The following is a 47,438-nucleotide window of genomic DNA, read 5'->3' on the forward strand; positions in this document are numbered from 1 at the left end:
GGGTATATAATGGCACGACAGGTGCGAGCGTAACCTATAGCGACAACCGAATAGACAGTGATGCACTGAGTGTCAGCGGCACAGCCGCTTTTGGTGACAAAAATGTGGGAACAGGTAAAACGGTTAGCGTGAGTGGAATTGCCTTAAGTGGTGCAGATGCCGGGAACTATAACTTGCAGAATACAACAGCATCCACAGTGTCCAATATTACCCCGGCAAATTTGACTTATACAGCCAATCCGGCTAACCGGATATATGGTGAGTCTAATCCTATTTTCAATGGTACGGTAACCGGATTTGTCAATGGCGAAACACTAGGGACTGCCACAATAGGTTCGCTCAGTTTTTCCGGTCTAGCTAATGCCAGCAGTCCGGTTGGTACATATGCTATTTATGGAAGTGGCTTAACCGCGAACAATGGAAATTACACATTTGTCCAAGCACCTAGTAATAGTAATGCGTTGACTGTTGGCGCTATCACGGTTGTTACTCCTCCTTCGGTCCTCCAGTACGTTTCCAGTGATTTTGGTGGCTATGGCCGTGCCCATAGCTTTAGGTTAGGCAATATAGAAGGATCAAGAGGAGATGGTGGGCCGCTGTATATCATAGAAGGAAGTGGAATTAATATTTGAATAGAGTCAATGGACGGTTCTTTGATTCCGTGTTTAATATGAAATTTGCCGTTACCAATGATGTAGAGAACCCGCATCATTGATAAACGGCAAGACTCCTGCAAAAATCTCTTGGAGACTTCTGCAGGAGTTTTTTTATATTTAGGGTAATTGATTAGAATAGAAGAATGTGTAAATATGGAGGAAAAATATGAAACTAACAGTTTTAGTTGATAATAATACTATAATTGATAGATATTTTTACGCCGAACCAGGGGTATCGTATTTAATCGAGTGTGATGAGGGCAAATACTTGTTTGATACTGGATATTCAGATATATTCTTGCGAAACGCTGCTAAAATGGGTATTAAACTATTAGCGTTAGATGGGGTAGTGATTTCACATGGTCACAATGACCATACATGGGGGCTAGGTGAGTTAGTTAAGCTATATTCAGAGGCTGCATATGAAGGATATGGGTGTACAAAACCTGCGATAATTGCTCATCCAGATGCGTTTTTAGATAGGAATGTGGATGGGCTTGATGTGGGATCAATGCTTTCCAGTGATCAACTAAAGAAATCATTTTCATTAAAACTTGGTAAAGAACCTATATGGATCACTAATAAACTTGTATTCTTAGGGGAAATCGAACGAAATAATTCTTTTGAGATAGAATCCCCAATAGGCAGAGTGATGCGGGATGGCGTTTGGGAAGATGATTTTATTATCGATGATTCTGCGTTAGCCTATATGTCCGATAATGGCTTGGTAATAATTACAGGATGTTCCCATGCCGGGATTTGCAATATTATCGAACATGCTAAAAAAGTATGTAATGAGGAAAGAGTATATGATGTTATTGGTGGGTTTCATCTATTAAATCCCTCCCCCAAAAAGCTGGGTAATACGGTTGATTATTTTCAAAAATGCCAGCCTCATGCTATTTATGCATGCCATTGTACCGATTTGCGCTCAAAAATAAGTTTAGCACAAGTCGCGAATGTTGAAGAGACTGGTGTAGGATTAGTGTTGGAATATAAATGAGGCTATTTGAGAAGAAAAGAGACGCTCATCATGATTGCAAATACAGAAACTAGATTCCTATCCCCTGATTTTTGGGGTAAACCTGCAAAAAGGTAATGATAGCTTCAGGAGTAATGAGTTTGATGTTTTCATAAAGATCATTAAAGTGGTTGGTGATAGCCGTTGGTGTAATGCCGGCCGGACCATAGACCACGAAAAGGGCTTGCTCTGTACTGGGCTTAAGGCTTGTCCTGGAATCGGGCCCCCCTAATATGCTGGATATGACACCTTGTTCATCAGCCAGCATCATATCGCCTTGTTTACACAGCTGTTCTTTGCCGCTTATCCCGGTGTATTTTTCGTGGCCTGCGGCTAAGCTCAAGTGCAAAGGCGGCTGAACGGCGGCCAAATCATGTCCTGCTGTCAGTAAAGAATTTTTTAGTTCGGCCAAAAACATTGCCTCAACTAAAGCGGCTCCACTCGGAATCGTCTTACCTTTATAAATGATTGATTCTAGCTGGTGCAGCACATGGTAGGATTTTTTGTAGCGCTTATAGTACTGTATGTAGGGCTGTAACGGTTGGCATTTAGCTATTAGATCAGAATTGCCAAATTCAGCCTGAAGGAAATTGACTACTTCAAGCTTTTTTTCTTCCAGCCGGGGATTGTATTCAGGATTGGCTACTTTCTTCACAACCATCATTCCGAGGCACGCCCCTGGGTAAACAGTCTGCCATGCTTCAGATATTTCTAACATTCAGGTCACTTCCTCACAGAGGTGTTTAGCAAAAACAGCTCTTTTCTATATAAAATATCATCAAAAGCCTAACTTTTGTAGAACCAGTTGAATGCTAATTTTTGGGTGCCACTCATAGAGAGTGTTGTCTCAATGGATATCAGGGAGACTGGTGCATTGACACAAGTAGACACATATATAAGCAAATGGTAAACTTTATATATGGAGGTGGCAGTCTGTCAAGAAGTGTAATCGCTCGAATCTGATTGGGAGAATAAATATATCCCCTAAAAATATGATTGATAAAGAATTGAGGTATTGCGTTGAATAGAGAAGACGAAATGAATGAGTATAGGGATACTCCACCGCCACCTTCGCGGCAGCCCTGGTATAAAAGATTCGGGTTAGGTGGGGCGGTTACTGTTCTGCTGGCTATACTGAAGTGGAAGACGATTCTTAGTTTTCTTCAGGGAATCTTTTTCTTGTTTAAGTTCAGTAAGTTTGGGGTTACAACAGTATCCATGCTGGCGATGATTGGCGTGTATGCCTGGTTTTATGGTATTTGGTGGGCGGTAGGTTTTGTTTTGCTTATTACAGTCCACGAATACGGGCATATGTATGCGGCGAAGCGGCAGAACATCCCTGTAACGGCTCCGGTTTTTATCCCTTTCCTAGGAGCGCTGATTGGTATTAAGGAACCTCCCAAGGATGCGGCAACAGAAAGTATTATTGCCTATGGTGGGCCACTGTTTGGCTTTTTTGCGGCAGCTGTTGTTCATATCGCAGCTTATGTATTTCAGTCACCGCTGCTGTTCTCACTGGCGTTTACAGGCTATTTCCTGACGTTATTTAACCTCATACCGGCCTCGCCGCTTGACGGTGGGCGGATCGCCGGGGCGGTATCTCCCTATATTTGGTTTCTGGGCATTCCCTTGATTGGGGTTCTTATCTGGTTTAGCTTTAGTCCGATCTTAGTATTAGTTTTGTTTGCGGCCATTCATCGTGCATGGGAGTTCTGGAAGCATCGCCATGACTCCTACTATGATACTGAGCCAGGGGTTCGCCTAAAGATCGGGATTGCCTATCTTGCCTTGTTGTTGGTGAGTGGGGTGTTAACTTACGAAACGCATCTTACTGCAGAGGCGTTGCGGCCAAGATGATAACGAAGAACGCTGGGCTTAGAATAGAATAAAAAGCGAGATTGCCACGTAGCACTCGTAATGACGAAAAGGGAACTACCTACTTCGTCATTGCGAACGTATGTGAAGCAATCTCGCTTTCTTTATTCACTAGTCGAACTGGGCAATGTAATGGTGAACGTTGTTCCCACATCAACCATGCTTTCGGCTTTAATGCGTCCACCTAACATTTCGACAATAAATTTGGCAATAGCCAGACCAAGGCCGGTGCCGCCGGCGGTGCGGGCGCGTGCGCGGTCGACTCGATAAAAGCGGTCAAAGATAAGTGGCAGGTCTTTGGCCGGGATACCAATGCCGGAGTCTTTAACCTCAATTTTAATTTCCCGCTCTTCCTGCGAGCAGGTTAACATGATCTTACCGCCTGGAGGAGTGTACTTGATACTGTTTTCCAATAAGTTAACAATAACTTGTTTGAGCCAGTCGGGATGAGCTAGGGCGGCAAGCGGTTCAGGGGGGGTTGTTAAGCTGATGGTATGTTTTTTCTGCTGCCAGCGGGGTGCCAGGTCTTGTTTGGCTGCTTCTAACACCGGCCTGATAGCTACTGGTTCCAGTTTGACTTGCTCACGATATTCCTGGGCGCTAAGGCGGGCCAGTTTGAGTAAATCTTGTACCAAGCGATGCATACGGTCAGCTTCGTCATAAATGATGCGGACAAACTTCTCTGTGAGTTCTGGCTGTGCAAGTGCTCCGTCCAAAAGAGTTTCGGCAAAGCCTTTGATGGCGGTCAGCGGCGTAGCCAGTTCATGGGATGCATTTGTCACAAACTCGGATTGGCGGTCATGCATTTCCTGCAGTGTTGTTATATCATGGAATACGCTTAATATGCCGGTAACCTCGTTTTCGCTGCCAGTAAAAGGAGCCAGAAAGACTTGAAATACGCGTTTTTTGCCGTGAATATTGGTTTTAAGATCAATAATCTTGTTTTCCTTCGACAGGATTGCTTCCTGTACTGCCTGATCCAGAAGGCTATTGCCGATGACCTGAATGTTGTGCTGCCCCAGCATTTGGTCGGTTATTCCAAAGACAGACATGGCCATTTTATTGGCGGTGGTGACTCTGCTATAACGGTCCAAGAGAATAACAGCATTACCCATATTCTGCAGAATAAGCTCAAGCTTGCGTTTTTCGCCAATGGCGTCATTAACCTTGTCCTCTAAGCTGGAAGTCAGATTATTGAGGGCATGGGCCAAAATTTCCAGTTCGTCGCCTGTCTTGATAAAGACTCGTTTGCTTAGTGTGCCTTCCGCAATTTCGTTAGCTGTATCAATAATTTCTTCAAGTGGACGGGTATATTTATAGGCAAGTCCCAGACTGAAGGCGATAGCTACAAGTGAGGTCAGCAGACTGGCTGCTAAGAGAGCTGAGAGTATCTTTTTGTAGCCAGCGTCAACATGGTCAAGCGGCATGGCTACACGGACGACGCCGGTAATTTCATTCTGGTAATAAATCGGGGTCGAAACATAAAGCAGCGATTTGTCCTGAGTAGTACTTGTCCGAATGCTGTGGCCGTTATTGCCTGTGAGTGCATCGGCTATCTCGGGGCGATTACTATGGTTTTCCATGAGAGCCGGATTTTGCTGAGAGTCGGCAATAACAGCTCCGGTGGTGTCAATCACAGTTACTCTAAGGTCGATACGCGAGCTTAGTTCTTTAATCTTTTCATCAATTTGAGCCTTCTGGATTGGGCCGGACATGTCCCGGTAAATTAACTCTTCAATAATTTTTCCCTGGTTGAGCATAGCTGTATTGAGACTTTCAATATTATGCTGGTAAAAAAACCACAGGATATAGCCGCCAAGGGCAGTCAGTGTAAAGAGAATAAGTGCTAGAAACGACACGACCAGCCGGTTGCGGAGGTTGCGGGAAAACATTTGGGAAGACCTCCCTAGAATGAATTTTATTAATACTATTACAAATAATACAATATATTAGATGTAAAGGCCAGTTGCCTTTTCTTAACATTCCCTTAACATTTCCTTAACACATCAAACTTTAAAATGATTTACAATGAATATATCAAATGTACAAACTGCGAGGAGGTCAATAACAACTATGAAACTATCCCGAAAAATGTTAGCAGGCGCTCTGGCCATGGTGTTAGGCGTTAGCTTAGTAGCAGGCTGTGGTGGCTCGAAAGAAGCCCCTAAAGAAGCTCCAAAAGCCCAAACTGAATTGTCCGGTACTGTCACTGCATCAGGTTCGACAGCACTATTACCTTTCTTAAAACCAGCACAGGAAGAGTTCCAGAAGAAAAATGCTAAAGTTACTGTTAATATCGCCGGCGGTGGCTCTTTCACAGGGCAAAACCAAGTAGCTGCAGGTTCGGTTAATATCGGTAACTCCGATGTGCCTCTGCAGGACAGCTTAAAGGATAAAGGTCTTGTGGAAACTAAACTTGTAGGTATTCCTTTCGTATTTATTACTAACACTGATGTTGCCGTTGAAACTTTGACCCAACAGCAATATGTTGATATCTTCACAGGTAAAGTAACCAACTGGAAAGAGGTTGGCGGTAAGGATCAAAAGATCACCCTCATTCATCGTGCCAAGTCCTCCGGTTCCCGTGGTGCCATAGCTGAGATTGTGCTCAAAGGCGCAGCCTTTACCGACAATGCGGTTATTCAAGACTCCAATGGCGCTGTGAGAGCAGCTATTGCCAGCACCCCAGGCGCTATCGGCTATGTTGACGCCGCTTATGCCGATCAGTCAGTAAAAACCCTGGCCTACAATGGTGTTAAATACAGTATCAATGATGTAGTCAGCGGCAAATATCCTGTATTTACCTATGGCCGTATGTATACTAAAGGTGAACCGACCGGAGCAATAAAAGCCTTTATTGATTATGCAACAAGCAAAGAGTTCCAAGAGGCCTATGCTGAGAAAAACGGTTTCGTACCTATCACTAAAATGAAATAATTCTGTTAGCAAAAGCCCTGAGCCAATCGGCTCAGGGCTTTTATTGAGATTTAACACAATCTTAACATTGCATTAACAAACCAGGACACACTAATGGCATATAATTAAGAGGAACTATTCTTTCGATAGGATGTGACTTTTAATGGCAACTACTGCTGACAACCGGGACCACCGGATGAAACTTGTATATGACCGGTATGTACGCTATTTATTTATTGCAAGCGCTTTTCTTATGACGGTAATCATCTTATCTATTATTGTATTTGTAGGCCAGCAAGGGCTGATGACTTTTAAAGAGGTCAGTCCTATGGAGTTTTTCTTTTCGTCCAAATGGGACCCAACCGAAGATAAATTTGGGGCCTTTAGCTTTATTACAGGTTCAGTTTACGTCACTATTTTGGCTGTTCTGTTTGGTGCGCCGCTTGGGTTGGCTGGTGCCATCTTTATGGCCAAGATTGCACCAGAATGGCTGCGGGAGATTATGCGGCCGGCCACTGACCTATATGTCGCCATTCCATCAGTTGTCTACGGCTATGTTGGGCTGACTGTTCTGGTTCCGTTTATTCGCGAGTTTTTTCATGTAAACACCGGTTTTGGTTTGTTTGCGGCCTCGCTGATTCTTTCCATTATGATCTTACCGACAATTATCAGCATTTCGGAAGACGCTATTAGGGCTGTGCCAAAGACTTTGGAAGAAGCCTCGTTGGCCTTGGGTGCTACCCGTTGGCAAACCATTGCCAAGGTGCTGCTGCCATCAGCGCTTCCTGGCATTCTGACTGCTATTATTTTGGCCATGGCCAGAGCCATCGGTGAGACCATGGCAGTGCAAATGGTGATTGGTAATACACCGCAAATGGCAAAGTCGCTGTTTACGCCGACCTCGACGTTGCCTAGTGAGATTGTGGTTGAGATGGGAAATACGCCTTTTGGTTCGGCTTGGGGTAATTCATTGTTCTTAATGGCGCTGGTGCTGCTTATATTATCGCTTGTCATGATTTTAATCATCAGGCAGATTGCAGCAAGGAGGATGGCATAATGTCGGCACGAAGTCAGGATAAAATAGCTACAGCCGTTATGTGGCTGGCAGGAATAATTATTTTAGCCATACTTGTTACTTTTTTAGGATATATGCTATATAAAGGGTTGCCGGTCTTAAACTGGAACTTTATCACAGGTATGCCGAGTGATATCTACGCAGGCGGCGGAGTTGGGCCACAGTTATTTAACTCCTTCTATATTCTGGGGCTATCCATGCTGTTTTCCATTCCGGTGGCTGTTGGGGCGGGTATTTATTTAGCTGAGTATGCCGGTAACGATAGGCTGACAGATATGATTAGGTTAAGTACAGAGAGTTTGGCAACCGTTCCTTCCATTGTACTTGGCTTGTTTGGAATGATCATTTTTGTTAATATGTTTGGCATGGGATTTAGTATTCTCGGTGGTTCGCTTACCTTATTGCTGTTAAACCTGCCGGTGCTGGTGCGGGTTACTGAAGAATCCATTCGTACCGTACCTGCTCATTACCGGGAGGCCAGTCTGGCGCTAGGAGCTACCAAATGGCAGACAATCTGGCGGGTGGTACTACCTAATGCATTGCCTGGGATCATTACCGGTATTACGCTGACAGCCGGCCGGGCATTAGGTGAAACTGCCATTCTCATATTTACTGCCGGTACTACCGTTTCCCGGACAGTCCCTGACTTTGATGTTATGGCTGCAGGGGAAACATTGGCTGTGCATATGTGGTATGTTATGGCTGTAGGACTTGTCCCTGACCGGGTAGCTGTTGCTGACGGTACAGGCGCACTATTAATCCTCACAATCTTAGTGTTTAACCTCATGTTTGCGCTGCCGAGCAAGTATATTCAACGAAAAATGGCTGGCGGCAGTCATTAAAGAAGAAGTCCTGAGACGTTATTTACATCTCAGGACTTCTTTTATTTGTGGCACCTTCGTCATGCAATTTTAGTTTCTTTATTTTCGCAACTGCTTTTTCGACCTTAGTCCAAATTCTGTCCCAATTATCAACGGCGGCCAATGATCTGGCCAGTTGCCAGCCGGTAATAAGACCGGCATCCCGATGGGTAAGGCGGCTGGCCGAAGCCTTAATCAGCTCGTGCAAAAGCGGGGGGGTGTAAGCAACATCCTGGATTCTGCCTAAAGAGTCCTGGAGTTTCTCCAGCCGTTTACTAAGCAACTGGGCATTGTCCGGCAGGGCTGGTGCCAGAGAATCCAGCGTGTACCTGAGGCGTTTACCGGCAATTCGGAGTTCGTGGACGGCGTCCAAGTCGGCAAGGTCAAGAGCGCTTCCTAATTTCAAAAACTGCTTAAGCCAATGGGCTAAGCGTTCTAGGGCAAATTCTTTAAGCGATGGCATAGGGTCATCGGTATTTTTATTCGCCTGCTTTTGCATAAATGCCCATAAGCCTAAAAGTACTGGGGTAAGCTGTCCGGCAGCAAGAGCGTCATAGAGAAGGTCTCTTGTGGCCTGGCGTTTGCCGGCAATTAACGCGGCTAAAGTCGGTTTGGCTGTATGTACGGGAAGAATTTTTTTCGCATACTCGGCCAATTCATCCCAGGCCAGGCTAAATACATCAAGATCGCGGACACTGCCAAGTCGGTGGCCATAACCAGTAAGCTTGTTCTGCCAATTAGCATATTCCTCAGCAGGAAGCAGTGGCTTGGAAAAATTAATTAATCCTCGCAGCTTGCGTAGTGCTACCCGGAAATCATGTAATGTTTCTATCTCATCAGGATTGGATAAGTAAGTCTGCTGGGCGCTAATCACCTCATGAATATGGTAAATGATAACTTGGCTCAGTATTTGGAGGGCAGGCTGGGTTGCGCTTGATTTTTTCAGCGGGGTGGGTAAGGGGGTATCGCGGCCAAGCTCAGCGGCTAAGCCAGCTAATACTGCTGCCCGGTAGAGTTTGCTGTCCAGTTCAGGTAGCAGAGGAAAGTCGTCGGCTAGAGCGGCTCCCAGCCAGACGAGAGCTTCAGGCTGTCCTTCCTTGAGTTCAAGTTCAAGCTCCAAAATTTTCTGCTGCTTATCCCCGGCAAAGATATCGCCAGCATCAAGTGCCAGTTCGATACTGCTGCCATCTGGGGTCAAGAGGTTGATAATATGACGTTCAAATCGAGTGCTAAATACCGGCTCTAAAGGCATTTCGCTAATCGCTTCGGCTAAACGCACGCCAATATCTGTAGTCAGAAATGGCTCAATACTAGGAAGTGGGCTGTCTACCGGCACATTGTACTCAGCTCGCTGGTGAAGCCCGCCGTCGCTGGTTCCGTCAGCTTTAACGGTAGCTGTCCACTGACCGTTTGCCAGGCGCAGCCGGTACGACAGGCGTGATTTCAGCAAAGACTGATCGGCAGTATCATAATAAGTAGTCTCAAGTGTCTGTTTAGAGGGTGGCTGAGTAGAGAGTTCTTTCAATAAGGGCGCGGTTAACAAATGATCAGTGATGGTTGGGTCAGCTAACCTCAATTTAAGCTCAGCTTCAGTATTTGACATAGGCAAACACCTCCTTAAGTATGTCATGTCCAAAATTGGATAATTTTATATATATTCGCGCCCTGTGATGGAATGCCTTTATTCACCAGATTTTTTTAGGCCACAATTACCCGAGCTCTATTCCAATTAATAGCTGCCATGGTGTAGAAACGCTCAAACAACCCAGCTGTGGTGCGTTGAGCGCGGGGAAGCAGGTGGGTGGTAACAGTATGAAATCTCGTATGGTTTTCTTCTGTTACCCAGTCAAGGTAGTCAGCTGCGATTACCGCATTGTTTATCAAAAGACTATAAGGGTCAGTATTGGCTAGGTAGAGCCCTTCATTCTGTACGGCAAACGAACTGAGGTTGTCTCTAACCCAGATCTCATATTCCTTATGACCGGAAAACAGTCTGGCGCGGGCATGGTGCGGGACACATAAATCCTGCAGCAAATGGGCAGCCGCCCCGAGAAAGAAAGCACTTTTGGCCAAATTATTTTGCCACGCATAGGTCAAGGCAGCCTTGAAGTAGGCGGAAAAGTCATCAAGTGCGGTGGCAAACCGCCATAATCCTTTGCCAGTTAAGGGTTCATAATAATGGCTGACATTTTTCCAGCCGCTATCAGCCCAATAAACCCCCGCATTAAGCTGGGGCAGGTAGGTTTTAAAGAAGGCGGCGCAGTCATTAGCACCATCGCTCAATAAGATGGTAACAGCCTGCTTGTTTAAAAACTCATGGGTTACACTTGGTTGGTCAAATAAGCCTTGAAAGGGACTTACAGCAGCAAGCAGCAATTTGGCTCCTGTACCCTCTGTATACACTGCCGGTAATGACTCGGGTTTCATAGCCATCTCCTCCTATCTCAAAAAAAGTAAAAAAAGGGAGACGGTTTTTCTGACATTGTGTCAGAAGAACCGTCCCCCTGACATGGTGGCTCCGGTACGAAACAACTCTTGTGAGATTGTACTTGCAATTGTTTGGGCAGCTGCCGGGCGGCCGAGCAGGGTAGCCATTTCCCGCATATAACCTAATCGTTCGGGTTGGGTGAGTAGTTCATAGACTGTGTTGCTCAGGCTGTAGGTGTTCTGGGCCCAGAGTGCGGCGCCTTTTCTTGTCAGGTAAGCCGCGTTTTCTTCTTCTTGACCAGGGATAGCCTGATACAAGAGCAAGGGAAGCTGCATTGACAGTGCTTCACTGATGGTTAGTGCTCCTGGTTTGGTGATGAGTAAATCGGCGGCAGCCATCAGTTCGGGAACATGACGGGTGTAGCCGAGTACTTTGACTGGGTGAGCAAGGGCATGTGCTTTGGCTGAGAGACTACGGCGAAGGGAGGCATTGCGCCCGGCAACCACTACCAGATTAAGCGGCAGGTGCAAAGCATCAATAGCAAGTACTGCCTGCTCAAGATCGCCCATTCCAAGTCCTCCGCCCATCAGGAGAATAATTGGGTGATTGTTGGAAAATCCTAACGCGTAGCGAGCCGCTCGCTGTTCGGCTGTAGCAGGTATGTGACTGAACTTCGGGCCAATAGGGATGCCTGTGGCATAAACGTGAGCCTGGTCAATGCCATGCATAACCAGTTCCTGTTTTAGCTCAGGGGTAGCGACAAAGTACAGGTCAGTCTCCTTATAGCACCAGAGACGATGGATGGCAAAATCAGTAATAACACCAATAAGTGGTGTATTGATTCGACGGGTATGCTTTAGGTATGCGGCTGCACCGCAAGGAAAAGGATGGGTGCAGATAATGGCGTCAGGGCGATGGATATTAATTAACTTAAGCATACTACGCTTCATTGCCATAGCCATAAGGCTTTGGACCTTACTGCCAGGCAGTGGCATTTGAGAAAAGCGATACAGCAGGTCGTACATATCGGGAAAATTATCAATCAGTTTGAGGTAAGCCTCTTTTACCAGTGTATTAAGATACGAGTTTTCACCAGCCATGAAGTCGATCACTTGGGCGGCGGCCAGTTCTTGGCTTTCAATGGCTGTTTGAACAGCCCTGGCAGCCTGGGTGTGTCCGGCACCTACTGAAGCTGAAACCAATAAGATTTTTGCTGGTTTGATTTTTGACGACAAAGTAATCACCTCGTCACTAAACTCATTTTCATTTTAACATATTTTACGCAGACGACTGTTAACGCCAGGTTAATAGGGCGTTAAGCAATGTAAAAAAACGCCCGCGTCCTGCTTACTAAACTGCAAACAAGCGCGGCGCGTTAACTGATTAAACTATTTGGCTGTTGACCTAAGCTCTGGCGCCGCGGCGATCACAGACCACACATGAACCTGCACGCTGTTTGGCCAGTTTTTTCAGGTCGGCGGCTACCTCCGCAATCTCAAGGTAGTTAGTAAACATATGTAACTGGTTTATGACAACCGCAATCGAGATGGAGACTATGGGGAAGTGCTCAGTCTGCCCCTTGCGGTTTTTTCCTTCCAGATATCCTTTAAGCAAATCATCAGGATGATACTGGCCGATAATTTCGCGATCAAATAGTTCAATAATACTCTCTGAGACGGCCTGAACACTCTCGGGCTTGGTGATGATGATAAAGTCATCTCCACCGATATGACCCAAAAAATCATCAGCAGAACCAGCCTTGCCAATGCTCCGGCTTAAAACTTGAGAGGTCAAGAGCAGGACTCGATCGCCTCGCTCAAAACCATATTTATCATTGTACGCCTTAAAATTGTCAAGGTCAAGATACATAACTGCAAAAGGCTCTCTAGCCTCCACCAGCTCTTTTAAGCGATCTTCAATTACCAGATTGCCAGGTAGTCCGGTAAGCGGGTTAGAGTTATGGGCTCGGCGAATTTGGAGATTGGTAATATTGTTTAGAAGTGACATGATAGATACCACTCCCAGAAATCGCTCGTCTTTGACGACAATAATAAAGTCATACAGGTGATAATCATCCCGGCTCATTGCCATTTGCGACACAGCTTCAAGCGGCAGTTCGGCATTCACAATAAGTGGTTTTTTATCCATGACCCGGTCAACTGGGCGGCGATGATATAGTGATATTCCATAATTAGTTCCTAGCTGATAATACAACTTATCTTTCATTAGCAAGCCAACAGGATAGTCGCCATCAACAATGACGATACCACTTGTTTGCTGGATTGTAAAGATTTCTTCAACAGTGCTTACTACCGTAGAGGGTTGGACTGTAGGAATCTGTTCGACAATTTCGCCGATGCTAACCCCGAGCCCCTTACGGGAACGGGATTTAGCCTGCACATCCTGGAAGTTGTACTCGGCAATCATTTCAAGCACCTCCTGTGGTATTTCAGGCGGCGGAAAACCAGGCCGCGCTAGAAAATAACCTTGGCCATAATGGACCCCTTTACTAATGAGGATGGCCAGTTCGTCTGCGCTCTCAATCCCTTCGGCAATTATCTTACTGTGAATAACAGCAGCTAGCTTGGTCATGGCATCCAGCATAGCCTGTTTGAGCGGGTCTTTATCCACGTCATGCACGATCGAGCGGTCAAGTTTAATGTAGTTGGGTCTGAGCTCGGCGATAGCTTGAAGGCTGGAATAGCCTGCGCCAGCATCGTCAACGGCAATGCTGTAGCCCTGTGCGCGATAATGGTTGAGTGACTTGCAGAAACTATCAAAGTCACTAATGGCTGTTCGTTCAGTAATTTCAAAAGTAACCTGTTCAGGATTGAGGCCCTGTTTTATTACAAATGCCTTGGTCAGGCCGCCGCGGAAATTAGGATCTCTAACTACCTCGGCATTCATATTGAGAAATAGTCGTTGATTTACTCCCAGGTTATGTAGATTACTGAGTGCCGCTTCCCGGCAAACCTGTTCCAAGGCCAGCAGCTGTCCATTATTTGTGGCAGCATTAAAAAGCTCAATAGGATATTGCAAGGGACTGCCTACGGGGCCGCGGCTTAAGGCTTCATACCCCATTATGATCCCGGTTTTTAAATTAACGATGGGCTGATACACTGGGGTGACTTTTTTGTCTTTAATAATTGTCTCAAGCTCTTCTTTGAGGTCTGCCGCTGTATAGGGCTGCTTAGGCGGCTGCGGCGTACTAAATAAAGACCGTCCGCCAGTTGGAAATGATAGTGTATTGAAGGCTAAAACGCTGCTACATATACCTTTCAGCAATTGAGGTAGCTTAAGCGGCATAGGAATTACCTCCTAGGTATGTCCGAGTATATAAATACATTATAATCCAGAAATTAATCGCACTTTGTAATGATTGTGTTAACTTTTTGGAAATGTATGTAACAGCCTTCCAATTGCCATAATAACATAGAAGAAAATGTTTAGTGAGGTGGATTTAGGATGAACAGAAAAGTTATTGTTTGTTTGGCAGTAGTTATATGTTTGTGTTTGGCACTAGCCGGCTGCAACAACCAGCCACTGAAAAAACCAGAAGCACCCCAGACACCTCCGGTTCCCAAGCAGGCAGTCCAGCAGGCCGAGCCTGAGATTACGGTGTTCATGCATGAGACAGGGGAAAAGAAAACCATGAAGATGGAGGAATACCTAGCTGGGGTGGTTGCTGGAGAAATGAAGACAGAATGGCCGGTAGAGGCGCTTGCAGCCCAGGCCATTATTGCCCGTACCTTTACCGTAGAGGCCATTGAGACCAAAGGCGGTGTGCCTGATCGCGGTACCCAGGCTTCGACTGATATTAAGGAATTTCAGGCATATAATCCCAAGGCCATCAACGACAATGTGAAAAAAGCTGTGCAAATGACACGCGGCATGATTATGACGTATCAGGGCAAGCCCATTAAGGGCTGGTTTCATGCATCAGCAGGCGGCATTACCGCAACAGCCAAAGAAGGGCTTAACTATCGGGACGCTGAACCGCCGTATATCCAGTCAGTGCAGTCGCCCGATGATCTAGCACCAGAGGATGTAAGAAACTGGACAATCATCTTTCCTAAAGAAGATGTCATGGCGGCTATGACCAAAATGGGCAAAAAGGTAAGCGATATCAGCAGTATAGAGATCGCCCAAAAAGGGCCGTCAGGCAGGGCCACTATGCTCATGGTGAATAAAAATGTTGAGGTTTCGGCCCCTGAACTTAGAGTGGCGCTTGACAGCGTTAAGCTTAAGTCAATGCTATTAGACAAAATTGAGGTAAGTGAAGACAGTGTAACCTTTGCCGGCAAAGGTTATGGACATGGTGTCGGTATGTCCCAATGGGGGGCTAACCGTATGGCCAAAGACGGTAAAAAGCCTGAGGAGATTGTTACTCATTACTTTAAAGGTGTGAAAGTCGAAAAACGCTGGAATTAAGGTGATCATACTGCAATTAATCACCGCCGATCACCAGGCCTTATGGTTTGGTGATCGGCGGTCTTTCCCGGCGTTGGCGCAAGCTGCGTTTATCGGGAAGTAGCTAAAGCAGCCGGAAGCAAGAGGAACTGGCAGGGAGGCTAGCCTCAATTGGATAAGACAAAGAAGAATAAACCTGAGCTTACTATCGCAAAATTGTCAGCAATCATGCCTGCCGATGAGCTAGATAAGGTCAAGACACGCCTAACTTCGCTAAGGCAACTGATTCAAAACAGCGCTGAACTTGGCGAAGATATGTCAGGGATTGTGGCTGATCTCAGGGCTGTACCGGCTCCCGGTGGTGAGATGTTTGTTTTCACGCCACAGCTATCGCAAAATGTTACCCTGTTGAAAACTGTGTTTCGTGATTGCAATGATGTCAAGTTTCGATTTTTTAAGACAGGCGGCAGACAGGCGCTCTTAGTATCGCTTGACGGCCTGACTGATGCAACAGCGTTGGAACTCAACATTTTGAAACCGCTTATGACGGCTACAACAGCCAATAGCGATTTTAAAAAATTGATTGAGGAAAAGCTGACTGTAGCTGCCCTGAATATTGAAGTAAACGCCAACAGAGCGATCGAGGCTGTAATGAGCGGCAACGCTCTTGTCATGATTGACGGCATGCCGGAGATGCTGTTAGTTGATGCCACTAAGCATGTAAAACGCAGTGTAAGTACACCCGTACTAGAGGAAAGTCTGCGTGGTCCACAAGATGCGTTTAACGAAACGCTGGCAGATAATATTGTGCTGCTGCGGCGACGCTCCAAAGATCCCAATATGAAAATCCGTGTTCTCGAGGTGGGCGAACGGAGCAAAACAGCAATAGCGCTGATTTACTCAGCCAATTTGGTTAAACCTGGACTGATGGAGGAAGTAGAGCGGCGGCTGAGTGACATTGACACGGATGCTGTATTTGTATCAAAAGCAGTCGAGGAGGCGATTGTTGAGCATCCCTGGACGCCGTTTCCGCAGCTGGAATCGACAGAGCGGCCTGAAAAGGTAATGGCGTCTATTTATGAAGGCCGGGTGGCCATTCTCGTTGATAATACGCCGGCTTCAGTGATCATCCCTTGTACTTATGCCAGCGTTATGCAGGCTGTTGACGATTATACCATACCGGCTTCGGTTGCCTGCCTAGTCCGGGTTAGCCGCCATGTGGCCGCGTTTATGGCCATATACCTGCCGGCACTGTATATTGCGATAGTATCCTACCACCCTGGCATGTTGCCAACCGGTCTGGCTATATCCCTTGCCGAGCTGAGATCGCGGACGCCATTCCCCTCTTTCTTAGAAGCGCTATTAATGGAAGTCCTGCTCGAACTGTTTCAGGAAGCAATTACCCGGCTGCCTAAGAAAGTTTCCAGTGCGGCCAGCATGGTTGGGGCTTTTGTCATTGGTACGACGGTTGTGCAGGCCGGATTGGTCAACCCGTTTTTAGTTGTGGTAATTGCCACTACCGCCATTGCATCCTATGTTATGCCCTTTTATTCTTTCGGTCTAGGGCTTAGGGCGCTCAGAGTTCCGATACTATTTTTGGCAGCTGCCCTGGGGTTATACGGAGTTATGTTAGGACTTATTATTATTACGGTGCACCTTTGTTCATTGAAAAATTTCGGGGAGTCTTATCTTGGCGGCATGCTGGATATCGATACTCTCGCCGATGTGAAAGACAGATTTATCCGTGCACCGGGAAAGTTCTTGAAGACCAGGCCGATAGAGTTCGGTGCACAGGATCGGGAGCGGGCAGGTGACAGTTAGCATTATGGCAAATCTGGAAGTAAAAAGTAAAATGTCGGTACGGCAGTTTGGGGTTGTTATGGTATCAATTATGCTTGGGGCGCAGTTTGTTGGTTTGCCTACCCAATTGGTTCCCTTGGCCGGGCAGTTAGCGTGGGTAAGTGTTATTCTTGGTGGCGGTCTGTTTTTTGGCGCCACCTGGATTATGCTTAAACTGGCAGATCTTTATCCCAACAGCGATCTTACCGAATACCTGCCGCGGCTTTTAGGCAAATGGCTCGGGGTAGGTGTCATTGGCGTGTTGGTGCTGTTGATCCTTGTAGTGACCTGGGTAACGCAAAATCAATTCAGCAGAGTGCTAGTTTTTTTTATGTTTGACCGTACGCCGACTGATGTGATTATCATGTCAATGCTTGCTGTTGTCGCTTATTGCGCGCTGCAGGATTTAGGGACAATTGTACGGGTCGCTCAGTTTACTTTTTTGGTTGCGGTGGCCATGATTGGTGCCATTTGGAGTGTGGGGATTTTTAACTTTCAGCCGGAAAATCTCCTGCCGTTCTGGACGAATAAACCGATAGGCGTTTTGCAGGCAACGCTAAGTACCTGGGGAACATATGGCGGTTATGAGATTATATTATTATTATTTCCGTTAATTAGCCAAAAACGCAACAAGCTTGTGAAAGTGGTGGGGTTTGGATTTATTTTTATCACACTGGTTAGCGTAATCGTTGTTGTGATGACTGTGGGTGTAATAACGGCAGAGACGGTCAAGAACGAGTCCTATCCGACGCTAGTTGTCGTGCGCAGTGTGGAATTGCCAGGCACATTTATCGAACGCTTGGAAAATTATTTTCTTATCGCCTGGATCCCGCTAATCTTCAATTCTCAGGCGCTGTTTGTTTATGTGTTAGCTCAGATAATGACTAGATTATCGGGGTTCGCCGATCACCGTCCCTGGGTATTGGCTTTAGTGCCTTTGATTTATACTGGTGCAACACTGCTCGATGGTCTTGAATTGAGTGCATTGGCCGGAAAAGTATTAACCCTGCTGGGAGGAGTCTTCTCGCTGGGGATAATACCGCTGGTGTATCTTTATGCTAAGTGGAAAAATCAAGGAGTGACAGCAGGTGAGCGCTAGCAGACGGCTGGTAGGGTTACTGCTTGTTTTGTCGATTACGCTTGCTGTCGGCGGTTGCTGGGACAGGCGGGAACTCCAGGACAGGAATTTTGTCATGGCTGTGGCCATTGATGCAGCCGAGGCCGGTCAGAAACCGGGGCAGGGAAAACAGGAAGTCAAGGCCGAAACCTTTGTGCAGCCGCATGGCGACAAGCGCTACCGGGTTAGCTTACAGCTCCTCAAACTAGCTAAGAATGGCGGTGACGAGCCAAAAGGCGGCGGTGGCACAACCTATGTTTTATCAAATACCGGGCAGTCACTATTTGAGATTGTTCGCGATACATTGGGACAAACCAGCAAAAGTCTGTATTTTGAGCATATTCAGGCCATTGTTATCAGTGAAGCGGCGGTGCGGGAGTTGGGGATTAAGCCCATCATCGACTTTTTCTTGCGCGATGCTGAGATGCGCTGGCGGATAAAAGTATATATTACACCCGGTGAGGCCAGACCGATTATTGCCTATGCGCCACCTAACAAAGAAGCAGGCGGAATTTATTTGGCCAATATCGCCAGAAATCATCCCAAAAATATTCATGTTGCCGGTGCCCGTACCGACTTGGGGAATATTAGCGTGCTGCTAGATAATAAAGCAGACTTGGCCATTCCCCGGATGGAGATGGCTGGTAATGTAATAAAAATACGTGGTGCCGCTTTGTTCAAGAAAGATAAGTTTGCCGGCTATATTGACGAACAGGCGGTAGCAGGAATAAAAATGATTCGCGCTACGGAAAAGTCGGCCATCATTACGCTGCCTGGCGATGAAGATGGTGAGGTGGTGGCGTTTGAATTGTTCCGTCATGACACCCAGCTTGCGCCGCATGTTGACGGAGATAATATTTACTTTACGCTGGATATCACTATGTGGGGAAATGTAGGTGAGTATCAGGTAATGCACCGCGCTTCAAAAGCAGGTGACCCGGCGTTTATTCGCCGTGTTGAGCAGAAAACGGCTGCAGAGGTAAAACGTCTAGTTCTCTATGGTAAAGATAGTTGCCAGTCTTTGGGGGTTGATGTGTTAAATTTTAGCAAAAAACTCAAAGCTCATCACCCAAAAACCTGGGAAAAAGTCAAAGATGACTGGGATACTATCTATCCTACTATTCCGTTGGTAGTATCAGTAAATGTGGTGATAAATCAACTTGGCGAGCACAAATGAAGTGGTGAAAAACGCTGATGATAAAGGGCAATAAGACCAAAATTCTTATGGTTTGGCTGCTGCTGATTGCAGCTTGTCTCCCGCTTGCGGGTTGCTGGGACCAACGGGAATTGCAGAACCGGAATATGGTGCTGGCAGCTGCTATTGATGTGGTCGATGACAATGAACAGGCACATGAACAATTTGTTCAGCCGCACGGCGGCAGAGATTTTCGGCTTAGCGTCCAACTGCTCGAGATTGAGCCCCGACAGCAGGGCGAACAGCGGGGCGGCGCAAAAGTCGGTACTTATGTGATTTCGGGTACCGGGCGACTACTCTTTGAGATTATCCGGGATTTATTTGGGCAAGTCGGCAGACCGATAACCTGGGAGCATACTCAAACGATTGTGATTAGCCAGGCAGCTGTTGAGGCCGGCGGAATCGATCAGCTGATTGACTGGTTTATGCGTGATGCCGAGATGCGCTGGCGGATTAGGGTATATATTACCCCTGGCGAGGCCAAACCGATTATTGAGTATCAGCCGCCCAGCGGTGAGCCGAATGGTTTATTTCTAGCAGGTATTGGCCGCAACTATGTTAAAGACCCTCATATCGCTAGTTTGCAGACAGAGCTCGGTTTTACTTCTATCCTGCTTGATAATAAAACTTCGACCGTTCTCCCTAAAATAGAATTGGCTGGTGATATTCTTAAAGTAGGCGGCATGGCGATCATCAAGAAGGGAGAACTGGCCGGTTTTCTGGACGAGTATGATACTTTTGGGGCCAAGCTCATTATGGGCATAGAGAAGAGTGCCATTATCACCACTGTCTGTAAGGATCATCCTAACCGGATCTTTGCGTTTGAACTGTTTCAACATGATACCCGGCTCGAACCCCATGTGTCAGGTGATACCATCTACTATACGCTTGATATTGCCATGTATGGCAATATTGGGGAGATGGAAGGCTGTCCGGAGCCGCACGACCATAATCTGAATGACACTCAGTATGTCAGAAGGTTGGAGCTGCAATTTGCCGAGGAAGTAAAACAGGCTGCAGTTCATGCTTATAGAGCACAGCAGGCTTTGGGGGCTGACACGCTGAGAATGGGAAAAAAGATGCAGATTCGCTATCCTAAGAAATGGGCAGAGCTAAAAGACAAGTGGGATGAGGAAGTGTTTCCCACCATTCCACTGGTCATATCGGTCAATGTCACCATCCGTCAGCTAGGCGGACACAAGTAAGGCTATTTAAAGAGGATACTAAACAACCATAGACCGGCAGCTGCGGCGGCATAGATTGCCGCCGTTTTGCGCGCAAATTTGGCTTCACGGTCACGGCCATTGTGCTTTTCAAGAACAGAGCCTAGTACCCAGGCTACAAGCGCGGTAGCAAAAAATACGATCAATAACCACAATGTAGTTTGATGAACAAGCTGGTAAGCTAATTTTTGCCAGTAGTAATATAAGTTGCTCATGAGCCACCTCCGGGGTCAGGCCTTGCATAATACAAGGAAAAGATACCGAAAGGCGAGATTGCTTTGTCATACTTCCTCGCAATGACCAGCCTTCTGTCATTGCGAGCGCTAGCGTGGCAATCACATATCCCCGGATGCAATCCTTTGTACTAAAACCATATCCTGCCACATATACATAACTTGAGATAGCATTGGCTGGGAGGGCGAGTTTTATGCCGATAGATAACAAGACGCCGAAATGGCGGCATCAGCTGACACTGGTTGATCGGGAAGAGCTTACTGTGGACGGAGTCGTCACCCTGGGGAGCTATGATGAAAAAGAGATCATTATGGAAACTGAGCAAGGGATGTTGATCATCAAGGGTGAGGGTCTTAATATTAAGCAACTTAACCTGGAGCAGGGCAATATCATTGTTGAAGGAACGGTAAAAGGCATAAACTACGAGGACGAGCAGCGCCAGCGAAAAGGGCTGCTGGAACGGTTTTTAAAATAACGTGCGCAGCCGGGGTCTTATCCTATGGCTGACGCTGCTGTTTGTACTTGCGGCCCAGATTGTACTCTACAGCTTGGCTGTCAGTCTGGCTGATTACAGCCGCCGCGCTGTGTACGTACACTTTTCGGCAGGGGCAGCTGCCCTGCGGGAGATAAGCGGACTACCATATGCGGATAAGATAAATGCGGCCGGCAGGACAAATAACGTTAGTCCGGAACTTATCGCTGCTGTAATTAAGGCCGAAAGCTCGTTTCAGCCCCGGGCGCTGTCGAAAGCCGGGGCTTATGGGCTTATGCAGGTTATCCCTAGTACCTGGCGGCTGGTGAATAGTCAGGCAAACATATGCAGTGGCCGGCATGAAGGAGAATGCGGCAGTGATTGTTTCTATAACCCGGAGCTTAATATTGCTGTTGGTTCCTGTTATCTAAGTCAGCTGATAAAGCGTTATAATGGGCAGGCTGAACTGGCGGTAGCGGCCTATAATGCCGGGCCTGGTGCTGTTGATAAGTATGGCGGCATTCCGCCCTATGCCGAGACAACTGAATATGTTGAGCGGGTAGTCAGTAATTGGTATGAGGCAAGCGGTCGTTTGCCGCCAGGAGGATTACCGGCTGACAGCTGGCGGAAGGTTGCTGCGGTACTCGGTTGGGGTGTTGTTATAACAACTATGGCGGTGGTTGCTGCCGGCAGGCACTTATTTCGGCGGTATAGGTCATTTCGCTGGAGATGAGAGGGGAGTGGGCAGGTGGAGTTTTCCGCGCAGGTAAGTACTTTCTTGCTTATTGCTGCAACGGGAATCTTGCTCGGTGTGCTGTTTGATACATACCGTGTACTCCGAGGTGTGTTTCGACCGCCGTGGCTGATTACGTCGGTTGCTGATTTGTTATATTGGCTTGTGGCGGCAGGCATTGCATTTTTAGCTCTTATACTTGGGAATTGGGGCGAACTCCGTTTTTATGTTTTTATTGCCATGATTTCCGGCGTAGCCGTGTATTATCGCTTGGCCAGCCGATATGTAGTCAAACTCATTATGGCTTTGTTAAAATTATTAGCCAGCAGTTGGCGTAGTGCAAAACGGGTGGTGGTGTTTACTATTGTTAAGCCTGTACGCTTTGTTGTTAGGACATCACTGCTGCCATTTCGCTATATGGGCAGAAGGTACTCAGCCTGGTGTAAAAAGCGGTTTCCGCCACCCCCCCCGCCGGAGGAGATTCCACCTCAATGAAATTTTCATATAATTCCCTAGATATAGAAAACACGGCTTGCGCCGAGCCTTTGGCGAATGCGGAAGCCGATGTTGCCCTTATCCAGACGGAAAGTTTTACTTTCTTACAGGAATAAAAAGGATTTGCTGTTTAAAGAGCGAATACATGTAAACATTAACACAGTATGGTGATGTTTATGGTGCAAAGACGCAAGAAAACAAAACGGTTTAGCTGGTTTAGGTTGTGCATCTTGATCATGGCGGGATATTTTTGCTATATGATCATTGTTCAGCAAACTGAGCTATACAAGATTCGCCGCGAAACCGAGACGGTGAATACTCGGATGGCCGAGGCGGCTGAAGTCAATAAAAGCCTGAATGCTGAGAAGGAAAAACTGAGTACGGCAGAATATATCGAAAAGGTAGCCCGTGAGCAGCTCGGTTTGGTAAAACCGGGAGAAGTGCCATATATTCCAGCCAGGTAAAGCGTCATTCCTTGACACATTTTCACCATCAAGAGTATAATATGGATTGCAGGTTCCTAAATAAAAGTGATAAAAAGTACGAAAGATTTTAAGGAGGAAGTTTGGTGAGTATGTCCATTGAAGTTGGCAGTGTGGTAGAAGGAGTTGTGACAGGCATAACTAACTTTGGCGCTTTTGTTGAGTTGCCTGGTGGAAAGGTAGGCTTGATTCACATCTCTGAAGTTGCTGACGTATACGTCCGCGATGTTAAGGATTTCTTGAAAGAACAGGACAAGGTTAAAGTTAAGGTCTTATCTGTAGACGATCGCGGCAAAATTGGTCTTTCTATTAAGCAGCTGCAACCTCCCGCGCCACGAAAACAGCATGCAAACGATTTCCGCCGTCCTAATAGAGTAAACAGCTTGACGTTTGAAGATAAGCTGAGTAAGTTTTTAAAAGACAGTGATGAGCGCCTGACTGATTTGAAGCGCAGTACCGAGTCCAAACGCGGCGGCAATGGCGGCCGGGGCGGCGGTGGTGGCGCTGGCGGCGGCGGCGGTGGCAGTGCGGCACGCCGGGCTGAATAAATAATTTAACCAAGGCTTTATTAGCGTTTATCGACAAAAACTGGAATAATTTAATGTTGAAAATAGAGTGTAAACCACCTGTCAGTGTTCTGGCAGGTGGTTTTTTGCATTTTGGCTTTAGTCTGTGTCGGATTTTTTTGCTGGCAGAGCTACGCAGATAGACAAACCTTTTAATGTAAATTTCTGTAAAATTCTAGATGCATGCAAGACAGTTTTTTACAGGGGTGAAGAATCATGCCAAAAGTATCTGTTGTTACCCTGCCTGAAGAAATGCTACAAGCGCCGCCTGCGAGGCCAGCTGCCGAATCTATGATAATGGACAAGCCCAGATTCCCCTGGCAGGAGTTTTCCAATTGGGTGAAGGCAAGTGTAAGAGCGCTGTTTCACCAGCAAAACCTGCCGATAAATTTCTTGGCACTTTTACTCGGGCGGGTCTCACTCATGGGTGAGGTAGCTCCGTTTGGTTTGGCTTTGTTTGCCGCTATTGCCTGTGTAGCCAGACAACGGGCTGCTGCTGCCGGGGTATGGGCGCTGGCCGGTGTGCTTAGTGCAGGATTTTATCATGCGGGAATTATATATTTGATATCAATGCTTCTTTACTGGCGCCTGTCAGACAAGCTAACGCGGTATGAGAAAAAAGCGCAGGCTATCCCGCTATTTATGTTTGGTTCAGTATTTTTAAGCGGTGTGGCGCTTATGCCCTGGCAGGACTCGTCATTGTATGGCGCTATGCTGGTGGTATTTGGTGCAATGTTATGTATGGTATTGGCATTTATTTTTCAATATGCGGTGCCTCTATTCTTAAACAATGAAAAAATTTATCAGGCGAGCGCTGAAAACCTGATTTGTGGCATAATTATGCTGACTACCGCTGTTGCTGGTTTGGGCAGCTTGACTGTTTATGACTATAGTGTGCGTAATATTGCCGGGGCGCTCATTGCTATGACGCTAGCCTATAGCGGGGGTTCAGGGCTGGGGGCATCAGTAGGCGTTGTTACTGGGCTGGTTGTTGGCCTAAGTGATGGTGATGCCGCTCCTGCGATCGCAATGTATGCCCTGGCAGGTATGTTGGGCGGTTTATTTCGCGGGTTGGGGAAACCGGCTGTACTGCTAGGCTATATTTTAGGCAGTGCTATTGCCGTATTATATTTTGGGAGGCCTGGCGAGCTGCTCTTGTCGCTGGTAGAAGCGTCAGCCGCTGGGGCTGCCTTCATGCTCGTACCTGTAGCTGCAATGAGCCGATGGCGGGAAACCTGCCTGGAAGAAGCCGATAGCACCGAAATTGCGCAGCAAACTATTAATTCGGCAGTGGACAAGCTAAACAACATTGCTGATATTTTCAGGGATCTTTCTGGGGCTTTTGACTCAGGCAGCGCTAAGGAAAATGCCGTTCATAATGAAAAAATTAAAGAAAGACAGTTGATTCAAATGCTGTCAGCGGTCGGGGAACGGGTATGCGGGCCGTGTGTGCGGCGGAGTGAATGCTGGGACCGCGATTTTTACCAGACCTACCAGGCCATGCTGGATATGTTGGCTTTGGCTGAGGCTGGGAAGCTAAAGGCGGGCACTGTGCCTGAGCCGCTGAAAGGGGTGTGTGCAAACCGCCAGGCTCTGGTTGACCTTATCATTCAGGTAGCTGAAAGCAATAAAACCCATTGGTACTGGCAAAAGAAGCTGACTGAGTGCCGCTCGGTGGCTGTTGAACAAATGAAGGCTACTGGGGTCATCATCGGCAATCTGGCACAGGAACTGAACCGGGGACCACAGACAGATACTGAGGTTGCAGAGATGCTGTCAGAACGGGCCACTGTCCTTGGGTGTCCGCTTACTGGATTACGGGTGACTGCAGAAAGAGGCAAGGTGACGGTAGAAGCACAGAAAACAGTATGCGACGGCACACGGGAATGTGTTAATACCATCTTGCCCCTCACAGCCAACCTATTGCAGGAAAAAATGACGTTGCATGCCGATTGCGGCAGCAAGGTGCGGCACAAAAATTGTACGCTGAAAATGGAGTTAGCTGAACGTTATTATGTGGAGACCGGCATGGCAACAGCGGCTAAGGAGCGGGGCGGGGTATCGGGTGATACCTGTGCTGCCCAGCCTGTCAGCCGGGGGCGGACGGCGCTTATCTTGAGCGATGGTATGGGTAGTGGTGAAGCGGCGGCGAGCGGGAGCGGGTATGCTGTGAAATTTTTGCAGCAGCTCTTAACGGTAGGCTTTGATGTCAATACAGCGGTTAAGACTGTTAACTCGATGCTGCTGATAAAAATGCCAGGTGATATGTTTGCTACCGTTGATATGGCAGTTGTTGACACCTTTACCGGCGAAACAGAGTTTCTTAAGGTAGGTTCTGCGCCAAGTTATGTGAAAAGGGTACGGGAAGTGTCGACAATTAATCCGGCAACACTGCCTATGGGCATACTGGAGAATGTAGAGATTGAACCGGTCAGACGGGTATTGGCACCAGGCGATATTGTAGTGATGGTAAGCGACGGGGTAATTGATGCAGCTAAGGGAGCTGACAAGGAAACCTGGGTGGCCAACTTCCTTCGCCGCATGAACTCTGAGCAGCCACAGGATATTGCTGAGCGGGTGTTAAAACAGGCAGTTGAGTTTTCCGGTGGCGCAGCCGGAGATGATATGGCCGTACTGGTAGCTAAGGTGACTGAGCGGGGCTAATACGCCCCGTTTATTTTTTCCTGTAAGAAAGTATAACTTTCCGTCTGGATAAGGGCAACATCGACTTCCGCCGTCGCCAAAGGCTCGGCACAAGCCGTGTATTCTTTATATTGGCGTAGGAAAGACTAGCATAATGGCTGATTATGGCAGGAAATTGGCACTGCAGGCGCGAATTGACTACTAAAACAGGCTGCGGGGGTATGTATGCAAATCCTGTTGGAACAGATATTAGACATAACCATTTTAGCTGGAGAGATTATGCTTAAGAATGGAGCCGAGACCAGCCGGGTAGAGGAAACTATGTTTCATGTTGCGCGGTCATTAGGCGCAGTCAAGGCCGAGAGTTTTGTTATTCCTACTGGCGTATTTGTTACGGTCACCGATAGTACTGGCAGAACAAGTACCATCATGCGGCGGGTCCATGACAGGACAATTAACCTTGACCGCATTGCTAAGGTGAATGAACTTTCGCGGGGGCTCTCGGATCGGCGGATAGACTACCAGAGTGCATATGCTCATCTTGAACAAATCGCCCAGGAACGTACTGGGTTTTCGCTTGTGCCGTCTATGCTGGCCTCAGGCGTAGTCGGCGGATCAGCCGCCATTCTCTTAAATGCCGGTGTATCTGAGAGTTTGGCCGCCTTCGCTGCAGCGCTGGTTGTCCGGTATATTGCCCATGTTATCTCCCGGCTGCATGGGGTTAAATTTACGTTTGAATTTTTAGGTGGCGTTACAGCTGCATTGGTAGGGGTACTATTTCAGCATATATGGCCGGAACTCAGACCGGATAATGTTGTTGTTGGCGGCATCATGCCGTTAGTGCCAGGAGTGGCCATCACAAACGCCATAAGGGACGTAATTGCTGGTGACCTTCTAAGCGGGTTATCACGCGGCTTGGATGCCGCACTTACTGCTGTAGCGGTATCCATGGGGGTCGTTATTATTTTGGCAGTCAGTGCTTATTGAGCGGGGTGGAGTATGTTCTTTGTTAAGGTTATGGCCGTCTTTGCCATGAGTGCCGCAATTGGTGTGCTATACCGCATTCCCCGCAAGCTGCTCATATATGCCAGTATGACTGGGGTAGTGGGTTGGTTGGTTATGTGGTTTGTGGCTGCAAGTGGCATTAGCAGTATTATGGCAAACTTTCTGGGCAGCATGGTTGTTGGGCTATTGGCTGAGCTTTTAGCTAGATTTTTGAAGAAACCAGCGACGATTTTTAGTGTCCCAGGCTTTATTCCGCTGGTACCAGGCCGGGAAGCATACACGGCTATGCGCTTTATGGTGGAGGGCCAGTATAATGACGGCGTGGCAATGGGCATGTTGACTCTTTTAACCGGAGGAGCTATTGCCTTTGGCATTTTTGTAAGCTCTACTTTGTATCGCCTAATGCGTGCTAATACAGACTATCAGGTAGAAAGCCGGGGATAGTAGTATATGCTTGATAAAGTAAGGACATGGGTGAATAATCACCAGCTATTGGTGCCTGGCAGTCGAATTTTGGCAGCCTGCTCAGGTGGGCCTGATTCGCTGGCGCTGGTGCATCTATTAAATACATTTAAAGGGGAATATGGTTTTCAACTGGCTGTAGCCCACGTGAATCATATGTTTCGACCCGAAGCAGTGCAAGAGGCTGAATTTGTCGCTGCTTTTTCTGCTGGACTGGGGCTTGAATGTCATGTTATAGCTATTGATGTTCCTGCCTATTGTAAGGCCAATAAAATGTCATTTGAGGAAGCTGGCAGGCTGCTGCGATACCAATACCTGCGCGAAGTGGCCGCGCGGTGGGGCGGGGCGCAGATTGCCACAGGTCATCATCGTGATGATCAGGTGGAAACAGTGCTGATTAATCTGCTCCGCGGTGCCGGTAGCGGCGGACTCAGAGGTATGCGTCCGCTAAACGGCGGAATCGTAAGACCATTTTTGTCTGTCAGCCGCTGCGAGATTGAAACCTACTGTACTGAGCACACGTTAAATCCCTGTCAGGATAGCTCTAATTTTGAGACAGATTATTTAAGAAACCGTGTCAGGTTAAACCTGCTGCCGGCCTTGGAAGCCGACTATAATCCAGCCATCCGTGAGGCATTATGGCGGCTGTCGTCACTGGTAGGGGATGAGCATGACTATATTGCCAGGGAATCTGCCAAACTATGGGGAACAGTTGCCATTGAGGACGGCAGTAAGGCTATAATTAACAGCAAGGCTTTGGCTGAACTGCACCCGGCTGTGCAGCGCGTATGTATTCGTCAGGCTATTGAGAAAAAACATGGAGCACTGACAGGAATAAGCTTTGGTCATGTGGAAAAATTAATAAATATGGCATTATTCGGTATAGTCGGATCGCGGCTGCACTTGCCAGGTGGACTTACCGCCCAAAAGACATATACGTCACTGGAGTTGGGAGTGGCGGACGCATGTATCGACCGGTCTACTGTACACTCGGTTCAGGCGGCGGAATTTGCCGTGCCTGGGAGAATAATGGTAAATGGAAGTACCGTGACAGCAGCCATTGTTACCGAGCTACCCACGCGGCAAGGGCGGGACACCGCAGTATTTGACCTTGATCAGCTTCGGTTACCGCTTACCATCAGGACACGCTTACCTGGTGACAGGTTTCGTCCGCTTGGACTCGGAGGCAGCAAAAAACTCAAAGAGTTTTTTATTGACACCAAGGTCCCTGAGGCCGAGCGCGATTGTATACCAATCATTGCTGACTGTCAGGAAATTATCTGGATAGCAGGCTATCGGCAGAGCGAGCATGGCCGGATCACTGATAATACAAAAAAAATCTTGCAGCTTACTATTACTAAACAGGGGGAATTTTGAATATGAGTAATAATATGATGGATGACCTGGAGAAGATATTATTTAGTGAGGAGGAGCTCGCTGCCCGGATTAAGGAACTTGGCGCAGCCATCACGGCTGATTATGCAGGTAAAGAGATATTAATGATTGGCGTTTTACGCGGCGCCGTCATCTTTATGGCTGATTTGGCCCGTGCCATCGATCTACCTGTTGCTATCGACTTTATGGCTGTTTCCAGCTATGGTGCTGCCACTTCATCCAGTGGTGTTGTCCGGATTTTAAAAGACCTTGATGAGGACGTGGAAAACAAGCATGTGCTTATTGTCGAAGACATTATTGACTCAGGATTGACACTCAACTATTTGATGGATAATCTTTGGTCCCGTAAGCCGGCCAGTATTAAAATCTGCACCCTGTTAAACAAGCCTGAGCGCCGTAAAGTGGAGGTACCGATTGCCTACAATGGTTTTACCATTCCCGACTACTTTGTTGTGGGTTATGGCCTTGATTATGCTGAAAAGTATCGTAATCTGCCATTTATCGGGGTACTCAAGCCGGAAACCTATGCTGGATAAAGTAGACTTAGCTTCAGGTGGGGTTTTAACCCCATCGGATAAATGTTTTTCCTTAATTGTCAATTTTTATTTAGTATGCTATAATTATGCGATATGAATAGTAACATGTTTCTAATGCCGCTTTTGTGGTCCAGCGAGAGGAGGGCTACTTGTTGAACAAGTTTTTCCGGAATGTCAGTTTTTACCTGTTGATTATCATTATAGCCATCTCGATAATCGACTATTATTCATCACGGACGACCCCAAAACAGGAAATCAGTTATACCCAGTTTCTGAAACAGGTGGAAGAGCAAAAGGTTGAGCGGGTGACGATTGTTGACAATACCATTCGCGGTAAGCTCAAAGATGGTCAGGAGTTTGCTACCATTGCTCCCAATGATCCCACGCTGATTAACCAACTCAGGGATAAGGGTGTAGACATTAAGGCGGAACAGCCGCCTCAGCCGCCGTGGTGGACGACGATTTTTTCATCTATCCTGCCGATGCTGCTATTAATTGGTGTGTGGTTTTTTATCATGCAGCAGACGCAAGGCGGGGGCAACCGGGTAATGTCTTTTGGCAAATCACGGGCCAAACTGCATGGTGAGGAGAAAACCAAGGTTACGTTTGGCGATGTGGCCGGGGCCGATGAATCCAAGCAGGAACTGGAAGAGGTTGTTGAGTTCTTAAAGCACCCTAAAAAGTTTAACGATTTAGGGGCGCGTATTCCCAAAGGTGTACTCTTATTTGGACCGCCTGGCACAGGCAAAACGCTGCTGGCACGTGCGGTTGCCGGTGAAGCCGGAGTACCTTTCTTTAGTATCAGCGGTTCTGATTTTGTTGAAATGTTTGTCGGTGTTGGTGCATCCAGGGTGCGTGACCTGTTTGAACAGGCCAAGAAGAGTGCTCCATGTATTGTGTTCATTGATGAGATTGACGCTGTTGGCCGGCAGCGGGGCGCAGGCCTTGGCGGCGGTCATGATGAGCGTGAGCAGACGTTAAATCAGCTGCTGGTTGAAATGGATGGCTTTGGTATTAATGAAGGTATAATTATTATCGCCGCCACCAACAGACCGGATATCCTTGACCCGGCACTTCTCCGCCCTGGCCGGTTTGACCGGCAGATTGTGGTTGACCGTCCTGATGTAAAAGGCCGGCTGGAGATACTCAAAGTGCACACCAAGGGCAAGCCTGTCGCTAAGGAAGTAGACCTTGACGTACTGGCGCGCCGCGCTCCTGGCTTTACTGGGGCTGATTTGAGTAACTTGGTCAATGAAGCAGCACTATTGGCTGCCCGGCGTAATAAGCGTCGTATTGAGATGCCTGAGCTTGAAGAAGCTGTCGAGCGGGTAGTCGCAGGGCCTGAGCGAAAATCCAAGGTTATCAGCGACAAAGAGAAAAAACTTACTGCCTACCATGAAGCTGGTCATGCGCTTGTCGGCATGATGCTAACCCATACTGATCCTGTGCATAAAGTATCGATTATTCCACGTGGGCGGGCTGGCGGTTATACGCTGATGCTGCCGAAGGAAGACCGGTACTACGCTACCAGGACTGAACTGCTTGAGCAACTTAATACACTGCTCGGTGGGCGGGTTGCCGAGGCTGTTGTCCTTGGTGAAATCAGCACAGGTGCGCAAAATGACCTGGAACGTGCTACCGATCTGGCACGTAAGATGATTACCGAATATGGTATGAGTGAGGCATTGGGGCCAATTACCTTTGGCCGCCGCCAGGAACAGCAGGTTTTCCTGGGACGGGATATTTCCCGTGACCGCAACTATAGTGAAGAAGTAGCATACTCAATTGACAAGGAAGTTCGGCGGATGATTGAAGCCGCCTACGCTAAAACCGAAGAGATGCTTAAAGACAATCTTGAAAAATTACACTTGGTTGCCAATGCGCTGTTAGAGCGAGAAACACTCGAAGGCGACGAACTGGCACAGTTGTTAAACCAAGGCAAGATAATTGAAAAAGAAAAAGATAGCGATGATAAGCAGCCGCCGGCCGATGTAGCGCCAGTCAATGCCCAGAATGGGCCTGATGATGGCACTGGACCTAAGGTTGTCTATAGTTTTGGCTTACCTGATTCTCGCTACTAATGGTGTTTTAACGGCAGGGGCTATCCCTGCCGTTTTTAATTTAGTCTACCAGAATTTATAACGCAATTCTGTTGACATAAGAACGACTAAGGCTTCTGCCGGCGTCCTGAGGGACTTGGCACAAGCCAAGTCTTTTCTTATAAATTTTAGTTGCTTTTAGTTGCAAGATATTTTCAGGTGGGCTAATATGTAGGTAATGTTTGGACAGGGAGGGTTAGTTTGAAAAAAATTCTATTAATACTAATGGCAATGATCTTGTCAACCGGTATATTGCAGGCTGCCCCGGGCGCCCCACCGGTTGAGTATGAAAAGGGAGTCGTGGTCTTTGTCGGCCCGCTTGATCAGTCAATGCAGAAGCAGTATCAGATGGCCAAGGGTGAGCTTGTTAGTATTCAGCTGACAAGTGGACCGGAGGCTGGTAAAGTTGTAGATACGTTTAATTTTGTATCAGAGCGTTCGGCGTATGAAATTAGAGTCAAAACAGGGGATAAGGTTATTGTTGCAGTTAGTCATGACTTAGGAAAAATTAGCTATCATGTCAGCGATTTTGACCGTTTTGATTATGTATACATACTAAGTGGCTTATTTGTGCTGGTGCTGGTGGTATTTGGTGGATTTATTGGTGCCAAGTCGGTGTTGGTTATTGCCTTCTCGATGGTGGTCATCTTTAAATTCTTTATCGGTCAGGTGCTGGCCAGCCAATACAGTCTGACGCTCTTAACGCTGGTCGTGTCGGCTGTTATTGCCATAGCAACCCAGATTGTTGTAAGCGGCCTTTCTAAGAAGTCACTGGCTGCCGTGTTGGGCACAATCGGCGGTGTGGCGGTGGCCGGGCTGCTCTCAATGCTGTCAGTTAAGCTCATGCATTTAACCGGCCTGGACTCAGAGGAAGCCATGCTGCTTAAAGCATCGGTGCTTTCCTATATTGATTTTCAAGGGGTGCTGTTTGCCGGTATGGTTTTTGGCGCGCTGGGGGCCGTTATGGATGTCACTATCTCTATTGCCTCAGCAGTGTATGAGGTCAGGAGTGTACATCCGAGTATCAGTTTTAAAGAATTGGTGCAGGCGGGGATGAATGTCGGGCGGGATATCATGGGGACCATGTCCAATACGCTCATTCTTGCTTATGCTGGCAGTTCGCTGCCACTTATGCTGCTTATCGCCTCACAGCAAAATGCGCCTATGCTAAAAATATTGAACTTAAATCTGATTGTAACCGAGATCGCCAGAGCGCTGACCGGCAGTATTGGGTTAATCTGTGCAATACCGCTGACTGCAATCATTACAGCGACGCTGCTAAAAAGAGATTAGAGTCGAGGGAGGGGAGAAAGCATGAATTGGCTTAAACCGAACCGGGCTACCGGCTTGGGTAGTTTACCGCATCAAGATGAGTTAATGGCGCTCAAAATTATTGCCAAGACTATGCCACATTGGCCGCATTGGCCGCAGCTTCCAGGAAAAATGCCAGAGCAGGGATTTGTTGTTCAGTACGTTCAGCCGCTCATCAAGTTAGGTGTATTGACAGTTACGCCACCCAAAGACCCGGTATTTGCCCGGCTTGATTCTGGCTGGGCTGATACAGTGGTGGAGTTCTATGAGCAGTATATGGCGTTTATGAACGGTGATGCCGGTGCTGAGCAGATGTTTGCCCTTGATGGCGCTGCGTTTGCTGGATTGGAGGTCTTTACTGCACATTTCAGTCAGTACTTTCCCCATGCTGAGGGGGTCAAAGGGCATATCAGCGGTCCGTTGACTGTTGGCCTACAGATTAAGGATGAGCGTGGGCGGGCCTGTTTTTATGAGGAGACACTACGCGATATTCTGGTGAAATGTCTGGCCGTACAGGCGGTGCTTGAGGCTCGGCGGCTTAAGACACTTGGTTTGCCTGTGCTGATATTTATTGATGATCCCAGCCTGTTCCTGATTGGCGCGTCTACCCATATAACGCTGACTAAAGAAGCTGCTTCTGCTGCGCTTGCTGAGATCATCGAGCTGCTGCACCAGGAAGGTGCCAAGGTCGGGGTTCACGCCTGTGCGGGGATTGACTGGTCGATTCTTTTTGAGCTGCCGGTTGATGTGATTAGTTTTGACGCCTACCATTATTTTACCGGCATGGCGCTGCAGGCGAAAGGACTGGCCGGATATCTGGAGCAGGGTGGCAAGCTGGCCTGGGGGCTTATACCCACATCAGGGGAGGCCTGGCAAGAAACGCCAGAATCTATTCTCACCCGTTTTGATGAGCAGTCTGCTGAGTTAGCCAAACGGGGCCTTAATCCTGCTGTTTTACGGCAGAGCATTATTTGGACGCCAAGTTGCGGGACAGGGGCGCTGCCTGTTGACTTGGCAGCGCATATTTATAGTTTAGTAGCAGGGGTAGTTGCCAGGTTGGATTCGAGATAATGAACTGGGCCACAGAAGAGCTGAAGTAAAAGCGAGATTGCTTCGTGTTGCTTGCAATGATCTAATGGAGAGGTGGTAACCTTCCCGGGTCATTGTGAGCGTAACGTAGCAATCTCGCTTTGTATTTTTTATATTTACTCTTTAGTATTCTTGTTTTTCCAAGACTTTCTCATGTCTTTTTTTAGTGCTTTAAGGTCGATGCCAAGTTCGCTGCCAACATCCTGCCAGGTGTTATTGACCTTTTTCTTTGCCATTATTTCATCAATGGCTTGACCGCTTTGTTTGGCAAGAAGTCCGGCCATTGCGACGTCGCGATGGTGGTACCCTTGGTTGAATAGGGTTTGGATATCACCTTGATTTATGCTGAATTTCTCAGCTATGTGTTTGGCTGCTAATTCCTGGCGAACGGCTTTAGCCTTTCCCTTATCAATACCTAAGGTAGTGGCGACTTCTTTCCAAGTGTTTTTATCGGTTTTGAGAGCGAGTACTGATTCAAACGATTGGTCGCTGACTTTGGCAAAAAAGGCAGCCCGCCTTAAATCTTTGAAGTGTTTACCCTCTTTTTGATATTTTGCAATAAGCGCCTCATCCAGACCAAAATCTGCCGCAAGACGTTTAGCGGCCTGTTCGGGGTTAACCTGATGATGACGCTGGTGATGGGCTGGCCGTTCTTTTGAAAATGATGTAGCCTGAGCAACTAATGGGCTGGCAATTCCAGCCAGGATAAAGGCACCGGCAACAAAGGCGGCAATTGTCTTACGCGTGTTTGTTGATAACATTTACATCCCTCCGCTACGTTATTTTAGCTTACTCTATCTCCTCAGCTGTTTTGCTGTTGAGTATAGAATAACGAAGAGATATGACAAAAATATGACAATAAGGCGGTATCTGGGTATTTTTGGGTCATCCCATAATTTTTGTCGGTAACGTAATTGTAAAAGTAGTAGTCTCCTCCGGCGTACTGCTGACGCTGACAGTGCCGCCCATGGCTTCCATTAATTTTTTGGTAATAGACAATCCTAAGCCAGTACCGCCGTCATTGCGGGAGCGGGATTTATCGACACGATAAAATCTTTTCCAGATATGCGGCAGGTCTTCTGGTGGAATACCCGGACCAGTATTGCTTACATCAAGGACTACCTGGTGCTGGTGGGTATAGGCGGTTAGCTGAATCACCGAATTCGGATCGGCATAGCGAATGGCGTTAGTCAAGAGGTTGGCTAGTACTTGACCAAGACGGTCGGGGTCAGCAATGACTGGGGGAAGTGATGCGGGAATGGCAGTAGTGATTGTCAATGATCTTGCTTCGAAAAAGGGCACCAGCTTGGCAGTCTGGGTAGTAATCAGCTCTAAAAGAATAACTTGATCACGCACAATGGTAAGCTCGCCAGATTCAAGCTGCGATAAGTCAACTAAATCGCTAACAAGCCGGCCGATTCGCTTTGTTTCGCCGACGATACTTGCCAGGTAACGATCCCGCTGCTCAGGTGTCTTGGCTAATCCGTCCAGCATGGTTTCGGCCAAAGCCTGGATCGAGGCAACAGGGGTCTTTAATTCGTGTGACACATCTGATAAGAAGTCCCGGCGGTTTTGTTCTACCTGTGCCAGTTCGGCCGCCATGCTGTTGAAGGTACGGCCGAGTTGGCCAATTTCATCAGACTGTGTAGCGCTCGTGCGGCTATTGTAATTGCCGCAGGCAAACGCGGCAGCAGCTCTACTGATATCGGCTATCGGACGGGTCAAGCCGCGGGCCATCAACAAACCTACCAGGCTGGCAGCCAGGATACCGGCAGCCAGTGAGTAAAGAAGTAACTGCTCAAGCGCCTGGGCGGTACGGGTGGCGCCGGTTATCGGCGAATAGAGAAAGAGTGCTGTTGGCGAGCCGGAACCTTGGTCGGGAAGGGGCAGTGCGGCCACGATGGACGGATCCTTACGACTACGCGGTTTTAATACTTTTTGGGCACTGCCATCTTGCCAGTCAGCTGTTTCCCACAAGTCAGCCAGTCTTACCAGGTGCCTGCTTTTCCAACCAGTCGGCGGCTGACCGGCAATGACCTGGCCAGTTTTATCCATAACCCAGATATCGCTGCCAGCCATATCGCCCATGGCATCCAGCAGCGCATTGGATGGTTTTTGACCGTTTGTTAAGAGGGGGCTCAGTATGGTTACGGCGTCGTTGCCTTTGAGTAAGAGGTCGCGGCGTTTGTTATCGATGACGTGGTCATTAACAAGATAGGTCATTAATAGTCCTAAGGTCAGCATACTAACTAAGATGATGATCAAATGAGAGAATAGTAGTTTTCCGAAGATAGATCTGGTCATTTGATAGTTACCTCAAATTTATAGCCGACTCCCCAGACGGTATGAATATAGCTATACTCCGGATTATCAATCTTGTGCCGCAATCGCTTGATGGTGGCATCGACTGTGCGGTCGGCGCCATCAAAGTCATAGCCCCAGACATTGGTTAGGAGTTGATCGCGGGAAAATGCCATTTTCGCATGTCTGGCCAGAAAAACTAAGAGTTCAAACTCTTTGGGCGACAGCGTGGTGTTTTGGTTGCCGGAAAAAGCAGACTGGGCGGTTTGATCAATAGAGAGCCCGGGGAACTCCAGACGGGCCCCGGCCTCGGTAATGAGCCCGCTGCGCCTGAGCACGGCTTTAACACGGGCCATGACTTCCCGGGGGCTGAATGGCTTGGTGATATAGTCGTCAGCGCCTAGCGAAAAGCCAATCAGCTTGTCAGTCTCGCCACTTTTGGCTGTTAAAAAGATGACAGGTACTTTGCGCTTAATAGCCTCACATATCTCCCAACCTGTGCGCTTAGGCAGCATGACATCAAGAATTAATAAATCGGGGCGATGCTTTTCTTCGATTGCCAGCGCCTCCCGGCCATCGGCTGCTGTAAACACGTGAAAGCCTTCCTGTTCAAGATAAAGCTGTAAGACCTCAGTTATGTTAGGCTCATCATCAGCCACTAATACTTTAATCTGTTCCATAAGCCACCTCGCATGTTTTCATGAGTATCTGCTATTATAGAAATGCTATCACACTCTTATTCGTATTGTAAATGCAAAATGGGAGCCTGATTGGCAGATTGACAATTGTTAACCAATATTTTATTATTAGGATAACAATAAGTTTTTTGGGGTGAATGATAGTGCGGACAGCGATACTTGAACTATTAAAACATAATTCCGGTCAATATATTTCAGGCGAGGATATTTCGCATACCCTGCAAGTCTCCCGGACAGCGGTGTGGAAACATATCCGGGCACTTAAGCTGGATGGCTATGAAATTGAAGCCCATCCCCGGCTCGGCTATGCGCTTAGGCAAAACACCGACAGGCTGCTTCCTGCCGAGATTAAAGAACAGTTAACCAGCACTGTGCTGGGGCGCGAAATTCATTATTTTAGTGAGCTGGATTCAACCAATAATGAAGCCAAAAAATTGGCAGCAAACGGCTGTCCGGAAGGGACAATTGTTGTGGCAGAAGCACAAGTCACTGGGCGCGGGCGCTTGGCAAGGGGCTGGTTTTCGCCTCATGGTAAGGGGATTTGGCTATCAGTGGTGCTCAGGCCGCCTTTTAACCCGATGGATGCCGCCAAATGCACGCTGATGGCAGCTGTTGGCGTGAACCGGGCGATTAATGCTGTTACAGGTGCAGGCTGCGGCATAAAATGGCCGAACGACATATTATGGCAGGGACGCAAGGTAGTGGGTATACTTACGGAAATGAGTGCCGAAATGGATGCAATTAACCATATCGTGATCGGTATGGGGATTAATGTAAATATTGAACAGCAGGAGTTCCCTAGCGAAATCGCAGCTACGGCCACATCGCTGGCTGTAGCAAGTGGCTGCCAGGTATCCAGAGTGAAGCTGCTTACCACGATCCTGTCCGAATTAGAAACAGTCTATAATAGTGTCAAAAACGCAGGGTTTGCACCAGTGCTTGCTGATTGGAAAACCCAGTCAATTACGCTGGGGCAGCAAGTGGATGTCCATGGTATTGATCGCAGCTTTGGCGGTGTAGCTATTGATATTGATGTCGATGGAGCGCTCTTAATTGAGACAACGCAAGGTATTGAACGGGTGCTGGCAGGCGATGTGTCTATCCGTCCGGCTTCACCGCAGTAATGTTTTGCTATCGATAAAGGAGGTAACTATGAATACTAGAAATATGGCGCTCACAAGTTTGTTTGCTGCACTACTTGCAGTAAGTTCTCAGGTTTCCATTCCGCTCGGTCCTGTGCCTATTGTGATGCAGGTTATGTTTGTGCTGTTAGCAGGCATAATTTTAGGTAAACGCTTAGGTCCTGCCAGTGTTGCTGTGTGGGTGCTGCTGGGTGTATTTGGTCTGCCGGTCTTTGCCCAGGGGAAAGCTGGAGCCGCTGTTTTAATTGGCCCGACTGGCGGTTATATTTTCGGCTATTTTGTCTGCACGTATATTGTCGGCTATGTTGCGGAACACTTTGAACCAAACTATAAATACACAGCCGCCGCCATGTTTACAGGCTTGGCTGTTATTTACGTTAGTGGTCTGGCAGGGTTTATGCTGTCTTTCCAGTATGTGCTGCACAATCCTATGCCGCTTGAAAAGGCACTTAATTTAGCTGTATGGCCTTTCTTGCCCTTGGATCTGGTTAAAACATTGGCTGCTGTCTATGTTGGTGTCCGGGTCAGGCGGGCATTGCTAAAAGCAGGGCTTGTTCTGTCCAAGCCGATCGCCTAAGGGCAATGTCGAATCTAGTCGTATATTTACAATTTCCCCGCTTTTAAGGTACAATGATAGCGATAAAGAAACGAAGGCCGTCTTAGCGTATTGGAGTAGTACGGCCCATAGCCTACATAGGGGGACTTTTGATAATGCTATTAGTGTTTGATGTTGGCAATACCAACATCGTTTTGGGGGTTTACGAGGGGGACGAGCTTAATTATCATTGGCGGGTTTCGACAGATAAGCAAAAAACCGGTGATGAGTATGGTGTGCTTATTTATAACCTGTTTACTTATCGCGGTTTAAAGATGGAAGACATTGAAGCTGTTGTCATTTCTTCGGTTGTTCCGCCGCTCGTTGTACCCTTAACCAGGATGTGCCAGCGTTATTTTAATGTTGAGCCGCTTGTCGTAGGTCCTGGAATTAAGACAGGTATTTGTATTAAATATGAAAATCCGCGCGAGGTGGGTGCAGACCGGATTGTAAATGCCATTGCTGCGCATGAAAAATACGGCGGGCCATTGATCCTTGTTGATTTTGGTACAGCCACTACGTTTTGTGCTTTGGCTGAGAACGGTGATTATCTGGGCGGTGCCATTGCCCCAGGTATTGGTATATCAACCGAAGCCTTGTTTCAGCGGGCAGCAAAACTGCCGCGCATTGAGCTAATCAAGCCCAAAAATGTCATCTGCCGTAACACGATAAGCAGTATGCAATCTGGTATTATCTATGGTTTTGTGGGCCAGGTAGATGAAATTGTCCGGCGTATGCGTGACGAAATGGGTCAGCAGGCAACAGTTATTGCTACCGGCGGGCTGGCTAACCTGATTGCCCAGGAGTCCCGTACTATTGATAAAGTAGATACCTTTCTGACGCTTGAAGGGCTCAGGCTTATTTACGAACGTAACAGACAATAACCGACAGCAATATACGAAGGCGGCCGACAGGGCCGCTTTTTTTTACATAGGAGGGAACATATGCGCATCGGTCAAATCGAGCTTGCCAATCCGGTCATCCTTGCCCCCATGGCAGGTGTTACTGATCTGCCATTTCGCCTGTTGGCTAAAGAGATGGGCTGTGGCCTGGTGTATTCGGAGATGGTAAGCGATAAAGGGCTGATTTATGAAAATGTGCACACCAGAAAGCTCCTCGCCATTGATGAGCGGGAGCGGCCGGTTGCTTTGCAGATCTTCGGCTCAGAGCCTGCAAGCATGGCAAAAGCAGCCCGTATTGTGGCCGGCTCCGGGGCTGACATTATTGATATCAATATGGGCTGCCCAACACCTAAAATTGTGAAAAATGGTGAGGGTTCGGCCCTTATGCGCACCCCGGAACTGGCCTGCCGGATCATTGCTGCAGTTGTTGAGGCTGCTGGGACTGTGCCGGTTACAGTAAAATTCCGTAAAGGCTGGGATGATAAGTCAGTTAATGCGGTCGAGATGGCTAAGTTAGCTGAACAGGCAGGCGCAGCAGCTGTCAGCGTGCATGGTCGTACCCGGGAACAGTTTTACTCTGGACAAGCTGACTGGAACATTATCCGGGAAGTCAAACAGTCGGTTAAAATTCCTGTTACCGGTAATGGCGATATTCGTACACCCCAAGATGCCAAGCGTATGTTGACTGAGACCGGCTGCGATGGCATAATGATAGGGCGGGGAGCTCAAGGAAATCCCTGGATATTTCGGCAGGTTGCCCATTACCTGGAAACAGGCGAAATACTACCGCTGCCTACACTAGGTGAACGGATTGACATGCTGCTGCGGCAGCTTGATATGCTTGTCGATCACAAAGGTGAATACATCGGCATCAGAGAGATGCGCAGTCACGCCGCCTGGTATACCAAGGGACTGCCCAGCTCAGCTGAGCTTAGGCTGAAGTTTAACCAGGCAGCCAGCAGAGAAGACTTCATTAGGATCATGGAAAATTATCGTGATACCTTGATTTAAAAAAACTTGATTATGCGCAAAGGCCGGAAACTGCTTAGAAATGTCCAGATGCTAGGCGCGCCGAGCATGCGAACGGAGTCGTACTGGGAAGTACGTCGCAGTGAGCACGCGCAGAAGCAACAACGCAGATGGGCGTTTCTAAGCAGTTTCCGCGGGGGATAAGGATGGATATGTTAATAATGCCCGTCGCCAACGGCATCCTGCCGAGGCCTGAGGGTGGAACAATTACCGGTATGTTTATTATTGAAAATGGCGGACAACTGCTGTTAGATGTCGGGGTAGGGAGAGAAATCCTCATTTGTCCGTGGATTGCGGAAGAGCAAGGCTTATACCCGGTTGGCGTAATTGTCCGTATTGTCAATATCTGGAATCATCAGGCTATTGACGATACCGGTGCCGAAATTCCGGTGCTTATGGCCAAGCTGGAGGGAAGGGGCCATGCCCGCTGGTACACCATGCGGACAACTGGCAGCTATATTTATTCTAATGATGTTGAACATATCAACCTGAAAAAGATGCGTAAAGAATACCCGGCCATCTCAGGCGCCGGCTGGGCGCCGCAGGGCGGGTTCACGGAGTTTCGCGATAAAAGCGATATTCCGGTCACTATTTACGGGACTGACCTTGAAACAGGTCAGGAGGTTAGCATAACAGCGAACTTGGGTGGGTTGGTTGAACTGGAACAGGCACACACCATTGAACACTCGGTCATCAGGGCATTAACTACCTATGGATTATGTACTGCCCGGACCTTAGTCGAAGCCATGAGTAGAGAAACAGACGAGCTTAAAAAATCAGTTGAATTCAGTATAAAACACACTCTGCCCGAAGTTTTGGGATTGACGGCCAGCGGTGCCTGTGGTAACCCGATGACCAATTTGGCGCAATTCTATTTGGCCAACGAGTTTGTCGGCAATATAGAGGCAGGTAAGTCACTGAACGAGTCACTTGACAAAGCTCGCCGTACGGCCATGTCGCAGCTCACTAGTGATATGGGACTCACTACACAGCAAGGAATACGCGTGCTGCAGGGGCTCAAGAAAGGCATGGCACACGATGATACAATCTTAAAACTAGAAACCTATAAGAAAGTAATCAGCCGTTTTCCCTATCAACCATGGGAATAGCGGCTTTTTTCTTTTGCTCCATCTTATGGAAAAACTTGTTAAACAACAAAAAAAATGCTAGAATATGTATGTACACAACCTTGTGCACATATACTAAGGGGGAGATGAGCAAGCTGTGTTGCTTCGAATTGGCGACAAGATTGTCAACCGCCAGAAAATTCATCAGACAGTAGACCGAATTTTGGAATTGCGGCGAGATGGCCTATCTCAGCAGGAGGTGGCAGGGCGGGTTGGCGTTGACCGTACTTTTGTTTCACGTCTTGAGACAATTGGCGAGATTCGCAAAGGCGGCCGTGTAGCGCTTATTGGTTTCCCCATAAAAAACTGTCAGGAAATATATGCTGTAGCCAGGCAGGAGGGTATTGACTTTTGCCTTGTTTTATCCGAACAAGAGCGGTGGGATTTTGTCCAAACCAAAAGTGGTGTAGAATTGTTTAACACGATCATGGAGATTGTTGGGAATGTCCGCAAATATGACATCGTCATTATCATCGGCTCAAATATGAGGATTAAACTGATTGAAACTATGCTGGACAAAGCGGTAATTGGGGTACAAATTGGTGAATCCCCCATTGCTGAAGATAAATATGTTAATCCGGAGGATATTCGTGCACTTATCAGGCAGCTCCGGTTCTAGCCGGAGGATATGAAATGAAACAGGTAGTAAGCATTAGTCTTGGTTCATCAAAACGCAATGGTACCACAACAGCTGATTTTGGTGGCCAATTATTTCTTATTAAAAGAATTGGAACCGACGGTGATAAACAGGCGGCTGCCAGGCTAATACGTGAGCTGGATGGCCAAGTTGATGCTATTGGCCTTGGCGGTACTGATCTGTATATTTATGCCGGCAATAAACGATACACTTTTAGGGAGTCGGCCGCACTAGCTGCTAATGCAAAAAAAACGCCGGTAGTTGACGGCAGCGCTATTAAAAACACACTGGAACGGCGGGTTATTCCCTATCTTGAAACCAAACACGGACTGAAATTCAAAGATAAGCAGGCGCTTGTTGTGTGTGCTGTTGACAGGTTTGGGTTGGCAGAAGCTTTAGTAGGAGCCGGCAGTCGGACGGTGTTTGGTGATTTGATGTTTGGACTGGGACTTCCTATGCCTATCAGGACACTTGATGGGTTGGCGCGACTGGCGAGCTTTGCTGCTCCTATCGTCACTAAACTTCCTGTCAGTCTGTTTTATCCTACCGGTGATAAACAGACCGAAGTTACGCCGAAATTTGCGCAGTATTTCCGGGATGCCGATATTATTGCCGGTGATTTCCATTTTATTAGACGGTATATGCCAGACAATATGAGCGATAAACTGGTTATTACCAATACCGTTACTAAGGAAGATGAAGTACTGCTAAAACAGCGGGGGATAAGTATGCTGGTAACGACCACTCCAGAAATGGGAGGGCGTTCTTTTGGCACAAATATATTGGAAGGCGTGTTGACAGCTTTATCAGGCAAACGACCGGAACAATTGACAGCAGATGACTATACACATCTTATTGAACAAACAGGAATTGAACCCAGGGTAAAAAAACTCACATTAGGAGGCGCATGTATTTGCAAAAATTTGCTTTTGTAGTTCATCCGCTTGAAGCTAAGGATTTTAGCCGCAAATTTTCCTTCACTCGCAACTGGCCAGACGGGTTGGTTGAAGGTATGATAAAATACATACCGCCGTTTAAAGTTTCCCATATTACCGGAATCAATTCGGGGCATAATACTGCTGAGGGATGGTTTGTTGGCTGTCCGCTGACATCCAGGCAGATGCTGGCTATGCCTGAAAAGTATGTTACCAATAAAATTATCAAGGCTGGCAAAGTAGCTGAAAAAATGGGAGCTAAAATTGTCGGTCTGGGTGCTTTTACTTCTATTGTCGGCGATGCTGGTATAACAGTCGCTGAGAATTTAAAAATTGCCGTCACCACAGGGAATAGTTATACAGTGGCTACAGCGTTGGAGGGGACGCGCCAGGCAGCTAAAGTCATGGGAATAGATCTGGAACGGGCCAATGTGCTGATTTTGGGAGCAACCGGCTCGATTGGTTCAGCATGTGCGCAGATTTTAGCCCGTGAGGTGCGGTATTTGACATTGGCCGCTCGCGATGAAATTAAATTGGAAAAACTTGCAAAACAGATTTTAAAGGCATCAGGACTAGCTGTTCGGGTAACGGCAAATACTAAACATGCCATCAAAAATGCAGATATTGTTGTAGCAGTAACCAGTGCAATTGACAGTATCATTGAGCCGGAGGATTTGAAGCCAGGTGCCATTGTTTGTGATGTAGCCAGGCCTCGCAATGTTTCTCGCCGCGTTGCTGAAATGCGTGATGATGTGCTCGTCATTGAAGGTGGGGTTGTCGAAATCCCTGGAGATGTAGACTTCGGGCTGAATTTTGGATTTCCGCCAAAAACAGCATATGCTTGTATGGCTGAAACCATGATTTTAGCGTTGGAAGGCCGCTATGAAAATTTTACACTAGGGCGAGACTTAACGGTAAAGCAAGTTGAGACAATTGATAAATTGGCTATTAAACACGGTTTCAAACTGGCCGGATTCCGCAGTTTCGAAAAGGCTATTACCCCCCAGGAACTAGGCATGATTAGAACCAATGCTGACCTCAAAGCCGGTCAAGTACAGAAAGGAGTGCTCTAGAAAATATTGACAAACCAATCATTTATGCCTATAATAATGAAAAATAGAGGATGACCTTCATATTGGCGGGCTGCCTCTTACCACCCAAAGTGTCAAGTTTCTACTTGACACTATTTATATTGCCCAATTCCCACGTTTGAGAATTTTAATAAAAGAGGCGGCAATTTTTCAGTCAAAACGAATAAACTATCTACAAACGTAATTTCAGGAGTTTTAATATTTGCAAAATTGCTTTGGCAAGTATTTAAAAATAAAGAGGAGAATGACACCATGGAAAAAGACGTAATGCTGACTATAGAAGGACTAAAGAAAATCGAGCATAAGCTGGATCACTTAAAGTCAGTCCGGCGCCGTGAAGTGGCTGAACGTATTAAGCAAGCCATTGAATTTGGTGATATCAGCGAGAACTCAGAGTATGAGGATGCTAAAAATGAACAGGCTTTTATCGAAGGCGAAATTCTTACCCTGGAAAAAATCCTGCGTAATGCCAAAGTTATTGATGAAGGAGAAGTCGGCACAGACGTTGTTGCGTTAGGTTCACTTGTTAGACTGAAAGACCTTGAATTTGACGATGAACTGGAATATACTATTGTCGGTTCAGCTGAGGCTGATCCTGCTGAATTGAAGATTTCTAATGAATCGCCGGTTGGTCAGGCTATCCTTGGTCAAAAAGTCGGTAGTATTGTGGAAGTAAATGTTCCGGCTGGTATGTTGAAATATGAAGTTTTGGAGATCAGACGTCAGCATTAATTTAGCACTCTAGAAAGTAGACAGGGGAGAAAGTACATGGCAGAATCAGAAGTAACCCAAGATATAGAGCAGACAACAGAAGAACTGAATGTACTCATGAAGGTTCGTCGGGAAAAAATGGATAAGATCGCCGCCTATGGCATCGAGCCTTTTGGCCGTAAATATAACTTTACCCATCATGCCCAGACAATCCATAATAATTATGCTGAATTAGAAGGACAAACTGTAAGAATTGCCGGTCGGTTGATGACTGTGCGCAGACAAGGGAAAGCCAGTTTCGGGCATGTAATGGATATGTCTGGTAAAATGCAGATCTATTTCCGTCAGGATGTCATGGGAGATACTGCTTACGAGCAGTTCAAGCTTTTAGATATCGGAGATATTATAGGTGTCGAAGGAGTAGTATTTACTACACAAAAAGGCGAAATTAGTGTGAAAGCCAATGGTTTTGAATTTTTGGCAAAATCACTGCGGCCCTTGCCGGAGAAATGGCATGGCCTTAAAGATGTGGAAATGCGCTATCGCCAGCGTTACTTAGATTTAATTGTTAGCCCTGATGTGCGTAACGATTTCGTTATGCGCAGCAAAATCATTAAAGCGTTTCGGCAACTGTTAGATGACCGTGGCTTTTTGGAAGTAGAAACTCCGATGATGCACCCGATTGCAGGAGGGGCCGCAGCACGTCCGTTTATTACCCACCATAATGCGCTTGATATGAAGCTGTTTATGCGGATTGCTCCAGAGTTATATCTCAAACGGCTGATTGTCGGCGGCTTTGAAAAAGTGTACGAACTTGGCCGGGTTTTTCGAAACGAAGGTATTTCAATTAAACATAATCCTGAATTCACTATGGTTGAACTGTATCAGGCTTTTGCAGACTATCAGGATGTTATGCGGTTGACCGAAGAAGTGGTAGCTGGAGTTGCTCAAACAGTTCTTGGTACCACTAAGATTACTTATCAGGGTCAAGAGATTGATCTTACCCCGCCGTGGAACCGTCTGACCATGCCTGAAGCCATAAAAAAATACTCTGGGGTAGACTTTAATGAGGTTAAGACAGTAGCCGAAGCTCGTGCTGTTGCCGACAAGCTTGGGGTTAAATATGAACAGAAACACGGTATTGGCGGTATCTTAAATAACGTTTTTGAGGAAGTCTGTGAACAGCATCTGATTCAGCCGACATTTATTATTGGTCATCCTACTGAAATATCACCACTGGCTAAACGCAACAAAGATAACCCTGAGATTACTGACCGATTTGAAGCCTTTATCTTTGCCCGCGAAATTGCTAATGGCTTCTCGGAGCTGAATGATCCTATTGATCAGCATGGGCGATTTGCAGATCAGCTGACTCAGCGCATGGCTGGCGATGATGAAGCCCATATGATGGATGAGGACTATATTAATGCCCTTGAGTATGGTTTGCCACCCACCGGTGGTTTAGGAATCGGCATTGACCGTTTGGTGATGTTCTTAACTAACTCGTACTCGATCAGGGATGTAATCTTGTTTCCACACATGCGTCATCGCGAATAGAAAGCAACTACTGCTGGCCGGGTTTACCTGGCCAGCTTTTTACTATTGACAAGGCTCAATTCATTGTGGTAAGATAGCACTCGTTCGGTTGATTTAATTTAGCCGGTATGCGATTCTTAAAGAAACATATTGACAGTGAAATTGATATGTGATACTATATAGAAGTCGCGAAAAACATGCGATTGAAAATTCCAAATAAATATATTGACACATCAAAACTGATGTGGTAATATATAAAAGCTGTCGCTGTTGGTGACGCAAAACGTTCCCTGAAAACTGAACAATGTAAAGTAATGCATCATAAAAAAAGCCAGATGTGCGTGCGTGTCGCAAGACACAAACCAAAAACAATTTTTGATTTTAATGAGCCATTAAATGGCTTCAATATAATGTAGTCACTGTGTGACTTTGAACATGTGCCTGTCTCATCTGATTAAGAAGCCTGTCTTCCTTAATAAAGATAGTAGCAGGGATAGCAGAGAAACATATAGACGGCATACACTTTATTGGAGAGTTTGATCCTGGCTCAGGACGAACGCTGGCGGCGTGCCTAACACATGCAAGTCGAACGGAGTA

General features: G+C 47.2%; 44 protein-coding genes and 1 rRNA gene. 35 read left to right on the top strand and 10 right to left on the bottom strand.

Annotated elements, in window-relative coordinates:
• Positions 1–632, top strand: a 632-nt coding sequence (locus B9A22_RS25590) for an MBG domain-containing protein (protein ID WP_245824060.1), incomplete at its 5' end; no start/stop codon positions are given.
• A gap of 190 nt (positions 633–822) precedes the next feature.
• Positions 823–1,659, top strand: coding sequence for an MBL fold metallo-hydrolase (locus tag B9A22_RS19065; RefSeq protein WP_084577528.1), 837 nt, complete (start codon positions 823–825; stop codon positions 1,657–1,659).
• Between the two features lie 49 nt (positions 1,660–1,708).
• On the opposite strand, the gene B9A22_RS19070 is transcribed toward B9A22_RS19065, so the two are convergent.
• Entirely contained in the window at positions 1,709–2,395 is a 687-nt protein-coding gene (locus B9A22_RS19070; RefSeq protein WP_084577529.1) for a hypothetical protein, read from the bottom strand.
• Between the two features lie 302 nt (positions 2,396–2,697).
• On the opposite strand from B9A22_RS19070, the gene B9A22_RS19075 reads away from it, so the two are divergent.
• Positions 2,698–3,534: a site-2 protease family protein gene (locus B9A22_RS19075; protein ID WP_084577530.1), complete on the top strand. Its 837-nt coding sequence runs from the start codon at positions 2,698–2,700 to the stop codon at positions 3,532–3,534.
• 122 nt (positions 3,535–3,656) lie between these two features.
• Here B9A22_RS19075 and B9A22_RS19080 read toward each other — a convergent pair whose 3' ends face one another.
• Complete coding sequence (locus B9A22_RS19080; RefSeq protein ID WP_084577531.1) at positions 3,657–5,444, bottom strand: ATP-binding protein; 1,788 nt, start codon at positions 5,442–5,444, stop codon at positions 3,657–3,659.
• Between the two features lie 181 nt (positions 5,445–5,625).
• Between B9A22_RS19080 and B9A22_RS19085 the strand changes: the two genes are divergently transcribed.
• The 3 genes from B9A22_RS19085 (at position 5,626) to pstA (ending at position 8,385) form a co-directional block, all read left to right on the top strand.
• The gene (locus B9A22_RS19085) at positions 5,626–6,489 is read left to right on the top strand and encodes a phosphate ABC transporter substrate-binding protein (protein ID WP_084577532.1); all 864 of its coding nucleotides are present in this window, start codon (positions 5,626–5,628) and stop codon (positions 6,487–6,489) included.
• 142 nt (positions 6,490–6,631) lie between these two features.
• Entirely contained in the window at positions 6,632–7,525 is an 894-nt protein-coding gene (gene pstC / locus B9A22_RS19090) for a phosphate ABC transporter permease subunit PstC (protein ID WP_084577533.1), read from the top strand.
• The gene (gene pstA / locus B9A22_RS19095) at positions 7,525–8,385 is read left to right on the top strand and encodes a phosphate ABC transporter permease PstA (RefSeq protein WP_084577534.1); all 861 of its coding nucleotides are present in this window, start codon (positions 7,525–7,527) and stop codon (positions 8,383–8,385) included. Before pstC ends, pstA begins: the two co-directional genes overlap by 1 nt.
• Before the next feature lie 22 nt (positions 8,386–8,407).
• On the opposite strand, the gene B9A22_RS19100 is transcribed toward pstA, so the two are convergent.
• The 4 genes from B9A22_RS19100 to B9A22_RS19115 all read right to left on the bottom strand — a co-directional run bounded on the left by B9A22_RS19100 (position 8,408) and on the right by B9A22_RS19115 (position 14,137).
• Entirely contained in the window at positions 8,408–10,006 is a 1,599-nt protein-coding gene (locus tag B9A22_RS19100) for a CYTH and CHAD domain-containing protein (protein WP_176215603.1), read from the bottom strand.
• A 95-nt stretch (positions 10,007–10,101) separates the two neighbouring features.
• Positions 10,102–10,830: a zinc dependent phospholipase C family protein gene (locus B9A22_RS19105; RefSeq protein ID WP_176215604.1), complete on the bottom strand. Its 729-nt coding sequence runs from the start codon at positions 10,828–10,830 to the stop codon at positions 10,102–10,104.
• Positions 10,831–10,890: 60 nt separating this feature from the next.
• The gene (locus tag B9A22_RS19110) at positions 10,891–12,066 is read right to left on the bottom strand and encodes an MGDG synthase family glycosyltransferase (protein WP_176215605.1); all 1,176 of its coding nucleotides are present in this window, start codon (positions 12,064–12,066) and stop codon (positions 10,891–10,893) included.
• Between the two features lie 169 nt (positions 12,067–12,235).
• Entirely contained in the window at positions 12,236–14,137 is a 1,902-nt protein-coding gene (locus B9A22_RS19115) for a GGDEF domain-containing protein (RefSeq protein WP_084577537.1), read from the bottom strand.
• A gap of 159 nt (positions 14,138–14,296) precedes the next feature.
• Here B9A22_RS19115 and B9A22_RS19120 point away from each other — a divergent pair, with 159 nt between their 5' ends.
• The 5 genes from B9A22_RS19120 to B9A22_RS19140 all read left to right on the top strand — a co-directional run bounded on the left by B9A22_RS19120 (position 14,297) and on the right by B9A22_RS19140 (position 20,597).
• Positions 14,297–15,262, top strand: a complete 966-nt coding sequence (locus tag B9A22_RS19120) for a SpoIID/LytB domain-containing protein (RefSeq protein WP_084577538.1) — start codon at positions 14,297–14,299, stop codon at positions 15,260–15,262.
• 150 nt (positions 15,263–15,412) lie between these two features.
• Positions 15,413–17,062, top strand: a complete 1,650-nt coding sequence (locus B9A22_RS19125) for a spore germination protein (RefSeq protein ID WP_139796309.1) — start codon at positions 15,413–15,415, stop codon at positions 17,060–17,062.
• On the top strand, positions 17,052–18,179 hold the full coding sequence (locus tag B9A22_RS19130; protein ID WP_084577539.1) for a GerAB/ArcD/ProY family transporter: 1,128 nt from the start codon (positions 17,052–17,054) through the stop codon (positions 18,177–18,179). Before B9A22_RS19125 ends, B9A22_RS19130 begins: the two co-directional genes overlap by 11 nt.
• On the top strand, positions 18,169–19,374 hold the full coding sequence (locus tag B9A22_RS19135; RefSeq protein ID WP_084577540.1) for a Ger(x)C family spore germination protein: 1,206 nt from the start codon (positions 18,169–18,171) through the stop codon (positions 19,372–19,374). The genes B9A22_RS19130 and B9A22_RS19135 overlap by 11 nt, the downstream gene beginning before the upstream one ends.
• 17 nt (positions 19,375–19,391) lie before the next feature.
• Positions 19,392–20,597, top strand: coding sequence for a Ger(x)C family spore germination protein (locus B9A22_RS19140; RefSeq protein ID WP_084577541.1), 1,206 nt, complete (start codon positions 19,392–19,394; stop codon positions 20,595–20,597).
• A gap of 2 nt (positions 20,598–20,599) precedes the next feature.
• Here the strand turns inward: B9A22_RS19140 and B9A22_RS19145 are convergent, their stop codons facing one another.
• The gene (locus tag B9A22_RS19145) at positions 20,600–20,830 is read right to left on the bottom strand and encodes a hypothetical protein (protein ID WP_084577542.1); all 231 of its coding nucleotides are present in this window, start codon (positions 20,828–20,830) and stop codon (positions 20,600–20,602) included.
• 212 nt (positions 20,831–21,042) lie between these two features.
• Between B9A22_RS19145 and yabP the strand changes: the two genes are divergently transcribed.
• The 13 genes from yabP to B9A22_RS19210 all read left to right on the top strand — a co-directional run bounded on the left by yabP (position 21,043) and on the right by B9A22_RS19210 (position 34,119).
• Positions 21,043–21,324: a sporulation protein YabP gene (gene yabP, locus B9A22_RS19150; RefSeq protein ID WP_084577543.1), complete on the top strand. Its 282-nt coding sequence runs from the start codon at positions 21,043–21,045 to the stop codon at positions 21,322–21,324.
• A 1-nt stretch (position 21,325) separates the two neighbouring features.
• On the top strand, positions 21,326–22,054 hold the full coding sequence (locus B9A22_RS19155) for a lytic transglycosylase domain-containing protein (protein WP_084577544.1): 729 nt from the start codon (positions 21,326–21,328) through the stop codon (positions 22,052–22,054).
• Positions 22,055–22,069: 15 nt separating this feature from the next.
• Positions 22,070–22,549 (top strand): spore cortex biosynthesis protein YabQ, encoded by a 480-nt coding sequence (yabQ, locus tag B9A22_RS19160; protein WP_084577545.1) that lies wholly within the window; start codon positions 22,070–22,072, stop codon positions 22,547–22,549.
• 164 nt (positions 22,550–22,713) lie between these two features.
• A complete protein-coding gene (locus tag B9A22_RS19165; protein WP_245824061.1) occupies positions 22,714–23,013 on the top strand; it encodes an FtsB family cell division protein in 300 nt (99 codons plus the stop codon).
• 110 nt (positions 23,014–23,123) lie between these two features.
• The gene (locus B9A22_RS19170; RefSeq protein WP_084577571.1) at positions 23,124–23,579 is read left to right on the top strand and encodes a S1 RNA-binding domain-containing protein; all 456 of its coding nucleotides are present in this window, start codon (positions 23,124–23,126) and stop codon (positions 23,577–23,579) included.
• Between the two features lie 234 nt (positions 23,580–23,813).
• The gene (gene spoIIE, locus B9A22_RS19175; RefSeq protein ID WP_084577547.1) at positions 23,814–26,261 is read left to right on the top strand and encodes a stage II sporulation protein E; all 2,448 of its coding nucleotides are present in this window, start codon (positions 23,814–23,816) and stop codon (positions 26,259–26,261) included.
• A 204-nt stretch (positions 26,262–26,465) separates the two neighbouring features.
• Complete coding sequence (locus B9A22_RS19180) at positions 26,466–27,227, top strand: threonine/serine exporter family protein (RefSeq protein WP_084577548.1); 762 nt, start codon at positions 26,466–26,468, stop codon at positions 27,225–27,227.
• 12 nt (positions 27,228–27,239) lie between these two features.
• A complete protein-coding gene (locus tag B9A22_RS19185; RefSeq protein ID WP_084577549.1) occupies positions 27,240–27,689 on the top strand; it encodes a threonine/serine exporter family protein in 450 nt (149 codons plus the stop codon).
• A 6-nt stretch (positions 27,690–27,695) separates the two neighbouring features.
• Positions 27,696–29,084, top strand: a complete 1,389-nt coding sequence (gene tilS, locus B9A22_RS19190; RefSeq protein ID WP_084577550.1) for a tRNA lysidine(34) synthetase TilS — start codon at positions 27,696–27,698, stop codon at positions 29,082–29,084.
• Positions 29,085–29,086: 2 nt separating this feature from the next.
• Positions 29,087–29,638, top strand: a complete 552-nt coding sequence (gene hpt / locus B9A22_RS19195; protein WP_371360907.1) for a hypoxanthine phosphoribosyltransferase — start codon at positions 29,087–29,089, stop codon at positions 29,636–29,638.
• A gap of 152 nt (positions 29,639–29,790) precedes the next feature.
• Positions 29,791–31,719: an ATP-dependent zinc metalloprotease FtsH gene (gene ftsH, locus B9A22_RS19200; RefSeq protein WP_084577551.1), complete on the top strand. Its 1,929-nt coding sequence runs from the start codon at positions 29,791–29,793 to the stop codon at positions 31,717–31,719.
• A gap of 219 nt (positions 31,720–31,938) precedes the next feature.
• Positions 31,939–33,030 (top strand): YibE/F family protein, encoded by a 1,092-nt coding sequence (locus B9A22_RS19205; RefSeq protein WP_245824062.1) that lies wholly within the window; start codon positions 31,939–31,941, stop codon positions 33,028–33,030.
• A gap of 21 nt (positions 33,031–33,051) precedes the next feature.
• On the top strand, positions 33,052–34,119 hold the full coding sequence (locus B9A22_RS19210; protein ID WP_084577552.1) for a uroporphyrinogen decarboxylase/cobalamine-independent methonine synthase family protein: 1,068 nt from the start codon (positions 33,052–33,054) through the stop codon (positions 34,117–34,119).
• A gap of 134 nt (positions 34,120–34,253) precedes the next feature.
• Here the strand turns inward: B9A22_RS19210 and B9A22_RS19215 are convergent, their stop codons facing one another.
• The 3 genes from B9A22_RS19215 to B9A22_RS19225 all read right to left on the bottom strand — a co-directional run bounded on the left by B9A22_RS19215 (position 34,254) and on the right by B9A22_RS19225 (position 37,118).
• The gene (locus B9A22_RS19215) at positions 34,254–34,898 is read right to left on the bottom strand and encodes a hypothetical protein (RefSeq protein ID WP_084577553.1); all 645 of its coding nucleotides are present in this window, start codon (positions 34,896–34,898) and stop codon (positions 34,254–34,256) included.
• 124 nt (positions 34,899–35,022) lie between these two features.
• Positions 35,023–36,441 (bottom strand): sensor histidine kinase, encoded by a 1,419-nt coding sequence (locus tag B9A22_RS19220; RefSeq protein ID WP_084577554.1) that lies wholly within the window; start codon positions 36,439–36,441, stop codon positions 35,023–35,025.
• Complete coding sequence (locus B9A22_RS19225; protein ID WP_084577555.1) at positions 36,438–37,118, bottom strand: response regulator transcription factor; 681 nt, start codon at positions 37,116–37,118, stop codon at positions 36,438–36,440. The genes B9A22_RS19220 and B9A22_RS19225 overlap by 4 nt, the downstream gene beginning before the upstream one ends.
• Positions 37,119–37,279: 161 nt before the next feature.
• Between B9A22_RS19225 and B9A22_RS19230 the strand changes: the two genes are divergently transcribed.
• The 11 genes from B9A22_RS19230 to B9A22_RS19280 all read left to right on the top strand — a co-directional run.
• The gene (locus B9A22_RS19230) at positions 37,280–38,260 is read left to right on the top strand and encodes a biotin--[acetyl-CoA-carboxylase] ligase (protein WP_084577556.1); all 981 of its coding nucleotides are present in this window, start codon (positions 37,280–37,282) and stop codon (positions 38,258–38,260) included.
• A 28-nt stretch (positions 38,261–38,288) separates the two neighbouring features.
• The gene (locus B9A22_RS19235; protein WP_084577557.1) at positions 38,289–38,855 is read left to right on the top strand and encodes a biotin transporter BioY; all 567 of its coding nucleotides are present in this window, start codon (positions 38,289–38,291) and stop codon (positions 38,853–38,855) included.
• Positions 38,856–38,989: 134 nt separating this feature from the next.
• Entirely contained in the window at positions 38,990–39,757 is a 768-nt protein-coding gene (locus B9A22_RS19240) for a type III pantothenate kinase (RefSeq protein WP_084577558.1), read from the top strand.
• 60 nt (positions 39,758–39,817) lie between these two features.
• Positions 39,818–40,786: a tRNA dihydrouridine synthase DusB gene (gene dusB / locus B9A22_RS19245; RefSeq protein WP_084577559.1), complete on the top strand. Its 969-nt coding sequence runs from the start codon at positions 39,818–39,820 to the stop codon at positions 40,784–40,786.
• A gap of 164 nt (positions 40,787–40,950) precedes the next feature.
• A complete protein-coding gene (locus B9A22_RS19250; RefSeq protein WP_245824063.1) occupies positions 40,951–41,913 on the top strand; it encodes a phasin family protein in 963 nt (320 codons plus the stop codon).
• 115 nt (positions 41,914–42,028) lie between these two features.
• Positions 42,029–42,550 (top strand): helix-turn-helix domain-containing protein, encoded by a 522-nt coding sequence (locus tag B9A22_RS19255; protein WP_084577560.1) that lies wholly within the window; start codon positions 42,029–42,031, stop codon positions 42,548–42,550.
• Positions 42,551–42,564: 14 nt separating this feature from the next.
• Positions 42,565–43,503 (top strand): quinate 5-dehydrogenase, encoded by a 939-nt coding sequence (locus tag B9A22_RS19260; protein WP_084577561.1) that lies wholly within the window; start codon positions 42,565–42,567, stop codon positions 43,501–43,503.
• Entirely contained in the window at positions 43,482–44,576 is a 1,095-nt protein-coding gene (locus tag B9A22_RS19265) for a saccharopine dehydrogenase NADP-binding domain-containing protein (RefSeq protein WP_084577562.1), read from the top strand. The genes B9A22_RS19260 and B9A22_RS19265 overlap by 22 nt, the downstream gene beginning before the upstream one ends.
• A 270-nt stretch (positions 44,577–44,846) precedes the next feature.
• Entirely contained in the window at positions 44,847–45,326 is a 480-nt protein-coding gene (gene greA, locus B9A22_RS19270) for a transcription elongation factor GreA (protein WP_084577563.1), read from the top strand.
• Between the two features lie 36 nt (positions 45,327–45,362).
• The gene (lysS, locus tag B9A22_RS19275) at positions 45,363–46,862 is read left to right on the top strand and encodes a lysine--tRNA ligase (RefSeq protein WP_084577564.1); all 1,500 of its coding nucleotides are present in this window, start codon (positions 45,363–45,365) and stop codon (positions 46,860–46,862) included.
• 503 nt (positions 46,863–47,365) lie between these two features.
• A 16S ribosomal RNA gene (locus B9A22_RS19280) occupies positions 47,366–47,438 on the top strand; the annotation flags it as partial.

Source organism: Sporomusa malonica (assembly GCF_900176355.1).
GTDB classification, from domain to species: domain Bacteria; phylum Bacillota; class Negativicutes; order Sporomusales; family Sporomusaceae; genus Sporomusa; species Sporomusa malonica.

Coding starts and splice junctions, on each gene's coding strand:
- dusB (WP_084577559.1), top strand. CDS start 39,818: ATGCGCATCGGTCAAATCGAGCTTGCCAATCCGGTCATCCTTGCCCCC.
- B9A22_RS19225 (WP_084577555.1), bottom strand. CDS start 37,118: ATGGAACAGATTAAAGTATTAGTGGCTGATGATGAGCCTAACATAACT.
- B9A22_RS19235 (WP_084577557.1), top strand. CDS start 38,289: ATGAATACTAGAAATATGGCGCTCACAAGTTTGTTTGCTGCACTACTT.
- B9A22_RS19145 (WP_084577542.1), bottom strand. CDS start 20,830: ATGAGCAACTTATATTACTACTGGCAAAAATTAGCTTACCAGCTTGTT.
- B9A22_RS19220 (WP_084577554.1), bottom strand. CDS start 36,441: ATGACCAGATCTATCTTCGGAAAACTACTATTCTCTCATTTGATCATC.
- spoIIE (WP_084577547.1), top strand. CDS start 23,814: ATGCCAAAAGTATCTGTTGTTACCCTGCCTGAAGAAATGCTACAAGCG.
- hpt (WP_371360907.1), top strand. CDS start 29,087: ATGAGTAATAATATGATGGATGACCTGGAGAAGATATTATTTAGTGAG.
- B9A22_RS19240 (WP_084577558.1), top strand. CDS start 38,990: ATGCTATTAGTGTTTGATGTTGGCAATACCAACATCGTTTTGGGGGTT.
- B9A22_RS19250 (WP_245824063.1), top strand. CDS start 40,951: ATGGATATGTTAATAATGCCCGTCGCCAACGGCATCCTGCCGAGGCCT.
- B9A22_RS19210 (WP_084577552.1), top strand. CDS start 33,052: ATGAATTGGCTTAAACCGAACCGGGCTACCGGCTTGGGTAGTTTACCG.
- B9A22_RS19100 (WP_176215603.1), bottom strand. CDS start 10,006: ATGTCAAATACTGAAGCTGAGCTTAAATTGAGGTTAGCTGACCCAACC.
- B9A22_RS19105 (WP_176215604.1), bottom strand. CDS start 10,830: ATGAAACCCGAGTCATTACCGGCAGTGTATACAGAGGGTACAGGAGCC.
- B9A22_RS19165 (WP_245824061.1), top strand. CDS start 22,714: ATGGTGATGTTTATGGTGCAAAGACGCAAGAAAACAAAACGGTTTAGC.
- B9A22_RS19115 (WP_084577537.1), bottom strand. CDS start 14,137: ATGCCGCTTAAGCTACCTCAATTGCTGAAAGGTATATGTAGCAGCGTT.
- pstA (WP_084577534.1), top strand. CDS start 7,525: ATGTCGGCACGAAGTCAGGATAAAATAGCTACAGCCGTTATGTGGCTG.
- B9A22_RS19085 (WP_084577532.1), top strand. CDS start 5,626: ATGAAACTATCCCGAAAAATGTTAGCAGGCGCTCTGGCCATGGTGTTA.
- B9A22_RS19170 (WP_084577571.1), top strand. CDS start 23,124: ATGTCCATTGAAGTTGGCAGTGTGGTAGAAGGAGTTGTGACAGGCATA.
- pstC (WP_084577533.1), top strand. CDS start 6,632: ATGGCAACTACTGCTGACAACCGGGACCACCGGATGAAACTTGTATAT.
- yabP (WP_084577543.1), top strand. CDS start 21,043: ATGCCGATAGATAACAAGACGCCGAAATGGCGGCATCAGCTGACACTG.
- B9A22_RS19120 (WP_084577538.1), top strand. CDS start 14,297: ATGAACAGAAAAGTTATTGTTTGTTTGGCAGTAGTTATATGTTTGTGT.
- B9A22_RS19260 (WP_084577561.1), top strand. CDS start 42,565: ATGAAACAGGTAGTAAGCATTAGTCTTGGTTCATCAAAACGCAATGGT.
- greA (WP_084577563.1), top strand. CDS start 44,847: ATGGAAAAAGACGTAATGCTGACTATAGAAGGACTAAAGAAAATCGAG.
- B9A22_RS19070 (WP_084577529.1), bottom strand. CDS start 2,395: ATGTTAGAAATATCTGAAGCATGGCAGACTGTTTACCCAGGGGCGTGC.
- B9A22_RS19180 (WP_084577548.1), top strand. CDS start 26,466: ATGCAAATCCTGTTGGAACAGATATTAGACATAACCATTTTAGCTGGA.
- B9A22_RS19140 (WP_084577541.1), top strand. CDS start 19,392: ATGATAAAGGGCAATAAGACCAAAATTCTTATGGTTTGGCTGCTGCTG.
- B9A22_RS19065 (WP_084577528.1), top strand. CDS start 823: ATGAAACTAACAGTTTTAGTTGATAATAATACTATAATTGATAGATAT.
- lysS (WP_084577564.1), top strand. CDS start 45,363: ATGGCAGAATCAGAAGTAACCCAAGATATAGAGCAGACAACAGAAGAA.
- B9A22_RS19185 (WP_084577549.1), top strand. CDS start 27,240: ATGTTCTTTGTTAAGGTTATGGCCGTCTTTGCCATGAGTGCCGCAATT.
- B9A22_RS19215 (WP_084577553.1), bottom strand. CDS start 34,898: ATGTTATCAACAAACACGCGTAAGACAATTGCCGCCTTTGTTGCCGGT.
- B9A22_RS19080 (WP_084577531.1), bottom strand. CDS start 5,444: ATGTTTTCCCGCAACCTCCGCAACCGGCTGGTCGTGTCGTTTCTAGCA.
- tilS (WP_084577550.1), top strand. CDS start 27,696: ATGCTTGATAAAGTAAGGACATGGGTGAATAATCACCAGCTATTGGTG.